Origin of the sequence: Microcoleus sp. PH2017_28_MFU_U_A (assembly GCF_020738035.1) — a bacterium.
GTDB lineage: Bacteria > Cyanobacteriota > Cyanobacteriia > Cyanobacteriales > Microcoleaceae > Microcoleus.
Window position 1 is genome coordinate 127008 of record NZ_JAEQCX010000044.1, and the last position, 46910, is coordinate 173917.

The following is a 46910-nucleotide window of genomic DNA, read 5'->3' on the forward strand; positions in this document are numbered from 1 at the left end:
AAATCGGTAATTGTTAAGGCAATTAAGGGATTTAATTTTGAGTAGCCTTCTCTTGGTTTGAGTTGAGTTGCGTAGGTTTTGGCTGCATTATAGATGACGCGCTTGGTAAAAGCTTCTACATTAATTACCTGCATTTCGATGATTACAGTTGTGTCTCCTGTAATTTTTGCTTTGACATCCAGGTAAGTGTCTTTTAAACCAGTAATTGCTGGTGCGGCGTAGGGGTCGATGATTTCTAAGTCTTGAATTGTCGGCTCTGCGTTGTAGAGCATAGCATTCAGGAAGCTAATCAAAACTTCTTTGTGCTGGGGCGATGCAAAGATTTTTTTGAAGCCAAAATCTGTTTTGGGATTATTGATGAAGTTCATAATTGGTAACGGGTAATTGGGAATTTGTAAACGGTGCTTAATTGTGGAATATTCATTATAATATTCCTTCCATTTCTAAGTCTTCAATAATCTGCAAACCTCGCGGATCGCCGACTCGCAACAGCGAAGATTTAGCATCGTCGCGCACGCCCATGTCTTCATCTTCTTCTAATGATTCAATTAAAGCGTCGATCGCCCCAGCGTACACTACATTATTCGGTAACTCGCGCGCCAGTTGCCCGATCGCCCAAGCGGAATTACTGCGAACGGCAGATACAGAGTCTCTTCGCAATGCTTGAATCAACGGTGGAATCCCCGCAATCACCACATAGTAACCAACTTTTGCCATTTGACCCAGAGAACTCGCCGCCCACAAACGTACCGCCGAAATATCAGTTCTCAGAGCATCAATTAAGGGCGATAAAGCGCGGTGATCTCTGCAATTTCCCAAGGCCCAAACTACCCCTTTGCGAACGTAACCGTTCCAATCGCGGTTGAGTTGCTCGATCAGCGGTTCCACAGCATCGGGACTTGGATTTCGCCCCAAAGCATAGGCCGCACTCACCCGCACCAAGGGACAACCGTCTCTTAACAAATTAATTAAATGCGAAATCGCGCGATCGTCCTGGAGTTCGCAAAAAGCCCGCGCCGCCATCATCCGGTGCTGAGGTTCCGGCGATTCCAGCAAAGGCAGCATTTCCTCTGGATCTGGTAGCGGGGGTTCGGATTCATCAAAATGATCCAAAGGGCTTTCCAGTTCCGTATCAAGATCGAGGGCGTTGGTGTAGTCGTTATTGTTCATAAAAAAACTTTACCGCAGAGAGGATGCTACGGGCGCAACTGATTCAGCGGTCAATATAAATTAGCATTTCCGGCAATAAAAGCATTCCGATTCAACTCTCAAGTCCTCCTATTGTTCGCCCTGCTGGAGGAAGAGTCCTCATCATTTAGATGAATCCGAACTCTAGTTCTGACTGCAAACAAATACCTCTGGTTTTTCAAAGATCTTTGATCATCCATACAGAATGACTCTCATAACCTAATTTTTGATAGAGATTCATCGCAGGCTGATTGCTCAGAAAAACTTGCAAACCAATTTGCCGATCGCCTCTTGAACGCGCCCAATTTTCTGCCTGAATAACTAAAGCTGCACCTAGTCCCTGACGGCGGTGTTCCGGTGCTATGTAGAGCAGAAAAATGTGACCGTGGCGTTCTCCAGTGGTTTGGTCGATCGCATTTCCCAACCACAAACATCCGACAACTGATGTGGGATTTGCCGGCTGCGAGGGGATCCCGGAAAAACTTTCTCCCTCGAACGGGCTGTTTTTCAGGCACTCTACCCACCAAAGCGGCGTCTGTTTAGAAAAATACTGCTCGACAGTTTGAGCCAAATGTCCCAATTCGCGATCGGGGTAAAGCTCTCGGTAAGTATGGTGCAGGAACTTTAGCAGTTTTGCGCGATCGAGTCCAGAACCCGATCGCAGCCTGTAGCCCGGTATCAACTGAGCAGACATCAGCGAATTTGGACAGGGAGAGAGGAATAATTGAGCCCCAAGAAAATAGGATTCAGAGATACCGCTTGATGGAGCGGGATCGGTTCCTCAATCGGTGCCGGGGCAGCCATGTCAGCCGGCAAAAAGATGCGAGCGCTGACTGCTACCAGAGCCACGAAAAATACTAATATTGCGATCAATGGAGCAATGTATTGACGAATGATAGTCATAACCGCAAAAAATGATTCTTGAGTAGATATTATCAAGTGTACCATACAAATCTTGTCAGTTATAATGGCTGACAGTGGAAAATTAGCTCAAAACCAGAGCGATCGCAAATACCAACAAACACCAAATAAAATATTATGAGTGCCTCGCCTGCTGTTTATGAAGCTCTGGCTAAGTCAATTGTTTTTTTGAATCAAAAGCCGAACGCGCAAAATCAAGTTTCGCGCTTCCTGGACACTAACGGCTACTATATCGATCGCATATTGGACGACAAAGAAACCGGATTTTACGCGATCGGCTTCGGTTCCTCTGACCCCACCAAACCGCCAGTCCTCGTATTTCGAGGTACCGACTTCATCGACGGCGACGCTATGTTTTCTGCCTCCCGCGACATAGGCTTACCCGAATTTGAAAAAAACAAAGATAGTATCAAAAACTGGCTCGCAGAAATCGGTCAAGATACTGCCAAAAACCCCAGCAAATTATTGCCCGATGTCGTCGGGCACAGTTGGGGCGGAGCGATCGCTCAAATTGTAGCCAGCGAATACACATCTCTGAGCGGCGATATCTTGACTTTCAACTCTCCCGGAGTCTCAGCGAGTATCGCCAGCAATTTTCGGAAAAATCTCAGTAGGGCAGGCAACAAAAATGTCAGTCACTACATTGTCAGCGGAGATATTGTCAGTTTGTTTGGCGAAGCATTTATCCAGGGAAAAGTATTTCTCCAAACTTTCACAGACCCGACTATTAATCCCTTAAGTGTTTTAGCCAAACATCGCAGAGAAAATTTGTTAACTGCTCCACCCGCAGATTTTTTCCAGAGGCAATTTTCCCTCGAAAACTTAAACAGTCCCGAATTTACTTATAGTAACAACGACTCAGATTTTAACGAGTTTATTGCTGCACTAAATTTTCCCCTAGCAAATGTGTCAGTGGCAATCAGAAACCGAGCCGGTGCAGAGAGTTTGAGAACAGCCTCAGAATTTTCGTTTGTGGACTTAATCAGACAAATGCAATTCGGTTTAGCTCCCCTGCAAGCAAATTATTTATTAGGCGACGCTCGCAACAATACTGCTAGCGGTGGCCCTGGAGAGGATACAATTATCGGCAACGCCGGTAACGACACTCTCAGAGGCAATCGAGATAATGACAGCCTCAGTGGCGACAGTGGTGACGACTTCTTGTACGGTGGCAGAAACAACGATTTTTTGGATGGTGGCGACGGAAACGACCTCATTTCCGGCGAATTTGGCAACGATTTTTTAATTGGCGGTGCAGGGCGCGATCGCTTTGTATTAGAATCAGGTGGCGGAGCAGATGTGATTGTCGATTTTAAAAAGGGTGAAGATTTAATTGGCCTATCACGGGGTCTAACTTACCCTCAAATTATTGTTACCCCAAGTGCTGACGGAGCTGTAATTACTATCCCGATTACTGGGGAAATTATTGCTACCGTCAGAGGCGTGTCCGCTAACGACCTCACGCGACCGGATTTCGTGCAGATTTAATGGATAAAAATAGTAGTTTGGGTAGCGCAACAACTGCAAGTTATTGCGCGTAAATCTTTTTGTGTGTGTTTTTTGCTATTGCGAAATCCGCTGCCACAAGCCGACTATTGGGTGATTTAGGAACGCGCAATAGGAGAAACAAATATTGTTTATTAACCTAATTTACTGTAAAATGAGTTGACTAGCTTAAAAAGCCAATCCCAATCAAACGACAGGAAATAACAAAAATATGCCATCCTCCCCCGCCGCTTACGAAACTATAGCCAAGCAGCTTGTTTACATAGATAACAACCCCCAGTTACAAACTGTAGTTCAAGCTGGTTTGACGGCTGTCGGCTACCGAATCGATCGCACTTTTGACGATCCCCTAACGGGATTTCACGCGATCGGCTTAATCTCCACCACCCCAGACAAACCGCCAGTTCTAGTATTTCGCGGCACCGACTCCCTCGTAGACGATCTTGCCAACGCAGACAAGCGAAGCGTCGGCTTCAACCAATTTGAAGCCAACAAACAAGCCTTAGGAACTTGGCTGACACAAATCGGTCAAGACACAACAAAAAACCCCCGCCGCTTGCCACCAGACCTTCTCGGGCACAGCTTGGGCGGCGCCATAACGCAACTAGCCGCCACAGAATTCACATCTGCGATCGGAGATATTGTTACCTTTAATTCTCCCGGAATTGCTCAAAGTATAGTCAATACATTTAAGCAGAAAGCGAGTGCAGGCAAAAATGTAACTCACTATATAGTTAGTGGCGATTTTGTTAGTTTGGGAGGAGAAGCTTTTCTTCCCGGAAAAGTAGTTCTTGAAACATTTACTAACCCGATTATTAACCCGCTACTTGTCTTGGACAAGCACACCCAAAGTGGTTTGTTAAGCTCTCCTCCTCCCGGTTTGACCAAGACAGAGATATCTGTAGACCAGTTGAACCGCCCGGATTTCAATTTTACAGATTCAGATTATTTAGAGCTGTTAGCAGGCTTAAACTTTGCGCTGCCACCCTTAGGAAAAGCCCTGGCTTCCCGCAGCAGTTTAGAGCAATTGAGAACCACTCCGGGAACCTCTTTTCTCGGAAACGTTCTTGCAATGAAAACTGCTCTCGACCTCTCCCAAATTAATAATTTAGTAGGCGACGATGCCAACAATACAACCTCAGGTTTGGCCGGGGACGATATTATAACTGGTAATGGGGGAAACGATACTCTCAGCGGCAATAAAGGTAACGATATTATCAGCGGTGGCCTCGGCAATGACCAACTATTCGGGGGCAAAGGAGATGACAATTTGAGCGGGGGAGACGGGGACGATACCCTCGTTGGCGGAGTGGGTGCGGATCTGTTAATTAGTGGTGCTGGACGGGACGTATTTGTGTTAGGAGCAGGGGCCGGTACAGATACACTTCTAGACTTTCAACAGGGTCAAGATTCAATTGGTTTGACCAGAGGTTTGAGCTTCAACCAACTGAGAATTACTCAAGCCGATATTTCAACAACCATCGAAATTGCCAGCAGTGGTGAAGTTCTTGCCAGTTTCTTCGGCGTACTAAGCAGTCCGCTAACAGCCAGGGATTTTATTTCGATTTAGTTGGCGACTATAGCAATCCTAAAGGTACGTAGTTGCGCTTCAGCGCTCTTAGCTTATATTCTGAAGAGCGCACTTTGCCCAACTAAGTACCTAATTTTAGGATTGCTATATGGGGTAGGGATACAACATTGTTGTGTCCTATATTTTGTGGAGTAAATTATAGTATTCCTAAAATATTCATGAAGATTTGTAGGGGTAGTGCCCCGTGCCTACCCCTTATCTATCGGGGCAATCCAGGGTGGAGCAATTGTCAGGATAGGAGATATAAAACTATCAAAAGTATCGATCAAAGGTTGCCTCCCTCTAAGGTACGTAGTTGCGCTTCAGCGCTCTTAGCTTATATTCACCAAGAGCGCGCTTTCATCGCAACTACGTACCTAATTACAGATACAATTTAATTAATCTGGATCGTCCAGTCCAGGCCGGGGCATAGATTCTAATTTTTTCTCATCTTCTAGTGGCAAAAAGAAAATCGTCAGCATACCGGGAATCACAGCCAGTGAACTAAACAAGAAATAATTTTGATAGCCCAATGCAGTCTGTAAATAACCGCTAAAAACGCCCGGAATCAGCACTCCTGCGGCCATGAAAGCCGTGGTAATCGCGTAGTGGGATGCTTCGTAATCAGGGCGGACAGTCCGCATTAAGAACACTGTATAGGCAGCTACACCAAGTCCGTAAGTAAATTGCTCGATCGAATTTACAGCATAGGCCCACTCAATCCCCGGTTGATTGATTGCCAACATCCAATACAACACGTTAGTTGAATTTTGCATAATCGCCGTCGGCCACATCCATTTTTTCAGTCCTTGTTTGGCAATCAAATAACCGCCCAGCAACCCTCCGATTAACAGAAAAATTATCCCGACAGTACCTGATAGCAAACCCATATCTGACGTAGAAACTGCTAATCCTCCCTTCTCAACTTTATCCATTAAAAATGGAGGAGCCATTTTAAAAGTCAGGGCATCTCCCAATCGAAAAATCAAGACATAAGTCACAATCCAACCAATTTTATCTTGCTGGAAATAGGTTTTAAATGACTCAAAAAAGCTAATTTTTTGTTGGGGTGCGCCTGTTTCCGCAGCATAATTTCTAGGATAGGGAAGATACCACCGCTGAAACAGATAAATCAGCACAAAAATCAGCGCGCAAATGCCAAAGGCTGTCGCCCATCCGTAGTTAATCGGAGACACATTATAAGACGAACCGAAAAGTGACAGCGGAATCTCCTGATATGTTTTAGTATCGCCTGCATTTACCGGGATTAAATGCTGTTCTGCTAGTTTACCGGCCAAGAAAACCAAGACACCGCTACCGACAATCACGGCACCTCTATAAGCCGTGTTGCGAACACCGACAAATAGTGCTTGTTTGTCTTTATTGAGAGTGTTTAAATAAAATCCGTCAATGGCGATGTCGTGAGTAGCTGAAACAAAGGCGATCGCTGTAAAGACAACCAGCGATATAATAATAGCCAGGGGCGTCAACACACCAAAAGCTAGGAAAGCAAACAGAAAAGCACAAATGATTTCCGTTCTTAAAATCCACTTGCGTTTAGTGGAATACATATCAACAACGGGCCCCCACAAACCTTTTAATACCCAAGGAAAAGATAACAGACTTGTCAATCCGATTAGTTCGTTGCTGGTTCCCATCCCTTTCAAAAAAATCACCGACATTAAATTAACGACGGTGTACGGGAGACCCTGAGCGAAGTATAATACTGATACCCACAATCCATCGATCGGTTTTTTTTCCATTGCAGACATATTTTGCCTAACTACTGATTTGGTTTACTGAGTGCGATCGACAATTTCCGGTCAATTCAACCGCTGACATCACAGTATATGTTGTGCTGATGCCAGCACCAGCCATACAAACAGCGTATTTTAGCATCATTCTGGCTCACAAATATTTTCATCTTTTGAATAAGCCTGCAACAGATGTTGTCCGTTAAAATGAACGAAGTCAGCGCGGACATTCTGATCCCAGTCGGAAGTGCCGTAAGTTCGCAAAAGTATGTTGACTTTTCATATAGTTCTCTCAAGAGGTAGATAACGATGACAAAAACTCAAACAAAGCATTTTCCGCGTAGCCTTGACTTGTTTTGCGGCATTGGAGGGTTAACTCTGGGTTTTAAACGTGCTGGAATTCAAGCAATCGGCGGCATAGATTACTGTCAAAACGCCAAACAAACTTTTGAACGAAACCTATCTCCACTTCCCTGTTTGCTATCTGACTTAACACAGACAACCGTTTCCGAGATAGAGGAGTTCTTTAAAATTTCGGTAGCAGAAATCGACATCATTACTGGGGGAGTACCATGCCAAGGATTTAGCACCGTTGGCAAGCGAGAGATTACAGATCCTCGCAATTCTTTATGGTGCAATTTTCGCGACTTGGTGGCTGAAATTCGTCCGGCTTATGTGATTATCGAGAATGTTGAAGGAATGTTGGTAATGCAGGGAGGCAAAGTGCGCGATTCAGTCATCGCTAGCTTTGCTGATATCGGCTATCACATGAAATGTCGCCTTTTAAAAGCGGCTGACTACGGCGTACCACAACTGCGAAAGCGTGCTTTTTTTATAGGTTGGCTTGATGGATTGCTGCCGCCTGAGTTTCCACTGCCAAGTTCTCACTATTATGTCAATGTAGCTGATGCAATTTCAGATTTACCGCCATTAAATGCTGGAGAGATTTGTAAATTTTACCAGATTATGCCGCAAACTGAGTATCAAATAGCTAGGCGGAAAACCGCCAATATATTGCTACATCACGAGGCGGCCAATCATTCACAAAAGTTAATTGAAATTCTGAAGTATATCCCAGATGGTGGCAACAGAAAGTCAATTCCCGAGATCCTTCAACCAGCCAGCGGTTTTCACAATAGCTATGCTCGGCTAGCTAGTGATAAACCAGCTATTGCTGTAACATCTAACATGAGAAAACCTTCGTCTGCACGAGCGACTCATCCAAGTCAGCATCGGGGATTGACTGTCCGCGAAGGATTGAGGCTGCAATCTTTTGACGATGATTTTGAGGTGATTGGTTCGAGAACATCACAGTACCTTCAAGTCGGAAATGCCGTACCGCCACTACTCGGATTTGCGGTAGGAAAGGAAGTTATCAAGGCTTATCAAAGCCATTCAGATGATGAAATTGTTATAGCCCGATCGCAAAAAGTAAAGTCACTCAATTCAGAGTTGAATTTTCCGATTCAGCTTGCTCTTGAAATCACAGTTTAACTTTGATAATAAGTAAGAGAGTTGTGTTGGGGATCTCGATCGCGAATAAATGCCAGCAGTCTGCCAACAGCACTAGGATTCTGTTCAACATGAGCAAGATAGTGAAGCATCTCATGCACGGCTGCATCCTGCTTTTGCCAATCCCAGATCCTCACGGATCTAATTAACTCATCTTGTGCGAAGGAAATGATGCCACTGTCGCTAAGTATAGAACTCGCTTCGCCGTCTATGGAGAGTATAAAAGCCACACCAAGGATTTGATTACCTGTTACTTGTTTCTGGAAACTTCCCAATTGTTGCTTGACGTTTTTCATGGAAATGTGGCAGTCTTTTACTTCTATTGATATTTCTAGATCCAAGCCGTAATAACAATCAATATCTCCAAAACGCCGCTGTCTTGACGAACCTGTGCGTACCTTATCAACTACAAAGCTAAGATGAGGTCGATCTGCTTTGAAATAACCGCAAGCAATGGCTTGAAAAACTAAACCTCCATTTTCATCTGGATCGCTGCGCGGGTAATTGCTTACTATCTCGGCAAATAAGCGAATTCGCAAAGATTCTCTCGTAACAAATATGTTCTTTAGCAATCGTTCGAGACCAAAATCAATAAGTTGTTGACATAGTTGAAATCGTCCAGACTCGGATAGACTAAAACAGAGAATCAGTAGGTCTTGAAATTTTTGCCATTGACCTGTATTGTAAACATAAGCACTGGGATATTTAGAACGATTGAGACTGTGAAAAAATTGAACAATAGACTCTTCTATACGTCGGATACCTACTTGAGTTGATTGACCAAATTTTAAAGTTAGTGTATTTGCCTGTTGTTCTCCCCGTTCAGTGACAACTTGATAACGTTGAAATAATTGTTCAATTGTCAGATTTTCTCTTAATCTTTTGGCAGAGTCATCAACATTAGATAGACGCTGTGCGACGATCGCAAAATCAAGGGCAAGACCCAGGATATATTTCATCCGGGTAAATCGGCTACCTACATACTTCAATACCTGTTCGATGATTGTCTGTTCGCTATTTGTCAGTTCGTCAGGCTCAAAACCAGTTCCAAAGTGTGGCGAGAGTAGTTCTTGAATTGCTTCAATCTCACTATCAGTGCGTTCGTACATTGAAAAAATAAAGCGATTGTATAGAAAATACCAGAATCCAGTATAAGCGATCGCTATTCCAGAACACAGTTTCACGCTATCAGTTTTTTAACTCAAAGATGTGCCAAAATGTCAAGCGGACGCTCACACCAAAAGTCCGTAAAGGACAGTTAAACGCTCTCTCACACATTCCTCATGCGAAATACTAAAACACTCTTTTTGTCAAGCCTGTTCGCGATCGGCTTAACAATCAGTTTTCTGCTGACTCCCGGTTGGTTATCCAACTTGTTCCCGAATCGCGCAATCGCCATTATGCCTCCACTAACGCCAACCAGCGAATTTCGCGCCTTCTGGGTGGACGCATTCAACCCCGGTTTCAAAACGCCTCAAGAAGTAACCAAGTTGATTGCTGACGCACAGAGGGCTAATGCCAACGCGATCGTCGCCCAAGTCCGCCGCCGTGGTGATGCTTTTTACACGAGTGCGATCGAACCCCGCACCACCGATCCGAATGTTCCAGCAGGTTTCGATCCCCTCCAAGATTTGATTGACAAAGCCCACGCCGCAGGTATAGAAGTACACGCTTGGATGGTGACGCTACCAGTAGTTTCCGGTGGAAAACTTCCCGCCAATCATGTTTGGCAACAACATGGGCCCAATGCCCCAGGAAAGGACAATTGGGCGATGCTGATTTCGAGTGGCGAAGCGAAAGGTTTCCTCGATCCCGGTAATCCAGACGCCCTAGATTATACTGTTTCCGTCTATTTGGACTTGCTGAAGCGCTACGATGTGGACGGCGTACAGCTAGATTACGTGCGCTACGGCGGGCCGAATTGGGGCTACAATCCTACTTCGATCGCCCGTTTCAACCAACAAAACGGTCGATCGGGCAAACCGGCAGCCAGCGATCCTCTGTGGATGCAGTGGCGGCGCGATCAGGTGACAAATTTAGTGCGGAAGCTTTATGTAGAAGCCATGGCGATTAAACCGCGCGTTAAAATTACCGCAGCGACGATCGCCTGGGGAGACGGCCCAGCTAACGATGCAGGCTGGTATAAAACGCAGCCCTACAGAGAAGTATTGCAGGATTGGCGCGCTTGGCTGGAAGAAGGTATTCTCGACATGGCGATGCCGATGACTTACCAGCGCGAGTACAAGCCGCAGCAAAAGATGGGTTACGACCATTGGATAGAGTACGCTAAAGACCACCAGTACAACCGCCAAATCGCGATCGGGCCTGGCAACTATCTCAACTACATCGAAGACACTCTAGGGCAGATTCGCCGCGCCGAAGCGCCTTCTGCGAAAGGAAATCGCGTTGCTGGTACGGTGCTTTATTCCTACGCTAGCACCAATATTTACAGTAACGTTGAATTGCGATCGGGCGGTAGTGGTGATTTGCCCCGTCAGCCTTGGAAATTCCTGTCGCAGAGTAATGATTGGTTTTATAATGCGCTGTCGCAGCCTAGTCAATACGTTGATGGTGCAACGGGTAAAACTGTTCAAACTCAGCCTGTGTGGGCCACTCCGGCGGGGATTCCTGATATGCCTTGGAAGTCGCGGCCGACTGCTGGGGCGATCGCCGGAAATTTGCAACAGTGCCAAGGAAGCTGCGACGGCGCGGGCTTGACATTGCAGGCAGTTAATGCTGGTGGCAAGGTGCGCCAACTGCGGGCGGATGGTAAAGGATGGTTTGGTGCGATCGAGCTTTCTCCGGGAACTTATCAGTTAAAGGTTGATGGAAGTCAAATTCAACAAACAGTTAATGTTGTCGCAGGTGAAGTCACAAAAGTGAATTTCGCCGCCTCTTAATCAGTCTGTAGGGTGCACAATGTGCACCTTACTTCGCTAGTTTGTAGCCACTTTTTAGGGTGTGCACTGCGCACCTTACTAATTCATGAATTATCTATTTGTAACGATTAATTTATGTAATATAGCCTTTCTCAGAAAGATGAGGTATGACTGACAGCTTATATAACCGCTTAAATCAAGAGGGCCTTCTTCCCAACAACGTCCGCGAATCTTTGTGAGAAAGGCTATAAATTTAATAATTGCAGTCGGTTTTAACCGACTTAAGCTATGAGGCAGGGGTTTAAACCCCTGCCGGACTGGGAGAAAGCGCATTAAGCTGACCGCAGGAAAACAAGTTAAGCTGAAACCCGTGCACCTTACCCAAGCTACAATCAAAACTCGCTCCAAACTAACAGCAGTGCGATCGATCGACACAAAACTAGCTGATTCTGAATTGCGTTGTATCGTTGATATTTAGGTTACTGGGTGCATCTTGAACGATCGCAATCAACTCAAGGGGCTGTAAAAATCCTTTCTTGAAAACTCCCATATCTTGAGCGACACTCCCTCCTCGCAGGGAATTGGTGATGGGTTTGAGCTCATAGCTATTGCGAGGCCCGGACAGTTGAATCAGATCGTCACCGATTCTGAAGTCTATGATGCGAGCAAAATCTCCCGTGCCATCAATGCCATTGAAAAAGTTGAGCGCATCACCATCTGCAATGATGTTGCCATCATTATAGAAATTGTCCAGCACAAAAGTATCTCGACCTGCGCCGCCGATGAGCACATCGATCTCACCCCGTCCCAGATTGCCACTCTCGGCACCTTTAATTAAATCGTTCCCGTTACCCCCAACAATAACGTCATTTCCTCGATCGCCCGATAGCGAGTCGTTGCCGTTACCGCCGTTCAAAACATCATTACCGTTACCACCACTAGAATCGATGTTTGGCGATACACTGGAGTTCGCATTCAGGCGATCGTTGCCATCCCCCCCCGTGAATTGGATAAATCCGACACCGCTTGCCACGCCTAGATTGCTGACAGTCAAAACATCATCGCCACCTAAACCGTTAATTGCATTAAAACTTTCTATGCCTGTGGTTGTTAAGGTTACGGGGACGAGATTGGTGCGCTGCAATACAATGTTCGATCCCGATTGGGTGAGGTTAATATTATCCCCTTGCGCGATCGAACCGTTGAATAACAAATTATCGCTACCGCTGCCGCCTTGAATCAGATCGCTGCCGTCGCCATCCACCCATTGAAAGTTGTCATCGCCACTGCCGCCGATCATCGTATCGTTACCCTTGTCGCCAGCGAGGAAATCTGCCCCATCTCCACCGTCTAGCAAATCCGTATCGTTGCCACCTCGCAGGTTATCGTTGCCTAATTCTCCCCTTAAAGTATCGAATCCGTCTCCACCAATTAGGCGATCGTCCCCTGCCCGGCCCGAGATGTCGTCATTGCTAAAACTACCATCGATCAGATTGTTAAAAGCGTTGCCAGTCAAGACATCTTGATTGTTACCACCAATTAAGTTTTCAATACCGATGAAAGTTCCGCTACCTCCAAAAAAAGTTGCTTTGTTAGTCTCTAAAGACGCAATTATATTATTACCAAATCCTAGATAGGTCGCTGTATCATTTCCGTTTCCACCATCCAGAAGATCGTCCCCAAAGAAACCGCCAAACAGATTATCGTTTCCGTCCAATCCCCGCAGGGTATCGCTAGCAGCAGTACCGTTCAGATTGTCGTTGCCGTTGGTTCCATTAATTAAAGCCATGTTGGTTGCTCCTAGATATTAAGTGAATTATTGAGGCAAATCAAAACTGTTTGCTTTGGTTTGCTATGTCACAATCTTAGGAAATAAACTCGGTTCAACACATCTGAAAAACGTCTCGATCTGACATCAACGAAATGGATATTCTCGATCGCCCGCTTATCTGCCAAAAGTCGCGATCGCCCATTACTGCCGAGTGCGATGTTCGCGCTGCCTCTCCCGATCGGCTATAACTTTAGTCATAGTTCCCAGGGGTAGCATCAGCGAAAGTTAGAAAATTGCCGAGTTTTATAGACATTCAGTCTGACTTGCAGTATTTTTTGGGAATACTGAGAGCCACAACTACTGGAGGCCCCTGCCATGACTGCGATCGCATCCCTACTAAAAACCCAACCCCAACCGTTTCGCTTTTTGCTGTACACCGAATGGATCATGTTAGCCAGTTGTGGAGTGATGGCAGGCATCGAAGCGTGGCAGCGTCAAAGTATTCCCGTACAGCACATTCTGATCCTGGTATCCCTGGCCTTGATGGGATGGATCTTGCCGGCAGGCAAAACTTCGTTTCGCTATCTCTATACGGCGATCGAAATGGGTCTGATCTTCTACGGAACAACCTTGGGATACCTGCATATCCTACCGACGCTGTATTTGATCGTGTTAATTCGCAGTTGTTTTTTATTTGAATCTCCCGGTCGGTGGATAGTGGCAGGTCTTTCGCTGGTAATGTATATGTTTCATCAAGTTCAGTATCTTCAAAGAGTGATACCCCTGATGTTGCCTAATGTCGAGCAACAACAAATTTGGATGCACCAGACGGCAGAATTGTTGATGTTTGGATTGGGGCTATTTTTCGTGTCGCAGTTGGTCAGTACCTTACTAGCAGAACGTAGAACTCAGGAACAACTATCGCAAGCCCACGCGCAGCTACGAGAATATGCCCTGCAAATAGAAGATTTAGCAGCGGTTCAGGAACGCAATCGCATTGCTAGAGAGATTCACGATTCGCTGGGTCACGCCTTGACTTCGCTCAACATTCAACTGCAAACCGCCATGAAACTCTGGCAGCATGACCCAACAGAGGCACAACCGTTTTTGGAACAAGCACACCGACTCGGTAAGGTGGCGATGAAAGAAGTTCGACAATCGGTAAATGCGCTGAGGGCTGACGCAGAAGCAGAAGAAACCTTGGAACAGGGGATTTCCTCGCTGATGGAAGACTTTCGCCAGAGTATGGGCATTACTGTTACCAGCAGCATTTGCGTGGAAGTTGTATTACCACCTCAAGTTGCTAAAACTCTGTATCGGATTGTGCAAGAAGCCTTGACCAACATTTGCAAATACGCCCAAGCTACCGAGGTGCACCTGCAATTACAAACAACGCGCGATCGAGTGCACCTGACTGTTGAGGATAACGGGCGGGGGTTCAAATTAGAAAGTGGTACTGGCGGGTTTGGATTGCGAGGAATGCAAGAGCGAATTGCTTCTCTCAACGGAGAGTTTCACCTGGAAACATCACCCGCAGCGGGATGTAGAATCGATGTTAGCCTGCCGTTAAGTAGGTAGGCGAAAATAAATTACTTCATGTAACAAAATGTAAAATTAACGTAACCTCTTTTGGCGTTTTTTCTTTGTCTGTGCAATTAAGAACTATTATGGGATAAGAGATTTAGGAATTTCCCCATGATTCGTCTATTGCTAGTTGACGATCAGCAGCTTATCTGCCAAGGGCTCAAGGCTATGTTAAGCCTAGAATCAGATTTAGAAGTGATTGGAATTGCCCACAACGGTAAAGCTGCTCTAGAGCAAGTCGAAGCTCTCCAACCCGATGTTGTATTAATGGATTTAAAAATGCCCGTGATGGATGGTAGAGAAGCAACTCGCCTGATCTGCCAGTCATTTCCAAATACGAGTGTCTTGGTATTAACTACCTTTGATGACGATGGATACATTGTTGATGCGATGCGGGCCGGGGCCAAGGGCTATTTGTTGAAAGATATGCCATCGGAAGAGTTAGCACAGGCAATTCGTTTGGTGCAATCGGGTTATACTCAACTGGCTCCTGGCTTAATGGATAAGCTAATAACAGGATTTTGTGCAGCACCTACTAATTCAGAACCTACTAATCCAGCACCTACCGCTCAACCCTCGAAACTCGCTGCACTGACACAATTAACCCCGCGCGAACAAGAGGTATTGCAGTTGATTGGTAAAGGTTTAACTAACCGAGATATTGCCCAGCAGTTGTTTATTTCTGAGGGAACGGTGAAAACTCATGTTACTCATCTACTGAATCGGTTGAATTTACGAAATCGATCGCAATTGGCAATTTACGCCAATTCGGCGATCGAAACCTGAATCATTTGAATCATTTTATTGTTTTTTTATTAACCGCAGAGGGCGCAGAGGGCGCAGAGAGAGGGAATAGAGAGGCTGCACAATCCCGCTCGGATTACCGCTGCATACTTTACCTAATAAGCTACAATAAAATTATCCTGGATGGAATTGCGATATTTTTGGTGAAGCTATGCTAATAACAGAAGCCCCTTTTACGCTCCGCAAATGGACAGTTAAAGAATATCAGAAGCTGGGAGAGATGGGATTTTTTCACCCAGAGGAACGAGTCGAATTAGTTTCAGGAAATATTATCAGAATGAGTGCAAAAGGAACTGCTCACACCTCCGCTTTAGGGCGTACAGATAGATTGCTGCAAAACCTTTTTGGAAATCTGGCTTGGGTACGAATGCAAGATCCGATCGCCCTCGATGACAATTCCGAACCCGAACCGGATATCGCTGTAGTTAGAATCGATCCCTTTGACTACGCCACTCACCATCCGACGCCATCAGAAGTATATCTAATTATCGAAGTGGCAGACAGCAGCTTAGCTTACGATCGCGAAATTAAAGCCAAAATTTACGCGCGATCGGGAATTGTGGATTATTGGGTATTAAATGTGAATGACAGACAACTGCACGTTTTTCGAGAACCCGCTGATGATGGGTATCAAAGCGAAGTCATTCTTGAGGAAACTGCCAGTATTTCACCGCTGCAATTTCCCGCTTTTAATATTGCAATTGGGGAAATGCTGCCACCTATTATATCAAATTGACAACCGCTATCAAACTAATACAATAATTGCAGTCGGTTTTGATCCAATACGGTTCAGATAAAACGGCGGTTGAAATAACGGAAGACTCAGAATATCGCGTAATTTTAACCGCCTACTCTTCAACCCACGGAGGTGGGTTTTGTCTGTGTAGACGCGGTTTCAACCGCCGTCTTATTTTGAAATAACGGAAGACTCCGAAGATCGCGTAATTTTAACTGCCCACTCTTCAACCCACGGAGGTGGGTTTTGTCTGTGTAGACGCGGTTTCAACCGCCGTCTTAACCGCCGTCTTAACCGCCGTCTTATCTTATTAACCTAATCGCTTTCGAGAATGCTAGCCAGCAAAGCTTGCTGAGCGTGCATCCGATTTTCCGCTTGATCCCAAACGCGCGATCGCGAACCTTCAATCACCGCATCGGTAATCTCTTCATCCCGGTGTGCCGGCAAACAGTGCAGTACGATGGCATTGCGATCGGCCATCCCTACCAGTCGTTCATTTACCTGATAAGGTTCAAACAAAGGAATTCTGAGTTTAGCCTCCTCTTCCTGTCCCATACTTGCCCAAACATCAGTGTAAATCACTTGAGTATTCTTAGCAGCAGCTTCCGCATCAGCCGTCACAGTAACTTCGGTTTTGCCATTAGCAATCGCCTCAGCTTTTGCTACTATTTCAGGATTTGGCAGGAAATCTTTAGGACAAGCAATTCTGACATTCATCCCCATCATTGCACAGCCCAACATCAGCGAATTAGCCATGTTGTTGCCGTCACCAAAATAAGTCAGCGTCAGTCCTTCCAGCTTGCCAAAACACTCTTTAACTGTCATTAAATCCGCCAGCACTTGACATGGATGTTCGTCATCTGTCAGAGCATTAATTACAGGAATTTTGGCATAATTTGCAAAAGTTACTAAATCCTTTTGCTCGAAAGTCCGAATTGCCAAAATATCTAAATATCTGTCTAAAACTCTGGCGGTATCTACCAACGGTTCGCCACGGCTGACTTGTGTTACATTGGGATTGAGGTCGATTACTTGCCCTCCCAATTTATACATTGCCACCGTAAAACTCACCCGCGTTCGTGTCGAAGCTTTGGAAAATAACAAGCCGAGAACTTTGTTGCGTTTCAGCTTGACCATTCCCGATTTTAAACTGGTTGCGAGATCCAGTAAATAATTTAATTCGTCAATGCTTAAATCGGCCAGACTTAATAAATCTCGCCCTTTTAATGAGTCCATGCTTTCCCCTACACACAAATTTTCAACTGTTAATAAAAATGGTTCGTAGTGAGGACTTTAGTCCTCTGAATTAGAGGACTAAAGTCCTCACTACGAACCTTACTTTTTGCGAGCGATTGGACTCGCAACAGCGGGCTTTTGGCGAGTCCCTCTCCCAGGGTTTTAAACTGCTGGCAATTGCTCGATCGCGCGATCGATCGATTCGCAACCTTGCTCAACCGTTTCTACCACAGCCAACACACCCCGCAATTCCGCAGCACCGGGGAAGCCCTTAGCATACCAGGTTAAGTGCTTGCGCGCTTGAGAGACACCGCTTTCACCTTTGTATTCCCACAAAGCCCGCAGATGTTCCTTAGCACATTCGAGAAGTTCAATTGGTGTCGGAGGTATCTTTTCCACACCTGTTTTCAAGAAATAATCGACTTCTCCCACCAAGAATGGATAGCCCAAAGTTCCCCGCGAACACATCACTCCGTCGGCGCCGGTTTCTTCGAGACACCGCATCGCTGCTTCCACTGAAAAAATGTCTCCGTTACCAATCACAGGAATCGATAAAACTTCCTTAACACGGCGAATCCACTCCCATTTTGCCGGGCCGGTGTAACCTTGCGATCGCGTGCGGCCGTGCACGGTAATCATTTTTGCTCCCGCATCTTCCATCCGCTTGGCAAATTCCACAATATTAATTTCTTTGTCAGTCCAACCGATGCGAGTTTTCACTGTCACAGGAACATCTACAGCATCCACAACCGCCCGCACAATTGCCTCTGCTGTTTCGGGATCTCGCAGCAGCGAAGAACCGCCGCCGTTTTTAGTAATTTTGTTAACCGGACAGCCCATATTAATATCAACAGTATCCGCTCCTTCTGCTACAGCTTTTTGTGCCGCTTCCGCCAAAAAATTCGGCCGACAGTCAAACAATTGAATGCTAATCGGGCGCTCGTTTGGATCGATTTCCATAATTCGCGGCAGTTGCTTCACGTAGTGCAAACCCGTAGCATTGACCATTTCGGTGTACATCATCGAATCCGGGGCATAGCGGCGCACCAGGCGGCGAAATACCAAATCGGTTACGCCCGATAATGGCGATTGCAGGACGCGACTTTTGACTTCAAAGTCGCCGATTTTCAGCGGAGTTGCTAATCTTTCTTGTAATTCTGGAGATAGAGTAAGCATAGTCGATCGCACTTTAATTATAATATCTGTATATTCCAATACGTTTCTGTTCGCGCTGTTTATTGCCCGGAGATCCCCCTCGCATCCCTTGATAGTCGGGGGACTTTGAAAATACTCTTGTCTCCCCCTGATAGTCGGGGGGCTAGGGGGAGCATTCTTAAGTGAAGCACTATTGCTGTATATTATACTACAATTTTGGTATTTGACAGTTGTTCATTATATTTTTAGCCGATGATTGAGTGACCGCAAAAAGTATATTTAACCAGACTGCAATGCCTATTTTAAAGGGACTTGCCAAAATTTAACTGTTGTCAAACTAAAATCCCAAGCCGAACCCTGACAACATTTAAATCTATCTGTCGCTTTCACTTTACTTTTGATGTATCTATGGGGCCTTGCCACTAATGGGCGTTCTACCTACTCAGACTGTTGGGCTAGTCACATTTTTATTCTCTAATTCTGCCAGACTCTTCTGCCTGTCGGAGGGTTTCGCCTTCAGACGACTAATGCTTAAATTTATTGGGATTCTGCAAAAGCCATACATAACATCGTTTTAAACTACAATTGGTTGATTCCCGACTAGCCCGATCGAACATTATAAGAATCGTAGAGAATTATATGGACGCCGCAGCACTCTGGCAACGCTATCAAGACTGGCTTTACTATCACTCTGGATTGGGACTTTATCTCGATATCAGCCGGATGGGATTCGACGACGATGCGGTAGCAGCACTCAAGCCCAAATTTGACAAAGCTTTCAAAGATATGACAGCTTTGGAAGCAGGCGCGATCGCCAATCCCGACGAAAACCGCATGGTGGGCCACTACTGGCTGCGAAACCCCGATTTAGCTCCCACTCCAGAATTAAAACAAGAAATAGTCGAAGGCATATCACAAGTCGAAGAATTTGTCAAAAAAGTTCAAAGTCGCGATATTAAACCGCCATTTGCTCCGCAATTTACCGATATTATCTCGATCGGCATTGGCGGTTCTGCCCTCGGGCCTCAATTCGTCGCCGAAGCCCTATCCCCAGACATTCCACCCCTAGCAATTCATTTTATTGACAACACAGATCCGGCTGGGATCGATCGCATCCTCAACAAAATCAAAGACAAACTCAGCAGCACCTTAGTAATTACTATCTCCAAATCCGGCGGCACCCCCGAACCCCGCAACGGCATGATCGAAGTTCAAAAAGCCTTCGCAGCCCAAAAACTCGACTTCGCCAAACAGGCAATTGCCATCACCGGCACAGACAGCCAACTCGACAAATTAGCCAAATCACAAGGCTGGATTGCCAGCTTCCCCATGTCAGACTGGGTGGGAGGACGCACTTCGGAACTCTCAGCAGTCGGACTTTTGCCAGCAGCTTTGCAAGGCATCGACATTCGAGCGATGCTCGATGGCGCTAAAGTCATGGACGAAGCTACCAGAATTCCCGACATTAAAAACAATCCCGCTGCCCTTTTAGCCCTGTCCTGGTATTTTGCCTGCAACGGACGCGGCGAGAAAGACATGGTAGTTTTGCCTTACAAAGATTCCCTGCTATTGTTCAGCCGCTATTTGCAGCAATTAGTCATGGAATCGATCGGCAAAGAAAAAGATTTAGACGGCAACACAGTTTATCAAGGAATCTCAGTCTACGGCAACAAAGGCAGCACCGACCAACACGCCTACGTCCAGCAACTCCGAGAAGGCGTGCCGAATTTCTTCCTAACATTTATCGAAGTTTTGGAAGACAGGCAAGGAATTTCTCCAGAAGTAGAACCGGGCGTCACCTCGGGAGATTATTTATCTGGTTTGTTGCAGGGAACTCGACAAGCTTTGTACGAAAATCATCGAGATTCAATCACCGTCACAATTACAAAAGTCAACCCTCGGACAGTAGGAGCATTAATCGCCCTCTACGAAAGAGCCGTAGGTTTTTACGGTTCCTTGGTAAATGTCAATGCCTATCACCAGCCAGGGGTTGAAGCCGGTAAAAAAGCGGCCGCTGCTGTGTTGGATTTGCAGCAACTGGTGCTGCAAGTCATCAAAGACGCTCCAACACCTCTGTCTGTATCAGAAATAGCAAAAAAAGCAGGAAGACCAGAGCAAATCGAGACAATTTACAAAACTCTGCGGCATTTGGCAGCCAACGGGCGCGGCGTAGCTTTGCAGGGAACATTAGCGCAACCTGGTACTTTAACTGCAACTTATCAGAGAGATGGGTCTAAAACCCCTTCTTGAGTGGCCGGCTTTTCGCCATTGTTCAGTAAAATAACAAATCCATCTTCACAAATGAATATGGTAAAATAAACACATCAGACAAGATTAAAAAACCAACCCCCTGCCGGTGGGAAAGTCTACGCCCAAAACATTTTGAGGAGACATGACTACGCACTTAAGCGTGTAAACGTAGTCAGCGAAAGGAACCTTAACAAAAGGGATATTTTGACAGAAATGTCTTAAGAATCCCGGTACCTTGATATTCGGGGAGTGTCAACAACAGAATTAAACAGTAGAATTAAAAATTAAAAGTGAAATTAATCACTTTTAATTTTTAATGTTTAATTTTTAATGTCCGCCCATGCCCTTGACGATTCTGGTTGCTGACGACGATTTCGCGACGCGCTTGTCGATTACCGATTATCTGGAAATTACGGGATACTCTGTAATCGCTGCTGAGAACGGCAAAGATGCTTTAGGCTTGGTAGAGGAATTTCAGCCACATTTGATTGTTACCGACATTACAATGCCCGAGATGGATGGCTACGAATTCGTGCGTCGAGTTCGGACTCGTCCCGCCTTCCGATTGCTACCGGTGATTTTTTTGACGGAACGGACGAGTACGCAGGAACGGATTCGCGGCTATCAGATGGGGTGCGACAATTTTCTGGCTAAGCCTTTTGAACTCCCGGAATTGGGCGCGGTAATTCGCTCTTTGCTCGATCGCTACGCTCTAATTGCTCAGGCACCGTCTCGTTCCCCCGAACCCGAACAGATGCCAACAGCGACAGGTATCATCGCCAATGACCAGCCTCAAACTGATTTTTTAACTCAAAAACCAGAAACGCGCGATTCTTTACGGGATAGCTCGTTCGCGCGGGTATATGGCAGTGGCGATGCTCCGAATTTGACGCAACGAGAGCAGGAAGTGCTAGATTTGCTGACAGAAGGTCTTTCTAATATTCAAATCGGCGATCGGCTCCACCTCAGTCCTCGCACCATCGAAAAGCACGTCAGCAGCTTGTTCAGAAAAACTGAAAGCAACAACCGGGCAGAACTGGTTCGCTTTGCGATGGAACACCATTTGGTCGGTAATTGGTAATTGTTCAGTTGACAGTTGACAGTTGACAATTGACAGCGACCTCTACCTAGAAGGAAGAGGATTTGAGTAATGAATAGTCTGATTTTAATTTCTCCCGAAAAAGCTTGGGGCTTTCAACCAATTCTTTCTGGTATGGCGGTTCTCAAGCGTAGTGAGGTATGCCTGCGTGCCCACGGAGCCCAGTGCGTACCTCATAGGGGAGATCGAAATGCTATAATTGGTAATTGTTAATTGGTAATTGGTAATTGGTAATTGTTAATTGTTAATTGTTCCTGACTGATAACGTATTCCAACAAACCCTCCGAAGCGTCCAGCAGTAAATCAATTACCCGATCGAATCCCTCCGGCCCACCGTAGTAAGGATCGGGAACTTCCTTCAAGTCGTGCGATCGGCAAAAATCGCACATCAAGCGCACTTTATCTTTATATTTTCCCGCAGTATCAACAGCAAGAATATTGCGATAATTGTCGCGATCCATCGCCAAAATCAAATCAAAATTTTCAAAATCTTTCCTGTTAAATTGGCGGGCTTCGCCTAACAATTCAATCTTGCGCTTCCTCGCCGCCAACGCCATGCGGTTGTCAGGGGGGCTGCCAATGTGATACCCGCCAGTTCCGGCTGAATCGCAGGTGATGCGATCGCTCAAACCAGCTTGTTTAATTAAGTGATTCATAATATTTTCTGCTGAGGGCGATCGGCAGATATTTCCGAGGCAGACAAACAATAATTTAGTCATTAGTTATTAGTCATTAGTTATTAGTTATTAGTTATTAGTCATTAGTCATTAGCGCTGTCCCCGCTCGCGAACGTTATTAGTCATTAGTCATTTGTTGCTCGCTTGGGGCTGCTAATAACCAATAACCAATAACATTAGTCAACAGTCAACTAATGACTAATGACTGATGACTAATGACTGATGACTAATGACTAGCCGAACCCAGGGAGATTCAGTCCGCCGGTCAGTTCTTCCATTTTCTCCCGCATCGTTGCCGTAGACTTAGTGTAGGCATCCTGCATCGCCACCGTGACGAGTTCAGAAACCACATCAGCACCTTCACCGATCGCATCCGGCGAAATTTCGACGCGGCGGGGTTCTTGGTTGCCGCTGAGAAAAACTTTAACCAAGCCGCCGCCGGCAGTTCCCTCAATTTCCATTACATCCAACTCTTCTTGGAGCTTTTTAGCTCCTTCTTGAACCTGCTGAGCTTTTTTGAAAGCTTCAGTCAGTTCTTTCATTTTGCCCAGGCCGAAGCCAAATCCTTGTCCTGATTTTGTCATAACTACTTTGTGATGATGTGTGCGCTGGCAGTCTGCCGTTTCCGTATTACTTCAATCATGCCTTAGAAGGGGAACTCTCCCAGTATTCTAACTTCTGGCTCCAACAACAGCGACCACCGCTGCTCGACTTGCTGTTGAACGTGGCGGATCACTTGAAAAATATCATTGGCCGTTGCTGACCCGCAGTTAAGAATAAAATTAGCATGGCGCTGAGCTACTTGCGCGCCACCGATCTGGTATCCCTTCAGTCCCGCTTGTTCGATTAACCAGCCTGCTGCCTTGGGGCTGGGGTTGCGGAAAACAGAGCCGCAGCTAGGCAGGTGGTAGGGTTGACTCGTCCGCCGCTGGCTGAAATTGTTATTAGTTTCTGCCATGACTTGCGATCGATCGAATCCCGGCTGCAACTGGAAAGTCGCTTCTGTTACCAGTCGATCGCCCCCTTGCAACACTGAAGTCCGGTAACGATAGCCCAAAGCTTCTGGTGTGAGAATTTCCACCTTACCATTAGGGGATAGCAGGCGAGCGTTGACTAGAATATCAGCAGCACAGCCCCTGTGAGCGCCTGCATTCATCACCACAGCGCCTCCCACAGTGCCCGGTATGCCAACTGCCCATTCCAGGCCTTTCCAGCCCCGCTTAGCCGCCAACCAAGCGAGGCGGGGGATTGACTCCCCCGCCCCGGCTGTAACTTGACCTGTTTCTGCATTAAAGTTTACCTGTTTCAGGTAGCGAGTGGCGACGACCAAACCGGACAAACCCCGATCGCTCACCAACAAATTAGAACCCGCGCCTAGGAGAGTCACCGGTATCCCTTCATCGTGCGCCCAGGCAAAACTCGCTTGCAAAGCCTCCAGACTGCGGGGAGCGACGTACCACTCAGCCGGGCCGCCGACTCGGAAAGAAGTCAGACCCGCCAAAGAAACTTGAGAATTAATTTTACAGTCAGTTCCCCGCAAAGAAATAGGAGAATACACTCGCCGATTTTCCTTCACACAGGAGTCATTCGATATAGTCACCATCTTGAAAATCCTTAAAAATACATTCGCTTGAAGAGGTGGTAGCAAATTCTGTTTGCGTAACTTATGCGACTGTTTTGAGAGAGTCGCCAGACAGCAGTGTCGGTACAACCTGCACCGCCATCATGTCGATCGACTTGGGGCGGGCGAGAGCTAATCCGGGCGATCGGCTTGTTGATAAAAAGCCATCACCTCTGGAATAATCTGATTCAGATTGCCAGCACCCAAAAACAGAGCCAAATCCCCCGGTTGCAGATTTTCGGTTAAAAACTTACTTACCGACTCCAGAGAAGATTGAAACTCAACCTCTCGGCCTTCTTTAGCAATCAAATCAGCAACCTGCTGCCCGCTAATCTCTCCTAAATTCGGTTCCCCAGCACTATAAATATCGCAAGCGACAACCAAATCTGCATCCCCAAAAGATTGAGCAAATTCTGGCAAAAATGTCAGAGTTCGGCTGTAACGGTGCGGTTGAAAAATAGCAACTACTCTTCGGGATTTGGAATTCTTTTCGTTACCTTCGATGCGTAAGCGAGCAGCGGCCAAGGTAACGCGAATTTCGCTGGGATGGTGGGCGTAGTCGTCCACAAACAGGATGTCATTGTGAAAACCCCGCACTTCAAAACGGCGGCGAGCGCCTTCAAAGCCAGCAATCGATGAAGCGATCGCCGAAAACTCCAACCCCAACAATCGACCAACTGCTACGGCTGCTAGTGAATTGCTAAGATTGTGTTTGCCCAACAACTTCAACTCCATTTCCCCCAGGAAAGCTCCTCGCTCCCAAATGCCAGCCTTGGTGCTGGCGGCGCCGTATTCCACATCGGAAACCGTGTAGTCAGCACCGCTGTCCGGATTCAAGCTGTAGCTGACATTCGGTGCAAGGGAGTCTTTGACGATTTGGTCGTCTATGCAGCCCACCAACGTTTGACAGTTTTGGGCAAACACTTTAAATGTGTCTATTACCTGTTCGAGGGTATCGTAATGGTCTGGATGATCCAGTTCCACATTCGTCACTATGCCAATTTTGGCTGCGAGCTTGACGAGGGAACCGTCGGATTCATCAGCCTCGGCGACCAAGTAGGGGCCTTCCCCTAAACGGGCATTCCCTTCCCAAGCATTTACCTCGCCTCCTACCACGATCGTCGGATCCAGACCCGCAGCCATCAGCATAAAGCCGATTAAGCTGCTAGTGGTAGTTTTGCCGTGAGTCCCTGCTACGGCTATGCTTTGGTAATCTTGAATTAACGCTGCCAACACATCCGATCGATGAAAAATCGGACATTCCAAATCTAGGGCAGCTCGATATTCGGCATTTGCCGGGTGAATTGCCGTCGAACATACTACTTGAGGCAATCCCACAATTGCTTGGGGGCCAGAACCCTTGCCGTTCAATTTGAGAGATTCGGCTGTCGCCACGGAAGTCCCTACCGTGCCAGCGACTGCCGAGGATACGGCCTTTTCGGCTGCCCCGCGATCGGGACTGCTACCGTTGAGGGCCGTTTGAAATATTTCAAAATTGCTGGCGTCTTGACGCCAAAAAATGTGAGCTCCCATTTCTTGCAAGCGCTCGGTTATGTGACTCGATTTAATATCGGAGCCGTACACAGGCAACTTGCGTTTCGCTAGAATGTAGGCAAGGGCTGACATCCCAATTCCACCAATGCCGATGAAATGAAATGGTCTCCCGCTGAAATCAACAGAACTCGGCATCTTCGCTCCTCACACACCACACCACGCCAATAACACGCGATATCATATCAAGAATTGTTTTTTCAGGATACAGTTCGCTAGAGATTTTGTACAAAATTCTCTGCGCGTCCCTAGAATTGTGGGACTTGTAGAGATGTTTGTCTTGTATCCTATATGACTTAGTACCGAGTAGTTTTCCGGAACAGTCACAGCTCGAAAATTGCAGGTCAGAGAGAATGGGGTCTGGGGTCGGGGCTAACTGACTAATTGTGGGCGGTTGCATATCTCCTGCATTCTTTCTCTTTCTACCCGCCTGCTGTGCTGGGATACGGCAGCAAAAGCCCCACAACCTTTGTACGAAGATTGAGGGTAAAACCCATCAGGATTTACAAACACTACCACGTATCACAAAAGTTCGCTCATTTTCTAGTTATTTATCTGCGGGTACGGTCATTTTTTCCTGAAAATCAGAGATTGACTCGATCGCCACCACAGTAGCTTCTCACATATTTGTATACATTTTCTCACTTAATAAAGGTACGTTGTTGGGCTTCAGCCCTCTTACGCTCTTTTATAAATTACATCAAGGTACAGCCCAACAATTTAAATCACAGTCATACCTCACCTATTTGAGAATAAGTTATATACAAAATATACATTCGATCGCAACCGTCAAACAGTGACTGAGCTTAGTGGTAAAAGCGCACAAACATGAAATTTGGGCGATGTCTGTCTGTATTAATCCTAATTAATCCTAATTTTTGGGAATTATGGGGAAAATAGCGATTTTTGGGGGTACTTTTGACCCGGTGCACTGGGGTCACTTGTTGGTAGCCCAGGCGGCTGCGAGTCAATTTAATCTCGATCGAGTGATTTGGGTACCCGATCGCGCTCCTCCTCACAAGTGGCGATCGGATTTGGCAAGTTTTGAGCGGCGGCGATCCATGCTCGCTCTGGCGCTCGGCGATCGCCCAGACTTCCTACTAGCTCCGTTGGAGGCAAATCCCTCGGGCAGTTCTTTTGCGATCGACACTTTGCTGTATTTGCAAAAAATGTATCCAGGCGATCGGCTGCACTGGATTATTGGCAGCGATGCTTTCAGAACTCTTCCCAAATGGCACCGATCGGCCGAAATCGGGCGGTTGTGCCACTGGTTGGTGGGCCCGCGTCCGAGTCAGGTAGATCCGCAGACAGCAGAAAGCGGGGACATAGGGGCAGCATCTGAGTGGGGCGATAGTTTGAGCGATGTGTCCATTGATGCCGGGGACAGGATGCAGGTTGAGACAAATGCTGTTTGCTGCAAAGTTGCCGAACAGATGGCTCTGCTAGATGTGGAAATTTGTTGGGAGGTGCTGTCCATGCGCGCGATCGAGATTTCGTCGAGCCACATCCGCCGCTGCTGGGCCCAAAATCATGACCTGGGCGACTTAGTACCGGAAGTTGTCGGGAGTTATATTGCGGCCCATCAGCTTTACCAGTAACCAGCAGCCGAAAGCTGAATGCCTTGAGCCTTCGGATTTCTGCCTTCTCAAAAATTTCAGATTTTTTCGATACAGACGAAAAGTTAGAAAGGATCAGCCTTTGCGATATGATCTGGTGTCAGAAGTCAATTATTAAATTTTTCCAAAAATTCAGCCTGAGTTAAGGGCTGCCATCATTAGGAGGTACTAGGTGATTAGAGTCGCGATCAATGGTTTTGGACGTATTGGGCGCAGTTTTACGCGCTGCTTGCTGGGCCGAGAAAATAGCCAGCTTGAGCTGGTAGCAATTAATGACACTTCCGATCCGAAAACTAATGCTCACTTGCTGAGATACGATTCCATGATGGGAACGTTGAAGGGTGTGGACATCAGTACGGATGAAAATTCGATTATTCTCAATGGCAAGACAGTTAAATGCGTGAGCGATCGCAATCCGCTCAACCTGCCTTGGAAAGATTGGGGTATTGATCTGATTATTGAAGCAACCGGCGTCTTCGTTGACCAAGCTGGTGCCTCGAAGCATATCACTGCCGGCGCTAAAAAAGTGCTAATTACTGCTCCCGGTAAGGGGCCAGAAGTTGGCACCTATGTGATGGGAGTCAACCACCACAACTACAAGCACAGTGACTACACTGTCATCAGCAATGCTAGCTGTACTACTAACTGTCTAGCTCCCGTACTGAAAGTGCTTCACGAAAATTTTGGCATCGTCAAAGGCATGATGACCACTACCCACAGCTATACTGGCGACCAGCGCTTGCTGGATGCCAGCCACCGGGATTTGCGACGGGCGCGGGCTGCTGCGATGAATATTGTGCCTACTTCTACTGGTGCTGCTCAAGCTGTGGCTTTGGTGATTCCAGAATTGAAGGGTAAGTTAAATGGCATCGCCATGCGGGTTCCGACTCCTAATGTGTCGGTCGTTGATTTTGTGGCTCAGGTAGAGAAAAAGACTTTTACCGAGCAAGTAAATCAAGTTTTCAAAGAAGCAGCCGAAGGCCCGATGAAGGGGATTTTGGAGTACAACGATTTGCCTCTGGTTTCTTGCGACTATCGCGGAAACGATTCTTCTTCCATCCTGGATTCCAGCTTGACCCTCGTCATGGACGGCGATATGGTAAAGGTGTTGGCTTGGTACGACAACGAGTGGGGCTACAGCCAGCGGGTGGTTGACTTGGCTGAATTGGTCGCCCAACGGTGGGAAGGCTAGTATCTGAAGAAGGCATTGGTCAGTAGGCAAAAGGTAAAAATAACGAATAAAGCAATATTGGTCTACTGTTTGATGCTATAGCCCAGATCCCCCCTAACCCCCCTAAAAAAGGGGGGGACATGAGCCTTCTCTAAAAAAGGGGGGACAAGAGTCTTCTCAAAGTCTCCTTTTTAAGGGGGATTTAGGGGGATCTGGTCTCGGCTATAAGCGAGATTTCAGGACTTACGCACGGGTAGCCAGAAACCGGGTTTTTTCACCCAAATATTTGGTTCAAACCCTTAATATCGGTAAAAAACCCGGTTTCTTTAGTCCTCCGGCGTAAGTCCTGAAATTTGTTTGTAAATCGGACGTACGGTTGAAACCGCGTCTACACTACACAAACGATGTCCGCCGGACGCCGACGGAAAAATAACCGAATTGTAAGTGCCACGTCTTCAACCCACGGAGGTGGGTTTTGTCTGTATAGACGCGGTTTCAACCGCCCGGTCTTCTCTGGTAACTCCTCGAAAAATCCCAAATATTAAAAATAATAAAAATTCTGACGGTAAAAGTTAAATAACGGGAAAAATAGCAACCACTAAGCTAGAGTTTGGTTGTAAAAATTTATATGAAAAAAGCGCTAATTTGTGGTATATCAGGTCAAGATGGAGCTTATTTAGCTAAACTGTTGCTCGATCGAGGTTATGAAGTTTGTGGTACCTCCAGGGACGCCCAAATGTCTAGTTTCGGAAACCTTGCCCGTTTGGGAATCCGGGACAGAGTAAAACTAGAATCCATGTCTCTCAACGATTTTCGCAGCGTCTTGCAAGTATTAGCAAAAATTGCACCCGACGAAGTGTACAATCTAGCGGGTCAAAGTTCCGTCGCTCTGTCTTTTGAACAACCGGTAGAAACCCTCGAAAGTATTGCCACAGGTACATTAAATCTGTTAGAAGCAATTCGGTTTACCGGTGGCAAAATTAAACTTTACAATGCCAGTTCTAGCGAATGTTTTGGGGATACCGGAGGCAATCCTGCCGATGAAAATACCCCCTTTCGCCCCAGAAGTCCTTACGCAGTGGCAAAAGCCGCAGCATTTTGGGAAGTAGCGAATTATCGGGAAGCGTACAATTTGTTTGCGTGTTCTGGTATTTTGTTCAATCACGAGTCGCCACTGCGCCCGGAGAGGTTCGTCACCCAAAAGATTGTATCTGTTGTGTGCCGAATTGCTGCGGGTAGTTCCGAAAAACTGCATTTGGGAAATATTTCAGTGCAGCGGGACTGGGGCTGGGCACCGGAATATGTGGAGGCGATGTATTTGATGTTGCAGCAGGAAGAACCAGATGATTATGTAATTGCTACTGGTGTAAGTTATCCTTTGGAGGAATTTGTGCAGACAGCGTTTGTTGCTGCGGGTTTGGATTGGCGGGAACATTTGGTAACTGATGCGAGTCTCTACAGACCGACGGAGATTGCTGTAGGGAGGGGAAATCCGGCTAAGGCTAAGCAAAAGTTGGGATGGGAGGCGAAGTATAAGATGCCCGATGTAGTGCGGATGATGGTGGAGGCGAGGATGATTTGAGGGAAAATTATGAGGTGAAAATATGGCAGCAGAATATGCGACAGCTAAGGAGTGGTACAAAGCTAATCGTCGTGAATTGAAAAAATATCGGGGTCAGTGGATCGCTTATACTAACGAAGGTGTGATTAGTGGCGATCGGGATTATCGGAAAATGAAGGACGGGATTCCGCCTGATACACCTAAATTGGGTTATGTCAAATGAGCGATCCCAGATTTTTGCCCCCCCTTGATGTTTAAATTAGAGTTAGTTTGGTTCCCCGGATCGAGCAGTTGCAGGACTTGACGGTAAACGACTATCGCCTCTTCTAACCTACATTGATTGGCCAAGATATCAGCTAACTGCAACCACACATGACAGTTGTTTGGTTGAATTTCTAACAAATTATAGTAAACTTGCAAATTGTCTGGATCTAGTTCGATCTCCCGTTGGCGATTAGCAATTGCCAAAACTAAATCTGATTGTTTTTTCTGTTCTACGACTTCCGCTAGGGAGAAGTTAATCCAATCTGCATCCGGGTTGAGTGCTTTTGCACTGAGGTAAGTGGCGATTGCCTCATCTAGTTGACCCATTTTTGCTAAACTCTTGCCTAGGCCCACGTAGCTACCATAATGTTCGGGATTGAGTTCAATCGCTTCGCTGAAGGCTGTAGCAGATTCTTCCCACTGTTGTTGTTGAGCTAGGGCATCCCCTAAGTGGTGATAACTCCAAGAAAAATCAGGTTTGAGTTCTATTGCATGGCGGTAAGCCGTAACTGCTTCATGGAAGTGACCCAGTTTGGTTAGCACTTCTCCCATTCGGTGGTATGCCCAGGAATTGTTACTATTGAGCACCAATTCCTGACGGTAAAAGGCTATAGCTTCTTCCAGCTTGCCTTCCTCTTCCAGTTGTTTTCCCTTACACAATTCACTCACAGCCATCTCATCCTTTAATCTGGGGTTGCTTTTTTTGTAACTACAAAAATAAGTTATCAATGTAAATATTAATGTAAGGTATTAACGCCCTTTGCAGCACTCGTTTGTTCACATTACCTGATTTTTGCACACTCTTGTCAAAAAAAATACAGAAATTTTTTTGACAAGAGCGAGCGTACCAGATCTCGCTGAGGTCGATCGCATCTTGACAGAGTTACCTGCTTTTGCCACACCATCACCACTCTGTAGGCTGCGATGCTTCGCAGCACTCGCTTGTCTATATTACTTGCTTTTGTCACAGAATCACCACAGATCAAGGGCTGGATAGTGTTGAGGTAGGAGTCAAGGGCAAGATTTCGCTACCGCACCGCTTTCAATCAAGATTTCTCTGAGTCTTGCTAAGCTTGTGATGTTCTGGTATTGTTATACCCTGTGCACAAACTCTATGATCTGCGGTGTTTTGTAGAGGCTACTCGTCTCTTGGGTTTAATTGAAGAGTCCCAACGCACTAATTGACTTGGTTAATTAACATATTTTCTGAAAAGTAAACAAGGAGTTAAATGTTTAACGATAAAACAATTTTGATTACGGGAGGTACAGGTTCATTTGGAAAACAATGTGTCAAAACCATTCTGAGTCAGTATCAACCTAAAAAAATCATTGTGTACTCACGGGATGAACTCAAGCAGTTTGAGATGGCTCAGGAATTTACCTCACCCGCGATGCGTTACTTTATAGGCGATGTAAGAGATCGCGATCGATTAAGTTTAGCCATGCGGGGAGTGCATTATGTCATTCATGCCGCAGCCCTCAAGCAAGTTCCGGCTGCTGAGTACAATCCTATGGAATGTATTAAAACAAACATTCATGGTGCAAGTAATGTTATTGATGCAGCTCTAGAACATGAAGTAGAAAAAGTGATTGCACTGTCTACCGATAAAGCAGCCAACCCTATAAATCTTTATGGAGCTACCAAGCTGGCATCTGATAAACTTTTTGTAGCAGCGAATAACATTGTCGGTACGTTGAGAACTCGTTTTGCAGTTGTGCGATATGGTAATGTGGTTGGTTCCAGAGGTTCAGTCGTTCCATTCTTTCAAAAACTGATTCGGGAGAATGCAACTGAATTACCAATCACAGATATTCGGATGACTCGTTTTTGGATTACCCTCCAACAGGGAGTCGATTTTGTCCTTGAAAGTTTTGAAAGAATGCAAGGCGGTGAGATATTTGTACCCAAAATCCCATCAATGAAAATTACTGATTTAGCCGACGCATTAGCACCAGGAATTCCGACAAAAATTGTCGGAATTAGACCGGGAGAAAAGTTACATGAAGTGATGTGCCCAGGTGATGATTACCACTTAACTTTTGAATTTTTAAATCATTTTGTCATTAAACCTGCTATTGAGTTTAATCATGCCGTTGACTATACTTACAATGTTTTAGGAGAAAAAGGGAGGGCAGTCCCCGAATCGTTTCAGTATAGTTCTGATAGAAATACAGAATGGTTGACGCATGAACAACTTAGAGAGATGCTAAAATAACGAAGTCATGATGTGAGAAAAACAATGAAAAAAGTTAGCTGGAATCAGTATTTGTCATTAGAAAATCCTTGGAGTAAAAGATTGCTAGGATTAGAAAAATGGTCGATAACTAGGGATATTTCGCAAATTGAAAGAGAATATAATCAAGATAAATATGGCAGGTTGTTGTCATGCAATCTGACCAATGTTGAAGATTATATAAAAAAGCAAATGGAAGGCGAAAAAATTACTCAAAAAAATAAATTTATTTTTTCGATTGAGGAGGAATTGTTTGAGACAGACATTAATATGGCTTCAACAATTTATCAATCTATTATTTCTCAGATCACTCAATCTTATAATCCGCATAGGATATGCGAATTAGGATGTGGCTACGGTCAAAATTTCTCTTATCTGAAAAACTTTTGTGCTGAAGTATACGGCGGAGAATACTCTAAAAATGCAGTAAAAATAGGCACTCAATTAGGATTAGAAATTAATGAATTTAATTATTACAACTTGGATGATTATAAAATTATCAAAAAAGGAAGTCTTGTCTTAACCTGCCATAGTGTTGAACAACTGCCTAGTGCTGAAACAATGATTCAAGGTCTTTTAGAAAACAGACACAACATCGACATGGTAGTCCATTTTGAGCCAACATTTTTGTCAGACAGAAGCTCTTTGGTGGGACTTCTCAGGAATAGGTATGTTGAACTCAATAACTACAATATGGACTTGGTTAGTCTTTTGTGTGAACAGTGGAGAGATGATATAGAGGTAATAGAATTTCGCCCTGATGTCGTAGGATTAAATCCTTTAAATAGCACAAATATTATTGCTTGGAAATTTAGATAGGTATTGAACTCTATATTTGCTGGAATTCAAAATCCATTGACTCTATGTCTATCGCAGAAGTTCTAACTAGGAGTGAACAAATTAACCAATGACATCTTATATTTCTTACGCACGACAAGATATTTCTCAGCAAGACATAGATGCCGTTGTTGAGGTGCTACGTTCTGATTGGTTAACTCAAGGACCAACTATTGAAAGATTTGAAGAAGCTGTTGCTACTTATTGCGGAGCTAAATATGCAGTTGCAGTTTCCAGTGCGACAGCAGGCTTGCATCTTGCTTGTTTAGGATTAGGTCTCGGTCAAGGTGATATTCTTTGGACATCACCTAATACTTTCGTGGCTTCCGCTAATTGTGGCTTGTACTGTGAGGCCGGGGTAGATTTTGTGGATATCGATCCACACACATATAATTTAAGTGTTAATGAATTAGAACATAAATTAACTATTGCTGACCAGGAGGGAACTTTACCAACACTCGTTATACCTGTACATTTTGCCGGACACTCCTGTGAAATGGAGCGTATTTACGGCTTATCAAAGCGATATGGTTTTCACATTATTGAAGATGCGGCCCATAGTATAGGTGGACGATATCAGGAGCAACCCATTGGCTGCTGTCAATATTCTGATATGGTTGTTTTTAGCTTTCATCCAGTGAAGATTATTACAACGGGTGAAGGTGGAATGGTGCTGACGAATCGCGAAGACTTATATCAGAAACTGATTAGGCTGCGGACTCATGGCATTACCCGTAATATAGACTTGATGGAAAGTTCATCTCATGGCCCTTGGTATTATGAACAGATAGAGTTAGGCTATCACTATCGGATGACTGACATTCAAGCTGCATTAGGTGTTAGTCAGATGCAGAGACTAGATGAATTTGTCAAACGTCGTGATTTTCTAGTTCAACGCTATAATCAACTACTGCAAGATTTACCTTTAACCTTGCCTTGCCAACATCCAGATACATACCCTAGCTGGCATCTGTATGTGATTCGCCTCAATCTTGATAAAATAGATAAAAGTCATCGTCAAATTTTTGAGGGACTTCGCCAAGCCGGAATTGGAGTGAATTTGCACTATATTCCAGTGCATACTCACCCTTATTATCAAAGTCTTGGTTTTCGGTGGGGAGATTTTCCCAAAGCGGAACATTACTATCGGGAGGCAATAAGTCTGCCACTGTATCCTGGATTGACTGAGGTTAGTCAGGACAAGGTGGTTAAAATACTCCAAGACGTGATATCTGTTAAATATTAATCGCAAGTAAAATTGATATGCACACCTTCGATCCGTTAGAGAAAATAGATCAAGAGAAAGTTTTTCTTGAGCAAGAGGCAGATGCTTGGTTTAACCGCAATCCCTCGGTTGTGCAACCAGCTCCTTCTAATCATAGGGTTTTAGAAGCACTGAATTGTGTCAAACTTCCGTCTGAAGGTTGTTTGCTAGATATTGGCGGTGCGACAGGCAGTGTGTCAGCAGGTTTCCTACGAGATCACCCTGATTGGATTGTTCGGGTTGTAGAACCCTCAGCAGAGGCGATTGCCGCTGGAAAACAGACATTTCCTGAGTTGGAATTTGCACAAGGCACTATTTCACAAAGAGAAGGAATGCCCTGGAGCGGCTCGGATGCTGTGATTGTGTCGGGGGTATTTTGCGTGGTAGATCGTAACCTACTGACTCAGGCTATTGCCAATGTAGATGCTGCATTGAAAGATGGTGGGCTGCTGGTAATTAGTGATTTCGATTCACCCTCCTTGCGAGCAAATCCATACAAACACTATGAAGGGCTGTTTACCTATAAGCAGGACTATGCTGAAATTTTTAGGGCATTGGGAACGTACCAACTAATATGGCGTCAATCGTCGAAATTCGAGGGGCTTTCTTCAGGGGATATCAGCGATCCATACGATCTGCAATGGGTCACTGTAGTGCTTTGTAAGGATACTTACGGACGGTATTTTCGGGAGAAAAAGTAAAAATCAGCTAAATTGGGTCGATATAAATGAAGCGTCTAGCATTGGGGACTGTTCAATTCGGTCTTCCGTATGGGGTGGCTAATCAGCAAGGACAAGTGAGTATAGAAACCGCTACGACTATTCTAGATTGTGCTCGGGCTAATGGGATTGATACGCTAGATACAGCAATCGCCTACGGCGAGAGCGAGCAGAATCTGGGTAAAATAGGCGTAGACTCTTTCCGAGTTGTTTCTAAGCTTTCTGAATTCCCAGCCGAACTTAATGATGTATCAGATTGGGTACTGGAATCAGTGGAAGGCTCTCTTGAGCGACTTAAAATTCCTCGATTACATGGTTTATTACTACACCGTCCCGATCAATTGCTAAGTCCTGAAGGAGGAAAGCTTTATAAGGCTATGAACTTGCTTAAAGAAAAAGGATTGGTTGATAAAATCGGCATATCTATCTACCATCACAGTGAGCTAGAAGCTTTATTTTCTCCTTTCCCGTTCGACTTGGTACAAGCTCCGTTTAATGTTTTAGATCGCAGTTTAGATCGATCGGGGTGGCTATCTCGTCTCAAGGAGGCTGGAGTTGAGGTTCATGTTCGCTCAATCTTCTTACAAGGCTTGCTGCTGATGAATTCATCGGCTCGACCACCATACTTTGAGCGTTGGCAACCTCTTTGGGAACAGTGGAAACAATGGCTAATTGACAGTGGCTCAACCCCCTTGCAGGCTTGTCTAGCTTGCGTTCTTTCAACAGATATTGATCGTGTGGTTGTTGGTGTAGATCGCCTGTCGCAACTCCAAGAAATTTTGATCGCGACGGCGGGAGAAGGGTCAGAGCCACCTGACGATATGTGCTGTGACGATCCAGATTTAATTAACCCTTCGCGGTGGAAGTTGAAATGACAATTCTAGGGATAGTTCAAGCTCGAATGGGATCTACTCGCTTTCCTAATAAGGTGATGCGCCCGATTTTGGGAGTACCTATGATTGAACTGCTACTTGATCGCCTCTCACAGTCTAAGTTACTTGATGGTATCATTTTGGCAACGTCCCAAGATGTCCGCAATCAGGCTTTGGTAGATCGTGTTCAAGGCTTGGGTTATGAGGTTTATCAAGGCAGCGAAGATGATGTACTCGATCGCTACTATCAAGCTGCTAGTGTCTATAAAGCCGACACTGTAGTTCGCATTACCGGAGATTGTCCGCTTGTCGATGCTGAAGTTGTAGATCGGGCGATCGCAACATTCCAAAAATCCAACGCAGACTATCTCAGCAATGTCACTCCGCCTACATACCCTGATGGTTTAGATGTAGAGGTTTTTACCTTTAAGGCTTTGACACGAGCTTGGCAAGAAGCTCGTCAGGCTCGCGAACGAGAACACGTTACAACTTACATTCTAGAGTCAGGAAAGTTTCAAATACTCGATATTGCTCATACAGAAAACCTCTCTGGCAAACGCTGGACAGTTGATGAGGCAGAAGATTTTGAGGTAATTGAGAATGTCTTTAAGCATTTCGCGCCTCGCCGTAATTTTAGTTGGTTGGAAGTCCTAGCTTTGCAACACGATCGCCCCGAATACTTTACCGCCAATCATCATTTGAGCCGCAATGAAGGAGCAACCCTTGGCAAGGGCCAAAAGCTGTGGAAACGAGCCAAGCGAGTGATTCCAGGGGGAAATATGCTGTTATCCAAGCGGGCAGAGATGTTTTTACCGGAACAGTGGCCTGCCTATTTCAGCAAGGCAAAAGGCTGCCATGTTTGGGATCTTGATGGGCGAGAGTATATTGATATGTCCATCATGGGTATCGGGACGAACATCTTGGGTTACGGACACCCAGAGGTAGATGAAGCAGTACGCCAGACGGTTGCTTCAGGCAATATGTCTACACTGAACTGTCCAGAGGAAGTTTATTTAGCCGAGCGCCTGGTGGAGTTGCACCCTTGGGCCGATATGGTGCGGTTTGCCCGTAGCGGTGGCGAGGCAAATGCGATCTCGATTCGGATTGCTCGTGCAGCTTCGGGTCGAGAAAAAGTCGCCATCTGTGGCTATCATGGCTGGCATGATTGGTATTTAGCTGCCAACTTGGGTGGCGAAAGTAATTTGGCGGGGCATTTGCTACCTGGATTAGAGCCAAATGGCGTTCCTGATGCCCTGCGAGATACGATTTATCCATTTACTTACAATCGCTTTGATGAGCTAGAGGCATTGGTTCAAGCTCACGACATTGGCGTGATTAAAATGGAGGTGCGTCGCAGCGAAGAACCACAGAACGGCTTTTTGGAGAAGGTCAGAAATCTTGCCAGCGATCGAGGAATAATTCTGATTTTTGACGAATGTACTTCAGGTTTTCGTCAAACCTTTGGAGGTCTGCATAAGCTCTATGGTGTGGAGCCGGACATGGCAATGTTTGGCAAGGCTTTGGGTAATGGCTATGGCATTACGGCGACGATTGGACGGCGAGAGGTCATGGAAGCAGCTCAAAGTACATTTATTAGCAGCACCTTCTGGACAGAGCGGATTGGACCAACCGCCGGACTCAAGACGCTGGAAGTGATGGAGCAAACTCGGTCTTGGGAAAAAATTACCGAGACGGGAAAAACCATTGAGGAAGGATGGCGCAAACTCGCGACGAAATATCATCTGAATATTCAAATTTCGGGTTTACCCGCTTTGATTTGCTTCACTTTTCCCAGTCCCAAGATGTTGGAATATAAAACATTGATTACTCAAGAAATGTTGAATAAGGGATATTTAGCAGCTACCAGTGTCTATGTTTGTACGGAGCATAAATCGGATCTTGTAGAGAATTATTTTGAAGCTCTCGATCCGGTGTTTGGTGCGATCGCAGAATGCGAGGCAGGTCGAGATGTTAAAACTCTTCTGAGAGGTCCGGTCTGTCATAGTGGGTTTAAGCGGTTAAATTGAAATGAGTTAAAACATCTTATCGCTCACCAATCAACGATGGGCGAGCAAAACCTATGCTAAAGAGTGGCTGTCTACTCCCCATTTGGGGTACTACGAATTAATTGGGTCGTTGATGCGTTGGCGGGAGCTGGTTGGAGTTCAATAGGTTGTTTTAGGGAGGCAGATATTGTTGTGAAATTAGTGATTCGAGTTGATGCGTCGGAGCAAATAGGGACGGGGCATCTGGTGCGTTGTCTGACTCTGGCGGAGGAGTTGCGTCGCCAGGGGGCGGAGGTGCAATTTATCTGTCGCGAGCACCCGGGGCATTTGATTCACTTGCTCACAGGCGCAGCGTTTCCGGTGACGATTTTACCTGCGCCAGAGTCGGCGGGGAATTCGGGCGAAGATTATGCGGCTTGGTTGGGTGTCTCTCAGAATACCGATGCAGCTCAAACCTTTCAAGCATTGGCAGGGCAGCGCCCAGACTGGCTGATTGTCGATCATTATGGACTCGATCGCACTTGGGAGCAGCAGTTACGCCCCCATGTTGCTCGACTGTTTGCGATGGATGATTTGGCGAACCGTCCTCACGAATGCGATGGGTTGCTGGATCAAAACGAGAGTCCTGGGGGAGAAGCTCGCTATGGGGGGCTGGTTCCGGTGGGCTGCCGGTTGCTGGTGGGTGCTCGTTACGCGCTGCTGCGTCCTGAATATGCCACCTATCGACAGCTTCAGCCTCCTCGGACGGGAGAGGTTCGGCGGGTGTTGGTGTTTTTTGGTGGCACAGATTCCCAGAATATGACCGGGAAGGCGATTGTGGCGCTGTCTAGTCCTGAGTTTGAAGCGCTGACGGTGGATGTGGTGGTAGGTGCGACGAACCCTCATCGGGCGGAATTGGAGCAACAAGTTGCGGGGCGATCGCGTATGGTGCTACATTATCATCGTTCGCATTTGGCTGACCTGATGGCTCAGGCAGATTTAGGATTGGGTGCAGGAGGAACGACGACCTGGGAACGCTGTTGTTTAGGTTTACCGACGCTGGTCATAACTGTGGCTAAAAATCAGGTTTCGGCTTGTCAGGAACTTGAGAGACTGGGAGTGATTGTTTATACTGGAGCGATGCAATCTATTGATGTAGCAAAACTTCACTGCGCGATCGCTCAACTACTCAACAATAAAGAAAAGTTGGTAGCGATAGCAAAAAGAGGGCAAATTTTAGTGGATGGATTAGGAACAAAACGAGTCTCTAGTTTTTTATTTGAAAACAACTAAAAATTATGACTTCTGTCAAAGCTACAGATAAAATTCAGGTTGTCCTACCCGAACAACCAATCGGAATATCAGGAGCAAATTTATACTTAGCTGATATCAAGGAAACGCATCTGGAAATTATATATAAATGGAAAAATGATTTTGAGCTTAATGATTTAGTTATTGCACCTCCTTTTCCAGTAAGTGACTTGGCGGTTAAGCAATGGCTACAAGACAATCAAAAAGATCGAAATCAAGTATTATTTGGCGTGTTTTATCAGGATTCTCATCAATTCATTGGTATTGCTAGACTAATGTTCATTGACTGGATAGGTCGCACCGCAGACGTGGGGTTATACATTGGGGATCGCAAATATCGAGGAGAAGGATTGGGTACTGAAATTGTCAATACGATATTAAGCTATGGCTTTGAGCGTTTGAACCTTCACAAACTTTCCCTGCGTGTTTTGGAATCAAATATACCTGCTGTCAAGTGTTATGAGTCCTGCGGATTTACTCGTGAAGGATGCCTAGTAAATCATTACTGGATCAACGGTTGCCATCAAAATGCTTTACTCATGGCCATTTTTAGTGACAAATTTCAATCTCGACAGAAGGAGTCAATAGAATGAGATGCGCGATTATGCAACCTACTTATTTACCCTGGTCAGGCTATTTCAATCTAATTACAAGTGTTGATTATTTCTATTACTTAGACGATGCTCAATATGAACGTGGCACTTGGCATAATCGAAATCGAATTTTGTTGGGAGAAAAGCCACATTGGCTGACTGTTCCAGTCACCCGCAAGTTTCTCGGACAGCAATTATATGAAGTTTTATTAGATTCAAAGCAAACTAATTGGCGGAGAAAGCATTCTGATTCTATAAGACATGCCTATGGTCGCTGTCCTTACCTGAAAGACTTAAGTGAAATTATCGATATTATTGAATACGGAAGTCAGATTACTCTAGCAGATGTTAACATCGCTATAATTGAGAAGATTTGCGTAATTCTTGATATTGAGACTGTGAGATATCGTTCCAGTAAATATAAGGTCGATTTACCCCGTAGCGAAAAACTGGTTGAACTATGTCGTATGGTAGGTTGTAATGAATATCTGTCCCCATTAGGAGCGAAAGAATATTTGCTAAACGATAATTTTGAACAATTATCTGAAGTATGCTTAATTTTCCAAAATTTTCATCCTACTTCTTACCCGCAACAGAAGGTGACTGAGTTTATCAGTCATCTCTCTATCCTAGATGTAATTGCAAATCTAGGTATACGAGGAGCAAAAGACTATATTGGACAAACCTATGAGTAATTTGATGAAAGTTACATTAATCGCTGATTCATGTTTTCTGTTTGAATACCAAGGAGTTCGGATTCTGACCGATCCTTGGATTGGTACTCCTGCATATGATGGAGCATGGCTACAGTTTCCTCAACCAGTGATAAATGCTAAAGAAATCGGACGTTTAGATTATATTTTTATTTCACACATTCATGAGGATCATTGCGATCTGAAAACATTACTATATCTCGATCGCAGTGCCAAAATCGTATTGATGGATCGTCATCCAAACTTGGTTGAAAATTTCCTGCATTATCATAATCTCTCTTTTGGAGAAGTGATTAAATTACGCCCGCGACAGTTATGGGAAGTTACACCAGGTTTATTTTTTGAAGTAGTAGAAGCCGAGCCTGCTCATGCTCTCAATCATCTAATTGATTCTTCACTAATTATTCACTTTGATGGTAAGGCAGTTTATTTTGCCAACGATAATCCGCCCTATCCAGCACTAGATGACTACCTGTCCCGTTACCAATTCGATTTAGCTTTGCTGCCACCTGTAGGCGGATCGGGCTATCCTGCTTGCTATGATAATTTGACTGAGACAGAAAAGTTAAAAAAGGCAGATCTGATTCGCAATCGTTATCACGCTGAAATGCTGGATTGCCTGCGTAGACTTAAACCACGTCTATTCTGCTCCGTTGCAAACAGTCATGTGCTGGCAGGTAAATCTGCTTTACTCAATGATTTTATGGCTTGGCCTCGGAGTGCTGCTTCAGTGTATCGTTACATAGCAGACCACCGTCAGGCAGGAGATGAATTTCGTCCAGTGTTGTTACTCCCAGGTGACACAATCTCATTGGAAACAGAAATTGGTGTAGAAGATGCAGTTGCAGCCAATTTTTATGATGATGAAATTGAGCGCGAGGCATTTATTCATGGCAAAGCAAAAGATACCCATCATAACTTTGAGGTAATCCAACTTAACCCCAGCATTTCTTTTCCACATTTGTTTACTTTGGCACATAAACGACTGGAAATCTATCTGTCGCGAAATAGTCTGGATATACCCTGGCAATACTTCTTTGCTTACGACCGACAAAAATATGCTAGCGTTAGTCTATCGCCACCTTATACTTTAGATATAAACGTTGGACTTTGTGAAACTAATAGACTTATCGTGCGTTGCGATCCGCGCCTGCTTTTCCTACTTTTGACGGGAGGTTTTTCATGGAACATTGCCGATGCCAGTGGCTTCCTTAGCTATAATAGATGTCCCGATGAATACATTTTTGAGATGTATATTGCGCTTAACTATTTTCGGATTTAGCAAATAAAGAAGGAAACAATGGAAACAAATAATAAATATCAGCTAATACAAGATCCAGAGTACAGTTTTTTACGTATCAACCCCGTGCCAACTGAAGCTGAAGTAGAGCGTTTCTACTTGGATGAGTTTTACTCCGGTGAATACAGCAAATTCAACGATTCAGACCTTTCTGTTCAACAGAAGGATAGAGAGTTCTTTCATCTTCGCTGGCAATTTATTCACGACCAATGCTCCGATATTCTTGGCTCCTTGCTGGGGAAAAAACTTTTGGACATTGGATGCGGCTACTGCCAAGCACTACTTTACTTTCGCGATCGAGGTCTGTCTGTACATGGAATTGAACCTTCTCGCGAGGGCTATGAGTATGGATTGAGTCAAGGAATCAAAATGGTACAAAGAGGAATAGAAGGCAATGATATCAAAGCATTTGATGAACGCTTTGATATCGTTACCCTTCTGAATGTACTGGAACATCTCAGAAACCCTGCTGAGGCTCTCAAGCGTATCCGGTCTGACTACCTCGCAAAGGGTGGGGTTCTAGTCATTGATGTTCCTAATGAATTCAATGACTTTCAAACCAGTGCAAAAGCCGAACACCGCTTGCAGGAGTGGTGGGTATGTCCACCCAATCACTTGAACTACTTTTCGCCAACCTCGCTCAAAGCATTATTGCAATCCTGTGGTTATCAAGTAGTACATATAGAAGCATCTTTTCCACTAGAAATGTTTCTACTGTGGGGTGATGTATATGTAGGAAATGGAGTGTTAGGTGCTGAATGCCATCAGAAACGTGTTCGCTTTGAGCAAGTCCTGGTTAAACATGGAAAGCTTGACAAATTACGTGCTTTTTATGCTGCCTTGGCTGATTTAGAATTAGGAAGGCAAATCACCGTATATGCTGTGCCTATAGAAAGTAGTGAGGTTTGAATGATTCAGATTGTAGATTATCAAATAGGGATCCAGCATTCACCTTTTATCATTGCTGAGATGTCTGGCAACCACAACCAGTCGCTCGATCGCGCCTTAGCAATTGTTGAAGCAGCCGCTAAAGCCGGGGTTCATGCCCTAAAACTCCAGACCTACACCGCCGACACCATGACCCTCGATATAGAAGAAGGCGAGTTTTTTATCAATGATCCCAACTCGCTTTGGAAGGGCAACTCACTCCACAAACTCTACCAACAAGCCTACACCCCGTGGGAGTGGCACGAACCTATTTTCCAACGCTGCCAAGAACTCGGCATCATCAGCTTCAGCACCCCCTTTGACGAAACCGCCGTTGATTTCCTAGAATCCCTGAACGTCCCCTGCTACAAAATTGCCTCCTTTGAGAACACCGATATCCCCCTCATCCGCAAAGTTGCCAGCACTAGCAAGCCGATGATTATTTCAACCGGCATGGCAACAGTCGCCGAACTAGATGAAACAGTCCGCGCCTGTCGAGAAGCGGGATGTCAAGAGCTAATTTTACTAAAATGCACCAGCACCTATCCCGCCACCCCAGAAAACAGCAATCTTCTGACCATTCCCCATCTGCGGGAACTGTTTAACGTGGAAGTCGGTCTGTCTGACCATACAATGGGGATTGGCGTTGCTGTCGGTAGTGTTACCCTGGGTGCTACAGTTATTGAAAAGCACTTTACCTTAAGGCGTGCTGATGGAGGTGTAGATTCAACTTTCTCTATGGAACCTGAAGAAATGTCTCAGTTAGTTATAGAAGCTGAAAGAGCTTGGCAAGCTTTAGGCAAGATCCACTATGGACGAACTGAGGCTGAGAAGGCTTCTTTCGCGTATAGGCGTTCCTTGTATGTTGCAAAAGACATGAAGTCTGGAGATGTCTTTACACCAGACAATCTGAGAACTGTACGTCCTGGATTGGGATTGCCACCAAAATATTATGATGTTTTATTAGGGCAATCTGTTAATCAGGATGTTCAAAAGGGTACACCTGTAACGTGGGATTACCTCAAACATCCAAATCAATCAAGTTAAACCACAATAGTAAATTTTAATTGTTAAGAGTTCAACATGGAAATCAGCAAGTTAGGTGTAAATAAATATTACGGTCACGCCGCCATCATCAGAAACTACTGTGGTTATTCCGAAGAATTGCCTTTGCCCTTAGTGATCCAGCATGGAGGTTCGGCATACTACGATCTTTGGGAAATGACCGATGAATATTTATTTGACTATTGGGTGTGGGATGATGAAGTTAAGGAAATGAATATCAAAACTCGTCATCTTCCACCCCAAACTATTCATGTTTTAGGTGCACCTTTCCTTTATTTAGCTGATGATTTTAAAACATCATTATCAGACGTTGAAAGACAGGGAACAATTGCATTTCCTAATCATTCATCTCCTTGTACTCCAGCAATACAAGACTTTCAGGAGTACGCAAGCCAACTGGAAGCATTACCAGATAAATTCCATCCTATATCTGTTTGTTTGCATCCCTATGATATATGTCTTGGCTTACATATTCCTTTTCAGGAAAAAGGATTTACAGTTATATCATGTGTTCCAGAGGTTATTACCTATTATCAAGACATAGTGAACAATAAAAACTCATTTTGGTACTTATATGGACAGTCTTATACGCCCTCTTACTTGACTAATTTTATTAATTATTGTGCAGACAAGAAATATGCTACGGGCAACTTTTGGACAACACCTGCTTGCTACTCAATCTACCTTGGTCTTCAGTTCTTTTTATATGGAAATAAGACAAAATATGAAAAAGGTGAGTATCTTAGCTCCTCCTCAGAAGAAATGGAATATTACAGAAGAATAGAAGCTATTTTAAGCCTCACAAAGGATGATCAAGTTGCAGATCCTCAAGCTCAATGGGAGATAGCCTCTACCAAATTAGGGATTAAGCACAAAATGGGAAAGATTGAATTGTATACTTATTTAACTAATTTATATAACTCACGTCCTTATGTAGAAGGATTGAGGCAAAAATTTGCTCTTCTTGAGCAGACTGAATCACAAGTGCAAACCTTACAAGTTGAACTTCAGCAATCTACGATTCAAGTTGAAGAAGTTAATGTTCAGCTTCAAAAAATTGAATCAGAGAAAGATTGTTTACAATTTCAACTTAACCAAGTGCAGCAATTGAAAGAAATATGTCAATTTGTACTTAATCAAACTCAATCACAATTTGATCATTATTATGCAGGTTCGGTTGACGAAAAAAATCAACCAAATATACCAATAATGAACTCAGATATAGATGTTCTGAATCAATCATTTGACGAAGACTTACTATCCAGTCATAAGCAAGCCTTAGAAATAGAACCAACTAATCCTTTAGCCTATCATAGGTTAGGGCAAGTCTTGATAAAATTGGGTTATTTAGAAGAAGGAATATCATGCTATAATCATGCTCTTTCATTAGATAGGAATATAGATATTGTCTATTCAGATTTAGCTGAAGCAATGGTTAAAGTCGGAAACCTGGAAAAGGCAATAATTTATTATCGTCGTGCAATTAATCTAAAATTATTTAAAGATAAAATTAACACAGAATAAGCAAATATCAAACTTAGTTCCCCGTGTTGGAGAACTTATTACTTACCTTAAGCCTTTGGAATGTAGAACTTTCGGTCCTTACCGACGCAGATTGTATTCTGGTTGGTGTAAAATCAATTGATGCAATAATAAATTAAACGTGAGGAGGATATCTAAACACATGGAAATGGCATTTACAGGAGAAAGGTACGTTCCTACAGTCCAAGGTCGTATCAGGTATGAGCATTTACATCGCTATGCTTTAGCACTAGACTTTGTTCGAGGCAAATCAGTTCTTGATATAGCCTCTGGCGAGGGATATGGAAGTGCTTATTTGTCTAAACTTGCTAACTCTGTTATCGGTGTTGATATTGACAGAGAGTGTGTCAACTTCTCTCGTAAAAAATACGATAATATTTCCAATTTGGAATTTGTTGTCGGCTCTTGCGATGCCATTCCTCTTTCTAGTGAATCTCTTGAGATAGTAACATCTTTTGAAACCATTGAGCATCACGATAAGCATGATGAAATGATGCGAGAAATTAAACGGGTATTGAAGCCGGGAGGGGTTTTATTGATTTCCGCCCCTAATCGTTTAACCTATTCGGATAATCCCCAATCAGCCTCCGCTAATCCTAATAATCAATTTCATGTAAATGAACCCTATGAATATCAGTTCATAAGTTTACTAAATCGTTACTTCAAGAACGTCAAGCTGTATGGACAGCGATTGGGAATAGGATCTTTTGTCTTTCCGTTATTATCAGACAATCTCCCCTCAAGTATTACGTCTTATACAAATAAAGAAAATGAACTCAAAAAAGAATTCTGTTCTTTACAGGAGCCTATCTATTTTGTTGCAGTATGTTCTGATGAAATAAATAATACAAAGGAACTGTTAGATTCAATTTTTATTGATGATAAAGATGATGTTCTTATGGAGCTTGAGAAGAATACGCAAGATCAATCAAATCAATCAAAATCTATTTTAGATCTGAATAATATCAGATTATCCGAATGCCAAACAGAAGTTTACCAACTTCAGGCATTGCTATCAAATTTTCAGTCTCAACTGCAACAAACTGAGGGTTTATTAGAACAATCCCAGTCTCAACTGCAACAAACTGAGGGTTTATTAGAACAATCCCAGTCTCAACTGCA

General features: G+C 44.8%; 43 protein-coding genes. 29 read left to right on the forward strand and 14 right to left on the reverse strand.

Annotated features, from left to right (window positions below; all coding sequences use genetic code 11):
* The 3 genes from JGK14_RS10330 to JGK14_RS10340 form a co-directional block, all read right to left on the reverse strand.
* On the reverse strand, positions 1 to 368 hold a 368-nt coding region (locus JGK14_RS10330; protein WP_325315037.1), incomplete at its 3' end, for an Rpn family recombination-promoting nuclease/putative transposase.
* Positions 369 to 423: 55 nt separating this feature from the next.
* A complete protein-coding gene (locus JGK14_RS10335) occupies positions 424 to 1170 on the reverse strand; it encodes a HEAT repeat domain-containing protein (RefSeq protein WP_293150888.1) in 747 nt (248 codons plus the stop codon).
* Between the two features lie 196 nt (positions 1171 to 1366).
* Positions 1367 to 1882 carry a GNAT family N-acetyltransferase gene (locus JGK14_RS10340; protein WP_293324966.1) on the reverse strand — a complete coding sequence of 172 codons (516 nt, stop codon included), beginning with the start codon at positions 1880 to 1882 and terminating at the stop codon, positions 1367 to 1369.
* A 344-nt stretch (positions 1883 to 2226) separates the two neighbouring features.
* Between JGK14_RS10340 and JGK14_RS10350 the strand changes: the two genes are divergently transcribed.
* Positions 2227 to 3597 (forward strand): calcium-binding protein, encoded by a 1371-nt coding sequence (locus JGK14_RS10350; RefSeq protein WP_293178974.1) that lies wholly within the window; start codon positions 2227 to 2229, stop codon positions 3595 to 3597.
* A 229-nt stretch (positions 3598 to 3826) separates the two neighbouring features.
* Complete coding sequence (locus JGK14_RS10355; RefSeq protein ID WP_293178971.1) at positions 3827 to 5185, forward strand: calcium-binding protein; 1359 nt, start codon at positions 3827 to 3829, stop codon at positions 5183 to 5185.
* 398 nt (positions 5186 to 5583) lie between these two features.
* Here JGK14_RS10355 and JGK14_RS10360 read toward each other — a convergent pair whose 3' ends face one another.
* Together JGK14_RS10360 and JGK14_RS10365 are read right to left on the reverse strand one after the other, a co-directional pair.
* On the reverse strand, positions 5584 to 6957 hold the full coding sequence (locus JGK14_RS10360) for an MFS transporter (protein ID WP_293324963.1): 1374 nt from the start codon (positions 6955 to 6957) through the stop codon (positions 5584 to 5586).
* A 7-nt stretch (positions 6958 to 6964) separates the two neighbouring features.
* Positions 6965 to 7087: a hypothetical protein gene (locus JGK14_RS10365; protein ID WP_293203094.1), complete on the reverse strand. Its 123-nt coding sequence runs from the start codon at positions 7085 to 7087 to the stop codon at positions 6965 to 6967.
* Between the two features lie 161 nt (positions 7088 to 7248).
* Between JGK14_RS10365 and JGK14_RS10370 the strand changes: the two genes are divergently transcribed.
* Entirely contained in the window at positions 7249 to 8433 is a 1185-nt protein-coding gene (locus JGK14_RS10370) for a DNA cytosine methyltransferase (protein WP_293178965.1), read from the forward strand.
* Here the strand turns inward: JGK14_RS10370 and JGK14_RS10375 are convergent.
* Positions 8430 to 9560, reverse strand: coding sequence for a hypothetical protein (locus tag JGK14_RS10375; protein ID WP_293224512.1), 1131 nt, complete (start codon positions 9558 to 9560; stop codon positions 8430 to 8432). The genes JGK14_RS10370 and JGK14_RS10375 overlap by 4 nt on opposite strands.
* 174 nt (positions 9561 to 9734) lie before the next feature.
* Here JGK14_RS10375 and JGK14_RS10380 point away from each other — a divergent pair, with 174 nt between their 5' ends.
* The gene (locus tag JGK14_RS10380; RefSeq protein ID WP_293281687.1) at positions 9735 to 11351 is read left to right on the forward strand and encodes a family 10 glycosylhydrolase; all 1617 of its coding nucleotides are present in this window, start codon (positions 9735 to 9737) and stop codon (positions 11349 to 11351) included.
* Positions 11352 to 11769: 418 nt separating this feature from the next.
* Here the strand turns inward: JGK14_RS10380 and JGK14_RS10385 are convergent, their stop codons facing one another.
* Entirely contained in the window at positions 11770 to 13119 is a 1350-nt protein-coding gene (locus JGK14_RS10385) for a calcium-binding protein (RefSeq protein ID WP_293178953.1), read from the reverse strand.
* A 357-nt stretch (positions 13120 to 13476) separates the two neighbouring features.
* Here JGK14_RS10385 and JGK14_RS10390 point away from each other — a divergent pair, with 357 nt between their 5' ends.
* The 3 genes from JGK14_RS10390 to JGK14_RS10400 all read left to right on the forward strand — a co-directional run bounded on the left by JGK14_RS10390 (position 13477) and on the right by JGK14_RS10400 (position 16225).
* Positions 13477 to 14679, forward strand: coding sequence for a sensor histidine kinase (locus JGK14_RS10390; protein WP_293217754.1), 1203 nt, complete (start codon positions 13477 to 13479; stop codon positions 14677 to 14679).
* 117 nt (positions 14680 to 14796) lie between these two features.
* Positions 14797 to 15471, forward strand: a complete 675-nt coding sequence (locus JGK14_RS10395) for a response regulator transcription factor (RefSeq protein ID WP_293178947.1) — start codon at positions 14797 to 14799, stop codon at positions 15469 to 15471.
* A 169-nt stretch (positions 15472 to 15640) separates the two neighbouring features.
* Positions 15641 to 16225, forward strand: coding sequence for a Uma2 family endonuclease (locus tag JGK14_RS10400; protein WP_293178944.1), 585 nt, complete (start codon positions 15641 to 15643; stop codon positions 16223 to 16225).
* A 315-nt stretch (positions 16226 to 16540) separates the two neighbouring features.
* Here JGK14_RS10400 and argF read toward each other — a convergent pair whose 3' ends face one another.
* Both argF and dusB read right to left on the reverse strand, forming a co-directional pair.
* Positions 16541 to 17461 (reverse strand): ornithine carbamoyltransferase, encoded by a 921-nt coding sequence (gene argF, locus JGK14_RS10405; protein ID WP_293178941.1) that lies wholly within the window; start codon positions 17459 to 17461, stop codon positions 16541 to 16543.
* 162 nt (positions 17462 to 17623) lie between these two features.
* Positions 17624 to 18637 (reverse strand): tRNA dihydrouridine synthase DusB, encoded by a 1014-nt coding sequence (gene dusB / locus JGK14_RS10410; RefSeq protein WP_293274896.1) that lies wholly within the window; start codon positions 18635 to 18637, stop codon positions 17624 to 17626.
* Between the two features lie 618 nt (positions 18638 to 19255).
* Between dusB and JGK14_RS10415 the strand changes: the two genes are divergently transcribed.
* From JGK14_RS10415 to JGK14_RS10425, 3 genes are all read left to right on the forward strand, one after another.
* A complete protein-coding gene (locus JGK14_RS10415) occupies positions 19256 to 20866 on the forward strand; it encodes a glucose-6-phosphate isomerase (protein WP_293190590.1) in 1611 nt (536 codons plus the stop codon).
* Positions 20867 to 21206: 340 nt separating this feature from the next.
* Entirely contained in the window at positions 21207 to 21947 is a 741-nt protein-coding gene (locus tag JGK14_RS10420) for a response regulator transcription factor (RefSeq protein WP_293178935.1), read from the forward strand.
* Positions 21948 to 22016: 69 nt separating this feature from the next.
* A complete protein-coding gene (locus JGK14_RS10425; protein WP_293190589.1) occupies positions 22017 to 22178 on the forward strand; it encodes a hypothetical protein in 162 nt (53 codons plus the stop codon).
* On the opposite strand, the gene JGK14_RS10430 is transcribed toward JGK14_RS10425, so the two are convergent.
* The 3 genes from JGK14_RS10430 to murB form a co-directional block, all read right to left on the reverse strand.
* Complete coding sequence (locus tag JGK14_RS10430) at positions 22175 to 22684, reverse strand: low molecular weight protein-tyrosine-phosphatase (RefSeq protein ID WP_293206021.1); 510 nt, start codon at positions 22682 to 22684, stop codon at positions 22175 to 22177. The genes JGK14_RS10425 and JGK14_RS10430 overlap by 4 nt on opposite strands.
* 191 nt (positions 22685 to 22875) lie before the next feature.
* Entirely contained in the window at positions 22876 to 23226 is a 351-nt protein-coding gene (locus tag JGK14_RS10435; RefSeq protein WP_293178926.1) for a YbaB/EbfC family nucleoid-associated protein, read from the reverse strand.
* Positions 23227 to 23288: 62 nt separating this feature from the next.
* Positions 23289 to 24245: a UDP-N-acetylmuramate dehydrogenase gene (murB, locus tag JGK14_RS10440; RefSeq protein ID WP_293178923.1), complete on the reverse strand. Its 957-nt coding sequence runs from the start codon at positions 24243 to 24245 to the stop codon at positions 23289 to 23291.
* Between the two features lie 35 nt (positions 24246 to 24280).
* Between murB and JGK14_RS10445 the strand changes: the two genes are divergently transcribed.
* Complete coding sequence (locus JGK14_RS10445; protein ID WP_293154224.1) at positions 24281 to 24445, forward strand: hypothetical protein; 165 nt, start codon at positions 24281 to 24283, stop codon at positions 24443 to 24445.
* Here the strand turns inward: JGK14_RS10445 and murC are convergent.
* Positions 24396 to 25952 carry a UDP-N-acetylmuramate--L-alanine ligase gene (gene murC, locus JGK14_RS10450; protein WP_293196794.1) on the reverse strand — a complete coding sequence of 519 codons (1557 nt, stop codon included), beginning with the start codon at positions 25950 to 25952 and terminating at the stop codon, positions 24396 to 24398. The genes JGK14_RS10445 and murC overlap by 50 nt on opposite strands.
* 749 nt (positions 25953 to 26701) lie before the next feature.
* Between murC and nadD the strand changes: the two genes are divergently transcribed.
* The 4 genes from nadD to JGK14_RS10470 all read left to right on the forward strand — a co-directional run bounded on the left by nadD (position 26702) and on the right by JGK14_RS10470 (position 30385).
* The gene (gene nadD / locus JGK14_RS10455) at positions 26702 to 27412 is read left to right on the forward strand and encodes a nicotinate (nicotinamide) nucleotide adenylyltransferase (protein WP_325315038.1); all 711 of its coding nucleotides are present in this window, start codon (positions 26702 to 26704) and stop codon (positions 27410 to 27412) included.
* 190 nt (positions 27413 to 27602) lie between these two features.
* On the forward strand, positions 27603 to 28622 hold the full coding sequence (locus tag JGK14_RS10460) for a type I glyceraldehyde-3-phosphate dehydrogenase (protein ID WP_293178915.1): 1020 nt from the start codon (positions 27603 to 27605) through the stop codon (positions 28620 to 28622).
* A gap of 607 nt (positions 28623 to 29229) precedes the next feature.
* Complete coding sequence (locus JGK14_RS10465) at positions 29230 to 30183, forward strand: GDP-mannose 4,6-dehydratase (protein WP_293196796.1); 954 nt, start codon at positions 29230 to 29232, stop codon at positions 30181 to 30183.
* A gap of 22 nt (positions 30184 to 30205) precedes the next feature.
* Positions 30206 to 30385, forward strand: coding sequence for a DUF5678 domain-containing protein (locus tag JGK14_RS10470; RefSeq protein WP_293217744.1), 180 nt, complete (start codon positions 30206 to 30208; stop codon positions 30383 to 30385).
* Here JGK14_RS10470 and JGK14_RS10475 read toward each other — a convergent pair.
* Positions 30373 to 31095, reverse strand: a complete 723-nt coding sequence (locus JGK14_RS10475; RefSeq protein ID WP_325315039.1) for a tetratricopeptide repeat protein — start codon at positions 31093 to 31095, stop codon at positions 30373 to 30375. The genes JGK14_RS10470 and JGK14_RS10475 overlap by 13 nt on opposite strands.
* Before the next feature lie 560 nt (positions 31096 to 31655).
* Here JGK14_RS10475 and pseB point away from each other — a divergent pair.
* The 14 genes from pseB to JGK14_RS10545 all read left to right on the forward strand — a co-directional run.
* Complete coding sequence (gene pseB, locus JGK14_RS10480) at positions 31656 to 32642, forward strand: UDP-N-acetylglucosamine 4,6-dehydratase (inverting) (protein ID WP_293217738.1); 987 nt, start codon at positions 31656 to 31658, stop codon at positions 32640 to 32642.
* A gap of 24 nt (positions 32643 to 32666) precedes the next feature.
* Entirely contained in the window at positions 32667 to 33479 is an 813-nt protein-coding gene (locus JGK14_RS10485; RefSeq protein ID WP_293217735.1) for a hypothetical protein, read from the forward strand.
* 88 nt (positions 33480 to 33567) lie between these two features.
* Entirely contained in the window at positions 33568 to 34743 is a 1176-nt protein-coding gene (pseC, locus tag JGK14_RS10490) for a UDP-4-amino-4,6-dideoxy-N-acetyl-beta-L-altrosamine transaminase (RefSeq protein WP_293217732.1), read from the forward strand.
* Positions 34744 to 34760: 17 nt separating this feature from the next.
* The gene (locus JGK14_RS10495; protein ID WP_293217729.1) at positions 34761 to 35462 is read left to right on the forward strand and encodes a class I SAM-dependent methyltransferase; all 702 of its coding nucleotides are present in this window, start codon (positions 34761 to 34763) and stop codon (positions 35460 to 35462) included.
* A gap of 26 nt (positions 35463 to 35488) precedes the next feature.
* Positions 35489 to 36355 carry an aldo/keto reductase gene (locus JGK14_RS10500; RefSeq protein ID WP_293217726.1) on the forward strand — a complete coding sequence of 289 codons (867 nt, stop codon included), beginning with the start codon at positions 35489 to 35491 and terminating at the stop codon, positions 36353 to 36355.
* On the forward strand, positions 36352 to 38379 hold the full coding sequence (locus tag JGK14_RS10505) for an aminotransferase class III-fold pyridoxal phosphate-dependent enzyme (protein WP_293217723.1): 2028 nt from the start codon (positions 36352 to 36354) through the stop codon (positions 38377 to 38379). The genes JGK14_RS10500 and JGK14_RS10505 overlap by 4 nt, the downstream gene beginning before the upstream one ends.
* 171 nt (positions 38380 to 38550) lie before the next feature.
* Positions 38551 to 39630: a UDP-2,4-diacetamido-2,4,6-trideoxy-beta-L-altropyranose hydrolase gene (gene pseG, locus JGK14_RS10510; RefSeq protein ID WP_293217720.1), complete on the forward strand. Its 1080-nt coding sequence runs from the start codon at positions 38551 to 38553 to the stop codon at positions 39628 to 39630.
* Positions 39631 to 39635: 5 nt separating this feature from the next.
* Positions 39636 to 40241 carry a GNAT family N-acetyltransferase gene (locus tag JGK14_RS10515; protein ID WP_293217717.1) on the forward strand — a complete coding sequence of 202 codons (606 nt, stop codon included), beginning with the start codon at positions 39636 to 39638 and terminating at the stop codon, positions 40239 to 40241.
* An 11-nt stretch (positions 40242 to 40252) separates the two neighbouring features.
* Positions 40253 to 40936: a WbqC family protein gene (locus tag JGK14_RS10520; RefSeq protein ID WP_293217714.1), complete on the forward strand. Its 684-nt coding sequence runs from the start codon at positions 40253 to 40255 to the stop codon at positions 40934 to 40936.
* Positions 40929 to 42236: an MBL fold metallo-hydrolase gene (locus JGK14_RS10525; RefSeq protein WP_293217712.1), complete on the forward strand. Its 1308-nt coding sequence runs from the start codon at positions 40929 to 40931 to the stop codon at positions 42234 to 42236. The genes JGK14_RS10520 and JGK14_RS10525 overlap by 8 nt, the downstream gene beginning before the upstream one ends.
* Positions 42237 to 42254: 18 nt before the next feature.
* On the forward strand, positions 42255 to 43163 hold the full coding sequence (locus JGK14_RS10530) for a class I SAM-dependent methyltransferase (protein ID WP_293217709.1): 909 nt from the start codon (positions 42255 to 42257) through the stop codon (positions 43161 to 43163).
* On the forward strand, positions 43164 to 44228 hold the full coding sequence (pseI, locus tag JGK14_RS10535; RefSeq protein ID WP_293217706.1) for a pseudaminic acid synthase: 1065 nt from the start codon (positions 43164 to 43166) through the stop codon (positions 44226 to 44228).
* Positions 44229 to 44264: 36 nt separating this feature from the next.
* Positions 44265 to 45770, forward strand: coding sequence for a tetratricopeptide repeat protein (locus JGK14_RS10540; RefSeq protein ID WP_293217704.1), 1506 nt, complete (start codon positions 44265 to 44267; stop codon positions 45768 to 45770).
* Positions 45771 to 45930: 160 nt separating this feature from the next.
* A partial coding sequence (locus JGK14_RS10545) for a class I SAM-dependent methyltransferase (RefSeq protein ID WP_293217702.1) occupies positions 45931 to 46910 on the forward strand: 980 nt, incomplete at its 3' end.

Coding starts and splice junctions, on each gene's coding strand:
- JGK14_RS10335 (WP_293150888.1), bottom strand. CDS start 1,170: ATGAACAATAACGACTACACCAACGCCCTCGATCTTGATACGGAACTG.
- JGK14_RS10340 (WP_293324966.1), bottom strand. CDS start 1,882: ATGTCTGCTCAGTTGATACCGGGCTACAGGCTGCGATCGGGTTCTGGA.
- JGK14_RS10350 (WP_293178974.1), top strand. CDS start 2,227: ATGAGTGCCTCGCCTGCTGTTTATGAAGCTCTGGCTAAGTCAATTGTT.
- JGK14_RS10355 (WP_293178971.1), top strand. CDS start 3,827: ATGCCATCCTCCCCCGCCGCTTACGAAACTATAGCCAAGCAGCTTGTT.
- JGK14_RS10360 (WP_293324963.1), bottom strand. CDS start 6,957: ATGTCTGCAATGGAAAAAAAACCGATCGATGGATTGTGGGTATCAGTA.
- JGK14_RS10365 (WP_293203094.1), bottom strand. CDS start 7,087: ATGATGCTAAAATACGCTGTTTGTATGGCTGGTGCTGGCATCAGCACA.
- JGK14_RS10370 (WP_293178965.1), top strand. CDS start 7,249: ATGACAAAAACTCAAACAAAGCATTTTCCGCGTAGCCTTGACTTGTTT.
- JGK14_RS10375 (WP_293224512.1), bottom strand. CDS start 9,560: ATGTACGAACGCACTGATAGTGAGATTGAAGCAATTCAAGAACTACTC.
- JGK14_RS10380 (WP_293281687.1), top strand. CDS start 9,735: ATGCGAAATACTAAAACACTCTTTTTGTCAAGCCTGTTCGCGATCGGC.
- JGK14_RS10385 (WP_293178953.1), bottom strand. CDS start 13,119: ATGGCTTTAATTAATGGAACCAACGGCAACGACAATCTGAACGGTACT.
- JGK14_RS10390 (WP_293217754.1), top strand. CDS start 13,477: ATGACTGCGATCGCATCCCTACTAAAAACCCAACCCCAACCGTTTCGC.
- JGK14_RS10395 (WP_293178947.1), top strand. CDS start 14,797: ATGATTCGTCTATTGCTAGTTGACGATCAGCAGCTTATCTGCCAAGGG.
- JGK14_RS10400 (WP_293178944.1), top strand. CDS start 15,641: ATGCTAATAACAGAAGCCCCTTTTACGCTCCGCAAATGGACAGTTAAA.
- argF (WP_293178941.1), bottom strand. CDS start 17,461: ATGGACTCATTAAAAGGGCGAGATTTATTAAGTCTGGCCGATTTAAGC.
- dusB (WP_293274896.1), bottom strand. CDS start 18,637: ATGCTTACTCTATCTCCAGAATTACAAGAAAGATTAGCAACTCCGCTG.
- JGK14_RS10415 (WP_293190590.1), top strand. CDS start 19,256: ATGGACGCCGCAGCACTCTGGCAACGCTATCAAGACTGGCTTTACTAT.
- JGK14_RS10420 (WP_293178935.1), top strand. CDS start 21,207: ATGCCCTTGACGATTCTGGTTGCTGACGACGATTTCGCGACGCGCTTG.
- JGK14_RS10425 (WP_293190589.1), top strand. CDS start 22,017: ATGAATAGTCTGATTTTAATTTCTCCCGAAAAAGCTTGGGGCTTTCAA.
- JGK14_RS10430 (WP_293206021.1), bottom strand. CDS start 22,684: ATGACTAAATTATTGTTTGTCTGCCTCGGAAATATCTGCCGATCGCCC.
- JGK14_RS10435 (WP_293178926.1), bottom strand. CDS start 23,226: ATGACAAAATCAGGACAAGGATTTGGCTTCGGCCTGGGCAAAATGAAA.
- murB (WP_293178923.1), bottom strand. CDS start 24,245: ATGGTGACTATATCGAATGACTCCTGTGTGAAGGAAAATCGGCGAGTG.
- murC (WP_293196794.1), bottom strand. CDS start 25,952: ATGCCGAGTTCTGTTGATTTCAGCGGGAGACCATTTCATTTCATCGGC.
- nadD (WP_325315038.1), top strand. CDS start 26,702: ATGGGGAAAATAGCGATTTTTGGGGGTACTTTTGACCCGGTGCACTGG.
- JGK14_RS10465 (WP_293196796.1), top strand. CDS start 29,230: ATGAAAAAAGCGCTAATTTGTGGTATATCAGGTCAAGATGGAGCTTAT.
- JGK14_RS10470 (WP_293217744.1), top strand. CDS start 30,206: ATGGCAGCAGAATATGCGACAGCTAAGGAGTGGTACAAAGCTAATCGT.
- pseB (WP_293217738.1), top strand. CDS start 31,656: ATGTTTAACGATAAAACAATTTTGATTACGGGAGGTACAGGTTCATTT.
- JGK14_RS10485 (WP_293217735.1), top strand. CDS start 32,667: ATGAAAAAAGTTAGCTGGAATCAGTATTTGTCATTAGAAAATCCTTGG.
- pseC (WP_293217732.1), top strand. CDS start 33,568: ATGACATCTTATATTTCTTACGCACGACAAGATATTTCTCAGCAAGAC.
- JGK14_RS10495 (WP_293217729.1), top strand. CDS start 34,761: ATGCACACCTTCGATCCGTTAGAGAAAATAGATCAAGAGAAAGTTTTT.
- JGK14_RS10500 (WP_293217726.1), top strand. CDS start 35,489: ATGAAGCGTCTAGCATTGGGGACTGTTCAATTCGGTCTTCCGTATGGG.
- JGK14_RS10505 (WP_293217723.1), top strand. CDS start 36,352: ATGACAATTCTAGGGATAGTTCAAGCTCGAATGGGATCTACTCGCTTT.
- JGK14_RS10515 (WP_293217717.1), top strand. CDS start 39,636: ATGACTTCTGTCAAAGCTACAGATAAAATTCAGGTTGTCCTACCCGAA.
- JGK14_RS10520 (WP_293217714.1), top strand. CDS start 40,253: ATGCAACCTACTTATTTACCCTGGTCAGGCTATTTCAATCTAATTACA.
- JGK14_RS10525 (WP_293217712.1), top strand. CDS start 40,929: ATGAGTAATTTGATGAAAGTTACATTAATCGCTGATTCATGTTTTCTG.
- JGK14_RS10530 (WP_293217709.1), top strand. CDS start 42,255: ATGGAAACAAATAATAAATATCAGCTAATACAAGATCCAGAGTACAGT.
- pseI (WP_293217706.1), top strand. CDS start 43,164: ATGATTCAGATTGTAGATTATCAAATAGGGATCCAGCATTCACCTTTT.
- JGK14_RS10540 (WP_293217704.1), top strand. CDS start 44,265: ATGGAAATCAGCAAGTTAGGTGTAAATAAATATTACGGTCACGCCGCC.